This window comes from Ruegeria sp. HKCCD6647-2 (assembly GCF_057221075.1).
The window spans coordinates 1-55,373 of the sequence record NZ_JBWVBD010000010.1 but is presented as its reverse complement, the minus strand read 5'-3'; the positions used below and the strand labels follow the sequence as shown (position 1 = coordinate 55,373).

The window sequence follows — 55,373 nt, the reverse complement described above, 5'->3', positions numbered from 1 at the left end:
CAACGGCAACCGGAGACTGCGAAGAAAGGAATGCATCAACAACCTCCGGCGCTCTGAGAGCAGCAGCCAGCCCATCGCTCTGAAGAGAATAGTCGAATTGATCGATTGAAACAGAAACATCGATTGCTAAGGCCAGAGCAAGCCTGCAAGGCAGTGCCGGAGTGGGAACTGACCAAACCAGAACAAGCCATGCAACTAGGCAGTTGTATCTGCCAATTCGGTGTTTCGGCTTCATTCGCGGAATTTAACTTGGCCGGGTCTCACGCGTCAAACCCCGACAAGAACGGAGGATCTAACCGTAAGAGTAGAGAAGTGTCATCGGTGAATGGTTGAGCGAGGCCCTAAGGCGGCTCCGGTCCGCAAAGCGGACCTAAGTTGTAAGTGGTGCCGAGTGTCCGGATTTCCGGGGCATTCCCTCAACGCATACCGGCCAGACCGAAATCTGCATTGTTAGCGTTATCTTTCGCGCCTATCTGAGCCTTGTCCCTAAAGGATCACAAAAGGAAACACCGGGGAATACGCCTCGGTACAAGAAAGGAATAGAGATATGGCACATACAACTGCACTGACACATGGCGGCTTCAACCTGAGCGCCCGCATTGCGAAGTTTATCGAAGGCGTGAAGGAAACCCGCGAAAAGGCGATCGAGTACCACCGCACCTACAATGAACTTCAGCGCCTGTCCAACCGCGAGTTGGACGACATCGGTGTCCGTCGCTGCGACATCGCAGACATCGCGCAAAAGCACGTCTATTGCGTGTAAAGCGTCACTGCATCCGACCCCCGAGGCGCCCTGTGGCGCCTCTCTTGATTCTGGGGGACTGATCACGAATTGGCGGTCTGCTGGGCGGAAGACACAACAATCCTTGCAACCGAAGGCGCAACGCTGTATCGGGCTCCGGTGGCATTGCGTCCACGAGAATCAAAACCAAGAAATGCCGTGGTTGGCCCATCACGCTTCGGGGTCACATCCGGCTTAGGAGAAGCGAAATGAAACTGAACGAATTGCGCGACAATCCTGGCGCGAGCCCGAAACGGACCCGCGTAGGCCGTGGCCCCGGTTCCGGCAAAGGTAAAATGGGTGGCCGTGGTATCAAAGGCCAGAAATCCCGTTCGGGTGTGGCCATCAATGGCTACGAAGGCGGCCAGATGCCGCTGTACCAGCGTTTGCCCAAGCGTGGCTTCAACAAGCCGAACCGCAAGGAATTCGCAGTTATCAACCTGGGTCTGATCCAGAAATTCGTTGACGCAGGCAAGCTGGACGCCAAGGCAGCGATCACCGAGGACGCACTGGTTGCCTCCGGTTTGGTCCGTCGCAAGCTGGACGGTATCCGCGTTCTGGCGAAAGGCGAAATCAGCGCCAAAGTGAACCTGGAAGTCACCGGTGCATCGAAAGCTGCCGTCGAGGCAGTTGAAAAAGCGGGCGGTTCACTGAAAGTCACAAAAGCTGCTGCGGCAGAGTAAGCGCTTGTGAGCGGGCAAAGACCCGCTTACATAGACTTCAGAGTTTTCCAAGACGCCGTCCGAGCCGGAAAACGGTTCCGGGCGGCGTTTGCATAAGAGAGACCGATTTATGGTATCAGCAGCAGAACAAATGGCGGCCAACACGAGCTGGGCTGCCCTTGGCAAGGCCACCGATCTGCGCAACCGCATCCTGTTCACGCTGGGTTTGCTGATCGTCTATCGTCTGGGCACATTCATTCCGGTGCCGGGGATAGACGGGCAAGCACTGCGCGAGTTCATGGAGCAGGCGGGGCAGGGCATCGGCGGCATGGTTTCGATGTTCACCGGCGGGGCGCTGGGGCGGATGGGTATCTTTGCCCTCGGCATCATGCCCTATATTTCGGCCTCGATCATCGTGCAGCTGCTGACCTCGATGGTTCCCGCGCTTGAGCAACTCAAGAAAGAGGGCGAGCAGGGCCGCAAGAAGATCAACCAATATACTCGTTTCGGCACCGTGGCGCTGGCCACCGTTCAGGCCTATGGTCTGGCCGTATCGCTGGAATCGGGCGATCTGGCGACCGATCCGGGGCTCTATTTCCGCTTTTCGACCATGATCACGCTGGTCGGCGGCACCATGTTCCTGATGTGGTTGGGTGAACAGATCACCGCGCGTGGCATCGGTAACGGTATCTCGCTGATCATCTTCGTCGGCATCATCGCCGAGGTTCCGGCCGCGTTGGCGCAGTTCTTCGCGAGCGGGCGCAGCGGTGCAATCAGCCCGGCCGTCATCGTTGGTGTGATCGTGATGGTCATTGCCGTGATTACCTTTGTGGTGTTCATGGAACGCGCCCTGCGCAAGATCCACATCCAGTATCCGCGCCGTCAGGCCGGTATGAAGGTGTACGAAGGCGGCTCGAGCCACCTGCCGGTCAAAGTGAACCCGGCGGGCGTTATCCCGGCGATCTTCGCAAGCTCGCTGCTGCTGTTGCCGGTGACGATCTCGACCTTCTCGTCAGGTGCCACCAACGGGCCGATCATGTCGTGGCTGTTGGCCAACTTTGGCCCCGGACAGCCGCTGTACCTGCTGTTCTTCGCCTCGATGATCGTGTTCTTTGCATATTTCTACACGTTCAACGTGTCGTTCAAACCCGACGATGTGGCGGACAACCTCAAAAAGCAGAACGGTTTTGTGCCGGGCATCCGTCCGGGCAAAAAGACCTCGGAATATCTGGAATATGTCGTCAACCGCGTGCTGGTTCTGGGTTCGGCCTATTTGGCGGCGGTCTGTCTGCTGCCTGAAATCCTGCGGGGCCAGTTTGCTATTCCGTTCTATTTCGGCGGCACCTCGGTTCTGATCATCGTCTCTGTGACCATGGACACGATCCAACAGGTTCAGAGCCACCTGCTGGCGCATCAATATGAAGGGCTGATCGAAAAGTCCCAGCTGCGCGGCAAAGGCAAGAAACGCGGCAGAAAGGGAGCTGCTCGTCGATGAACATCATACTTCTTGGCCCCCCGGGGGCCGGCAAGGGGACGCAAGCGCGTCACCTGGTCGAGACACGCGGCATGGTTCAGCTCAGCACCGGTGACATGTTGCGCGAAGCCAAGACCTCGGGCACCGAAATGGGCAAGAAGGTCGCCGCGATCATGGATGCGGGCAAGCTGGTCACGGATGAGATCGTGATCGGACTGATCGAAGAGAAACTGACCACCGAAACCGGCGCCGGATTTATCTTCGATGGCTTCCCCCGCACACTGGCGCAGGCCGATGCACTGGCGGCGCTGCTGGCCAAGCTGGGCCAGTCGCTGCACACCGTGATCGAGATGCGCGTGGATGATGAGGCTTTGGTGCAGCGGATCACGGCGCGTTCGACCTGCGGCGGCTGCGGTGAGGTCTTTAATGACATCACCAAGCCCATCCCAGCGGATGGCAAATGCACCAATTGCGGCAAGGAAAATGACTTCGTCCGTCGCGCCGACGACAACGAGGACAGCCTGCGCACCCGCCTGATGGAGTATTACAAGAAGACGTCGCCGCTGATTGGCTACTACTATGCCAAGGGCGATCTGCGCCCGGTCAATGGTCTGGCAGACATCAAGGAAGTTACCGCCTCGATCGAGGCGATTCTGGGCTGACTTCAGGTTGGGGCTTGACGGCCCCTCCAAAAGCCCATATCGACCCACATCCCTATGGGAATCACTACTGCGTGCGGGATTCGTTTCGTTCGCCCCGACCACCTCGAATAATGCTGAACCCTCTGGCCTCACTGCCACGGTTAGGCGTTGTGAAAAAAGGTTCTGGAACTACGGAACCGCAACGAAAAGGAAAGTGACACGTGGCACGTATTGCCGGCGTAAACATCCCGACTGCCAAGCGGGTACCTATCGCCCTCACATATATCACCGGAATCGGCAACACCTCGGCCAAAGCGATTTGCGAAGCCGTTGGCATTGAAGCGTCTCGTCGCGTCAATGAGCTGTCGGATGCCGAAGTTCTGGCCATCCGTGAACATATCGACGCCAACTACACCGTCGAAGGTGACCTGCGTCGTGAAGTTCAGATGAACGTCAAGCGCCTGATGGACCTGGGCTGCTACCGCGGTCTGCGTCACCGCCGCAACCTGCCGGTTCGCGGTCAGCGTACCCACACCAATGCTCGTACCCGCAAAGGCCCCGCAAAGGCCATCGCTGGTAAGAAGAAATAAGGGAGGGTCTGACTGATGGCACGTGATAAGACTCGCGTTAAGCGCAAAGAGCGTAAGAACATCGCATCGGGCGTCGCCCATGTGAACTCGACCTTCAACAACACCAAGATCCTGATCTCGGACGTGCAGGGCAACGCCATCTCGTGGTCGTCTGCCGGTACTATGGGCTTCAAGGGATCGCGGAAATCTACTCCGTATGCCGCGCAGATGGCTGCGGAAGACGCAGGCAAGAAGGCGCAGGAACATGGCGTCAAGACGCTGGAAGTCGAAGTTCAGGGCCCCGGTTCGGGTCGTGAATCGGCTCTGCGTGCGCTGGCTGCAGTGGGCTTCAACATCACGTCGATCCGCGACGTGACTCCGATTGCTCACAACGGCTGCCGCCCGCCGAAGCGCCGCCGCGTCTAAGCGATTTTGAATTGAGCTGGGGCTGTGTTTTTGCACGGCCCCAGCACGTCATTTTGAACCTCGGGCGTCTGCACCTTGTTGGTCATGGGGCGCGGACAGGAATGGAGGGATTACATGATCCACAAGAATTGGGCAGAATTGATCAAACCGACCCAGCTTGACGGCAAGCCGGGCAACGATCCCGCTCGTCAGGCGACCCTGGTTGCCGAGCCGCTGGAACGTGGCTTTGGTCTGACTCTGGGCAACGCGCTGCGTCGCGTTCTGATGAGCTCGCTGCAAGGTGCGGCCATCACCAGCGTTCAAATCGACAACGTCCTGCACGAGTTCTCCTCGGTTGCGGGCGTGCGTGAAGATGTCACCGACATCATCCTGAACCTCAAAGGCGTGTCGCTGCGCATGGAAGTCGAAGGCCCCAAGCGCCTGTCGATCAATGCCAAAGGCCCCGCCGTTGTCACCGCCGGTGACATCAGCGAAAGCGCTGGTATCGAGGTTCTGAACCGCGATCACGTCATCTGCCACCTGGATGATGGCGCCGATCTGTTCATGGAACTGACCGTCAATACCGGTAAAGGTTACGTCTCGGCTGAGAAGAACAAGCCGGAAGATGCACCGATCGGCCTGATCCCGATCGACGCGATCTATTCGCCGGTCAAAAAGGTTGCCTATGACGTTCAGCCGACCCGTGAAGGTCAGGTTCTGGACTATGACAAGCTGACGCTGAAGATCGAAACAGACGGTTCGATCACGCCGGAAGACGCGCTGGCCTTTGCCGCACGCATCCTGCAGGATCAACTGTCGATCTTCGTCAACTTCGACGAGCCTGAGGCGGCTGGCCGTCAGGACGAGGATGACGGTCTGGAGTTCAACCCGCTACTGCTGAAGAAAGTGGACGAGCTGGAACTGTCGGTCCGTTCGGCAAACTGCCTGAAGAACGACAACATCGTTTATATCGGCGACCTGATCCAGAAGACCGAAGCCGAGATGCTGCGCACCCCGAACTTCGGCCGCAAGTCGCTGAACGAGATCAAGGAAGTGCTGTCCGGCATGGGTCTGCACCTCGGCATGGATGTCGAGGATTGGCCGCCCGACAACATCGAAGATCTGGCGAAGAAATTCGAAGACGCGTTCTAAACGCGTCTTCACCAATGCCCGGGCTGCCGGGGACAACAAGGGCACTTCCGCCCCAAGGAGAGCCGGTGACACGCATCGCCGGCCAGACAAAGCAAAACGCGAAAGAAGGAACTAGAAAATGCGTCACGCACGTGGTTACCGCCGCCTGAACCGCACTCATGAGCACCGCAAGGCGCTGTTTGCGAACATGGCTGGCTCGCTCATCGAGCATGAGCAAATCAAGACAACTCTGCCCAAAGCAAAAGAACTGCGCCCGATCATCGAAAAGCTGGTCACTCTGGGCAAGCGCGGCGACCTGCACGCCCGCCGTCAGGCCGCATCGCAGCTGAAAGAAGACAAAGACGTCGCAAAGCTGTTCGAAGTTCTGGGCCCCCGCTACGCCGAGCGTCAGGGTGGATACGTCCGTATCCTGAAAGCCGGCTTCCGCTATGGCGACATGGCACCGATGGCGATCATCGAATTCGTTGATCGTGACGTCGACGCCAAAGGCGCGGCTGATAAAGCCCGTGTTGCCGCAGAAGAGGCCGCAGACGACGAATAAGAAAGCGCCGTTTTCGGAATTCAACCCCCGCGTCCCGGACGCGGGGGTTTTCTTTTGCGGTCCTGTTGAAGTGTCGCATTTGACCCATTTCCGGTGACATCGAGCGATGCAAACCTTACCGTCCCGCGTCACGTTCAGAGGCAAGCGCGGAGGAAAGAGGATGGTGACACTTTCTGAACTACCCGGCGAACTGACGGGCCCATCCGTTTGGATCGGCCGCGAGATGGAGCTGCGGCAGGACGAATGGATTCTGGATCTAACACCGGAAGATGTCGCCGACCTGGAGCAAGCCGCCCGGCACTACCTGAACCTGGGGCAGGACATTGGTGAAATCACAGCTGCGAATTTCCCGCTGCAACGGTTGGACCAGCATCTTGCGGACCTGCGCGACAAGCTGATCGACGGGATAGGTTTCGAAGTGATCCGTGGCCTTCCCGTGCAGACATACACTCAGGAAATGGCCGCCGCGATCTTTTGCGGTGTGGGTGCCCATCTTGGCTCGGCCCGCTCTCAGAACGCGCAGGGACATATTCTGGGACATGTCCGCGACGTTGGCGCCGACGCCAGTGATCCGAACACGCGAATCTATCAGACCCATGAGCGCCAGACTTTTCACGCGGACAGCGCCGACATCGTTGGTTTGATGTGCCTGAAGGACGCCAGGGAGGGCGGGGACTCGCTGTTGGTCAGTGCCGAGGCGATCTACAATCGGATGCGGGCAGAGTGTCCAGAATTGCTGGAGCGATTGTTTGACCCGATTGCGACCGACCGCAGAGGGGAAGTTCCGGAAGGCATGCAACCCTTCATGACCATACCTCCGTTCAATTGGCACGATGGGAAGCTGACGGTGTTCTATCAGCGGCAATACATCGACAGCGCGCAAAGATTCCCCGAGGCCATGCGGCTTACCCCTGAACATGTTGCTGCATTGGACAAGTTCGATGCTCTGGCAAATGATCCGGACTTGCATCTGAGTATGCGTCTGCAGCCCGGCGACATGCAGTTCGTCTACAACCACTCGCAGTTACACGACCGGACCGGCTTCGTTGACTGGCCGGACCCGGCCGAGCGGCGTCATCTCTTCCGTCTGTGGCTATCGCCTGAGGGGGACAGGGAATTGCCCGACGTATTCAGGCAGCGTTACGGCAATATCGACGTGGGTAATCGCGGCGGCATCATTACCAAAGGCACGCGCCTGCACGCGCCGCTGGACTGAACACCCATCGGATGCTTGCATTACGTTCCGTGTGGACGCATATCCAACGCAGCTTTGCACGTTGAGGTGTTCATGTTCCGCACGACACTTGTCGCTCTTTCACTCGCTTTCGCTTCGATTGCCACGGCTGAAACCCGTGTGCCGCAATCTCAGGTCGAGATTTCTTTGGGCTTTGCCCCCGTGGTCAAAGAGGCTTCGCCGGCAGTCGTCAACATCTATGCCAAGATCGTACGACAGGGGCGGGTCAACCCGTTGTTTGCGGACCCGTTCTTTCAGGATTTTTTCGGCGGAGGGTTTGGTGCGCCACGGCCGCGGGTGCAGAACTCGTTGGGCTCGGGCGTGATCCTTTCGGAAGACGGGTATGTGGTGTCCAATTACCACGTCGTTGGCGCCGCGACCGAAATAAGGATCGTCACTACGGATCGCCGTGAATTCTCGGCCAAAGTGGTTCTGGGCGACAGGGAAAGCGATATTGCGATCCTGCGACTGGATGAGGCCGAAGGCCTGCCGTTCTTGGAGTTGCGCGACTCGGACCAGGTTGAGGTTGGCGAACTGGCCCTGGCAATTGGTAACCCGTTCGGAGTGGGGCAGACGGTATCTTCGGGCATTATCTCGGGGCTTGCGCGGACCGGTACGGCAACCGGCAATGCGCGGGGCTATTTTATCCAGACCGATGCGGCCATCAATCCCGGGAACTCTGGTGGCGCACTGATCGACGTGAACGGGCAACTGATCGGAATCAACACCTCGATCCTGACCCGCTCCGGCGGATCGAACGGTATCGGCTTTGCCATTCCGGCCAATCTGGTCGCCGAGTATCTGCAACAGGCGCGGGCAGGCAACGAACATTTCGTCAGCCCTTGGGCGGGGATGGCCGGCCAGCACATGAGCGCGGACATCGCGGAATCTCTCGGTCTGTCGCTGCCACAAGGCGTTGTGATTTCGGACCTGCACCCGCTCAGCCCGTTGGCTGAAGCCGGTTTGAAGGTCGGCGACGTCGTAACGCATGTCGACGGGAAAGAGGTGAACTCTCCGGCCGAGATGAAATTCCGCATGTCTATCGCGGGCGTCGGGGGAACGTCTCTCCTGACGCGCCTGCGCGGCGACACACAGAGCGACATCGAAGTGGCTCTGATTCCGGCGCTCGAAACACCACCCGCGGAAGAGACCGAACTGGATGATGGTACGGTTCTGCCCGGGCTGGTGATAGCGCGGATCAACCCGGCTTTGATCACCCGGCTGGGTTTGGTGTTGTCGCAGACAGGCGTTGTCGTGGTCGATTCCGGACCGTTCGGCGCGCGTGCCGGATTAAGAGCAGGCGACGTGGTGAACGCGATCAACGGTCAAGTGGTCGAGCGACCCGTGGATGTCGTAAAGGCTCTGACCCGCCCCGGGCGCCGGGTTCAGATCGATCTGGATCGGGGCGGTAAGGCGGTGTCCCTGCGGTTCCGGCTGTAACACGATGAGCGACCTGTTCGATACTGACGAAAGCCCGCAGATGGCCGCGCCACACCGGCCTTTGGCCGACCGGTTGCGCCCGCAATCGCTGACCGACGTCATCGGGCAGGAACAGGTGCTGGGTCCTGACGCGCCATTGGGCGTGATGCTCGCGTCGGGCAGCTTGTCCAGCCTGGTTTTCTGGGGTCCGCCGGGTGTCGGGAAAACCACGATCGCGCGGTTGCTGGCACAGGAAACCGATCTGCATTTCGTACAGATCAGTGCTATTTTTACCGGCGTACCTGATTTGAAGAAGGTCTTTGAGGCAGCCAAAATTCGTCGGCAGAACGGGCAGGGGACGTTGCTGTTCGTCGACGAAATCCATCGTTTCAACAAGGCCCAGCAGGATGGGTTTCTGCCGCATATGGAGGATGGCACCATCCTTTTGGTGGGGGCCACAACCGAGAACCCTTCTTTTGAACTCAACGCCGCTGTTCTAAGCCGTGCGCAGGTCTTGGTGCTGGAACGCCTGACCCTGGCTGATCTGGAACGGCTGACCCAACGGGCCGAAAAAGAGCTGGGAAAAGCCTTGCCGCTGACCGGCGCGGCGCGCGAGGCCCTGCAGGAAATGGCGGATGGAGATGGCCGTGCGCTGCTGAACCTGATCGAGCAGGTATCGGCCTGGGCTGTCGACAAACCGCTGGAGTCTGATGCACTGGCAATACGCCTGATGCGGCGAGCTGCGAAATACGACAAATCGGGCGACGAGCACTACAATCTGATCTCGGCGCTGCACAAATCAGTGCGCGGATCAGACCCGGACGCGGCGCTGTACTGGTTCGCGCGGATGCTGACCGGTGGCGAAGATCCGCGTTTTCTGGCGCGCCGCATCACCAGAATGGCGGTCGAGGATATCGGGCTTGCCGATCCGCAGGCGCAGTCGATCTGCCTGCATGCGTGGGAAACATACGAGCGGCTTGGGTCGCCCGAGGGCGAACTGGCGCTGGCGCAGGCGGTCATCTATCTCGCGTTGGCGCCAAAGTCGAACGGGGCCTATGTGGGTTACAAGGCAGCAATGCGGCTGGCCAAGCAGTCCGGCAGCGCGCCGCCACCAAAACACATCCTGAACGCGCCAACATCGTTGATGAAAGACCAGGGCTATGGTGCAGGATATGCATATGATCATGATGCCGAAGATGGTTTTTCCGGCCAGAACTATTTCCCCGAGGACATGGAGCGACCTGAGCTCTATCAACCGGTTGAACGCGGTTTCGAACGCGAGTTGAAAAAGCGGTTGGACTATTTTGCCAAGCTGCGGGCGCAACGGACTTCAAACCAGGGCTGACTTGACTCTTTGACCGATGCGGGCGACAGACGCGCATGTTCTCAGAAGAGTTGAAACAGACGCAATCCGGGCGGTTCCGCCGCACGGCGCAAGGGGCGATGGCATGAGCGGTGTGCAGATGATTACAGTGGCCGAGGGCGACGGCGACCAACGGCTCGACCGCTGGCTGCGTCGCTTGTTTCCGCATGTCAGTCAGGGCCGCATCGAAAAGATGTGTCGAAAGGGCGAGCTGCGTGTGGATGGTGGGCGTGTCAAAGCTTCGACCCGGTTGGAAGTTGGGCAATCCGTGCGCGTACCGCCGCTGCCGGATGCAGAGCATAAACCGGCTGAAGTCAAACGTCGCGTCTCGGACGCGGACGCAAAGATGATACAGTCCTGCGTGATTTACCGCGATGATCATGTGCTGGCGCTGAACAAGCCGCACGGTTTGCCGGTGCAGGGTGGCAGCGGTCAGACACGCCACGTGGACAGCCTTTCGGAAGCGTTGCGGTTTGGTTTTGACGAAAACCCCCGATTGGTACACCGGTTGGACAAGGATACGTCAGGCGTGCTGCTGATGGCGCGGACGCGAGAGGCGGCCAAGGGGCTGACTGCGGCTTTCCGACATCGCAATACGCGCAAGATCTATTGGGCCTTGGTTGCCGGCGTGCCGACGCCCTATCTGGGCGAGATCAAGACCGGGCTGGTCAAGGCGCCGGGGCATGGCAAGCATGGTGAAGGCGAAAAGATGATTGCCATTCATATGAACGAAGTTGACGACACACCGGGCGCAAAGCGGGCGCACACGCTTTATGCGACGTTGTATCGTGTCGCTGGCCGCGCTGCTTGGGTTGCGATGGAGCCTGTGACCGGACGCACACACCAGTTGCGGGCACATATGGCTGCGATTGGCCATCCGATCATCGGGGATGGCAAATATGGCGGGTCCGGGCAGGAGAATCTGGGCGACGGTTGGGGCGCACAGCTCGGTGGGATAATCAGCAAGAAGCTTCACCTGCATGCGCGACGGCTGTCATTCGAACACCCCGTGACTCGCAAACCCGTGAGTATCACCGCACCTTTGCCCGAGCACATGAAGGACAGCTGGGACACTCTGGGCTGGACCGAAGACCTGGCCACCGACGATCCATTCGAGGAACTGCGATGAGCGCGCCTTTGAGGCTGATCCTGTTCGACATGGATGGTACCCTTGTCGACAGTCAGGGAAGCATCGTTTCGGCCATGAATGCCTGCTTTGAGGCGTTGTCACTGCCGGTTCCGGATCGAAAGGCGACCCTGTCGATCGTCGGATTGTCTCTGCCGCAGGCGATGGCGCAGTTGGCCCCGGAACAATCAGCCAAGGTTCAGACCCGGTTGGTCGAGGGGTACAAACAGGCGTATCACGCGCAGCGGCTGGAACAGGGTGTCACCAGTTCACCGCTGTATCCCGGTGCGCGGGCAGTGATCGAAGCCCTGCATGCAACACCCGAATTTCTGCTTGGCGTCGCGACGGGCAAATCGCAACGCGGCTTGGATGCACTGTTAGAAGGGCACGGGTTGGAAAAGTTTTTCGTGACCCGGCAGGTTGCCGATCACCACCCGTCGAAACCACACCCGTCGATGATCCACACCGCGCTGTCCGAAACCGGTGTTTCCACGGCGGATGCGGTCATGATTGGTGACACCAGTTATGACATGGAAATGGCCGCGGCGGCCGGGATTGCCGGGATTGGCGTCAGCTGGGGCTATCATCACCGGTCCGCCCTGCAAAAGGCAGGTCAGGTGATCGACGCATTCGAACAATTGCCAGGTGCTCTGGCCGAACTTTGGGACCACTAAAATGAGCGACTGGAAACCGAAACGCTTCTGGACATCCAGCGCAGTGGTCGAAGCCGATGGGGGCTTTACGGTCGAACTGGACGGACGCAGGGTCAGGACACCGGCCAAGGCGGCCCTGATCCTGCCGACCCGGGCCATGGCCGAAGCTGTGGCAACCGAATGGGACGCGCAGGAAAAAGAGGTGGATCCGACTACAATGCCGTTCACACGCTCTGCCAACGCTGCCATCGACAAGGTGCGCCAACAGCACGCAGAAGTCGCGGATATGCTGGCGGAGTATGGCGATTCAGACCTGCTGTGTTATCGCGCGACGCATCCGCAGGCGCTTCAGCAGAGGCAGGCCGATCAGTGGGACCCGGCATTGGACTGGGCCGCGGAAACGCTCGGCGCGCGTTTGTTCGCTGTTGCCGGAGTTCTGCACCAGCCTCAGCCAGAGGGCGCAGTCCAAACCCTGCGCTCTCGTGTCCACGCCCTGAATGCCTTTCAACTTGCCGCATTTCACGATCTCGTCAGTTTGTCGGGCTCGTTGATCCTGGGTTTCGCTGCGGCCCGTGACTGGCGTAGCGCGGAGGAGATATGGACCCTCTCTCGGCTGGACGAAATCTGGCAGACCGAACAATGGGGCCACGATGACGAGGCGCATTCGGTCGCTGAAATCAAGAAAACTGCCTTTCTGCACGCCAAAAGGTTCTTCGACCTCTCGGTTTGAGCCTTTGAAGCCTGAATTTTGGGTGTGAAAACCGCAGCCTATGCGGTTGACCCATCGATTTCCCTGATCCAGCCCTTGACGTTTGTTTATGAATACGCCCAAACTCAGGCCACTAAAGGGGAGACACCTTTTGGGTAACCTTTCCGGTGCGCGAGTGCCGGATCGAACCGTTCCATCAGGGATGGAAAATCAGGAAGAGGTAAAAATGAAAAAATCCGTAATCTTGGGCGTCGCGACGATCGCCGGCCTGGCTGCTGGCGCAGCTGCAGCGGGCACCGTGGACGATGTCAAGGCGCGCGGCAAGCTGAACTGTGGTGTGACCACCGGTCTGGTCGGTTTTGCAGCGCCCGACGCAAATGGCGAATGGCAGGGCTTTGACGTAGCTGTATGCCGCGCTGTTGCAGCAGCCGTTCTGGGTGATGCAAACGCAGTTGAATTCGTTCCGACCACCGGTAAGACACGCTTTACCGCGCTGGCCTCGGGCGAGATCGACATGCTGGCCCGGAACACCACCTGGACCTTCAGCCGTGACGTCGACCTGAAGTTCGAATTCGTTGGCGTGAACTACTATGACGGTCAGGGCTTCATGGTTCCCAAGGCGCTGGGCGTAAGCTCGGCCAAGGAACTGGACGGCGCAACTGTCTGCATTCAGACCGGCACGACAACCGAGCTGAACCTGGCGGACTTCTTCCGCTCGAACAACATCAGCTACGAGCCGGTTCCGATCGAAACCAACGCCGAAGCGCAGCAGCAGTACCTGGCTGGCGCATGTGACGTTTACACCACCGACGCCTCGGGCCTGGCCGCAACCCGCGCCACGTTCGAAAACCCCGGTGATCACGTCCTGCTGCCCGAAATTATCTCGAAAGAGCCGCTGGGCCCGCTGGTCCGCCATGGCGATCACGAGTGGGGCGACGTTGTCCGCTGGACTCTGAACGCGCTGATCTCGGCTGAAGAGCTGGGCGTGACCTCGGCCAACATCGACGAGATGGCGGCCGGCACCAACAACCCCGAAGTGAACCGCCTGCTGGGCAGCGAAGGCACTCTGGGTGAGATGCTGGGTCTGGACGCCGAATGGGCGGCCCGCGCGATCAAAGCCGGTGGCAACTATGGCGAAGTCTTCGCCAAGAACATCGGTGAGGAAACTCCGATCGGTCTGGCACGTGGCCTGAACGCTCAGTGGACCGACGGCGGTCTGCTGTACTCGCCACCGTTCCGCTAAAATCCACGGAAAAGGGCGCAGGGCAACCTGCGCCCTTTTTCCATCAATAAGAAACACTCCCGAATAGATTGAGCAGTGATCAACTCTGCCGACAAAAAATCGGGATGTCACGGGGATATACATAGGTCATGACGACTCTCACTGACCCGCCGAAGGAGCATTTCCGGCTGTCCATGCTCCTTTACGATACGCGGTACCGATCTGCGACCATTCAGGTCATCGCTCTGATCGGTTTCATGCTTCTGGCAGCCTGGATCATTTCGAACACCATTCAGAACCTTGAGGCGCTTGGTAAACCGGTCGAGTTCGGCTTTTTCGGTGAACCGGCGAGCTATGACATCAACCAGCGCCTGCTGGAATACACGTCGCGTGACAGCCATCTGCGTGCAGCCTTTATCGGCCTGCTGAACACGTTGGTTGTGGCCGTACTGGGCTGTATCACGGCGACGATCGTTGGTGTTCTTGTCGGTGTTCTGCGCCTGTCCAACAACTGGCTGGTCGCACGGATCATGACCGTCTACGTCGAGATGTTCCGCAACGTGCCGGTTCTGCTTTGGATCGTGCTGGCCATGGCCATCCTGATCGAAAGCCTGCCCGCACCCAGGGCCTTCCGGGGCGAAGACCCCGAGGCGACGATGAAGCTGTTCGATTCGGTCGCTATCACCAATCGCGGGGTGTATATTCCGGAATTCCTGTTCTCGCGCAGCCTTGGCGATATTCATTTCTTTGGCACATCCAGCCTGCGGTTCGATGTCTCGTTGGACTTGATCGCCGTACTAATCGTGCTGGGCGGCAGCATCTTTACCATGCGCAAGGTTGCAGCCTGGGCCACGGCCAAACAGGAGTCGACCGGTGATCGCCCGACCATCTGGTACATCCAGTTGGGCATCCTGTTCGTTCCGATGCTCATCCTGCTGACTATTCTGGGCTTCCACTTGGGATACCCTGAACTGAAGGGCTTCAACTTCAGCGGCGGTACGCATATGCGCAACTCGCTGATAGCCTTGTGGCTGGCCCTGTCGCTGTACACGGCGGCCTTCATCGCGGAAATCGTGCGCGCTGGTATCCTGGCCATTTCCAAAGGTCAGACCGAAGCCGCATCTGCGCTGGGTCTGCGCCCGGGCCGCACCATGCGACTGGTGATCCTGCCGCAGGCGCTGCGGGTGATCATTCCGCCGATGATCTCGAACTACCTGAACCTGACCAAGAACTCGTCGCTGGCGATTGCGGTCGGATATATGGACATCACGGGTACCCTGGGCGGCATCACCATGAACCAGACCGGCCGCGAGCTGGAATGCGTTCTTCTGCTGATGCTGGTCTACCTGTCCATCTCGCTGAGCATTTCGGCGGTGATGAACTGGTACAACAACCGTGTCAAACTGGTGGAGCGGTAATATGGCTGATGTTTCATTTGTCCGTACGGAAATGCTGCCCGAACAAGCGCCACCTGCTTCTGAGGTTGGCGCGCTGGGATGGGTCAAACACAACCTGTTCTCAAGCTGGTTCAACTCGATCCTGACCGTGGTTTCGCTTTGGGCGATCTGGTATGTTTTAGCTGGTGTTTTACCTTGGGTTTTCCAGTCCGTCTGGAATGCCGACTCGCTGAACCAATGCCGCGAGATCATGCAGGAGACCTGGGGATCGACCCATGGGCACGCCTGCTGGGCGGTGATCAACGACCGCTGGTTGCAGTTGCTGTTCGGTTTCTACCCCAGCCATCTTTACTGGCGTCCGATCCTGTCCCTGGTGCTGCTGCTGGTTGCGCTGGCCCCGGTGCTGTATTCGGATCGCGTTCCAACCAAGATGCTGATCTTTACCGCCATCTATCCCTTCCTGATGCCATGGCTGATGTGGGGCGGAACCATCTGGGGCCCGATTTCAGCCGCGCTGGGTTTTGTTGTCGGTTGGGGCGTCTACACCCTGCTTAGCAAGCAATTGAGCGAGCTGATCGGGATGATCGGTGCAGCCGTGGCTGCAGTGATCTGGTGGCTGGTTCTGTCCGGCTATTTCACCGGTGCGATGGACTCGATCCTTCCGATAGGTATCGAAGCGGTGGAAAGCCGTCAGTTCGGTGGTTTCATGCTGGCGATCCTGCTGGGCGTCGTGGCCATTGGTGTCTCGCTGCCGATCGGCATCGTGCTGGCGCTGGGGCGTCAGTCGGACTTGCTGATCGTCAAATACCTGTGCGTGGGCTTTATCGAGTTCATCCGCGGCGTGCCGCTGATCACCTTGTTGTTCGTGGCGTCGCTGCTGTTAAACCTGTTCCTGCCGCCGGGCACCAATTTTGACATCATCCTGCGGGTGATGATCATGATGACCCTGTTCTCGGCCGCCTATATGGCCGAGGTAATCAGGGGTGGTCTGGCTGCCCTGCCGCGCGGTCAATACGAAGGCGCAGACAGCCTCGGCCTGAACTACTGGCAGGCCCAACGGCTGATCATCATGCCGCAAGCCCTGAAAATCTCAATTCCGGGCATCGTGAGCACATTCATCGGGATCTTCAAGGATACGACCCTGGTGTCGATTATCGGGCTGTTCGACGTTATCGGACTGGCATCCGCCATCCGCGCCGACACCGCCTGGAATGGCATCTACTGGGAACTGTTCGCGTTCATCGCGGCGCTGTTCTTCGTCGTCTGCTTCTCCATGTCCCGTTATTCCATGTATCTGGAGCGCAAGCTTCAGACCGGCCACCATTAAGGAGTTCAACGCATGTCTCAACTTGCCGTAGAACGCGAAATCGACCGCTCCAAGATGCAGGTGAGCGACGAGGTCGCCATCGAAATCTCCAACATGAACAAGTGGTACGGGGCTTTCCACGTGCTGCGCGATATCAATCTGACCGTCAATCAGGGCGAGCGGATCGTGATCGCGGGGCCGTCGGGGTCGGGTAAGTCCACCCTGATCCGCTGCCTGAACGCGCTGGAGGAACACCAGCAAGGCACGATCATAGTGGACGGAACCGAACTGTCGAACGACCTAAAGAATATCGACAAGATCAGGTCCGAAGTTGGCATGGTGTTCCAGCACTTCAACCTGTTCCCGCATCTGACCATTCTGGAAAACTGTACGCTGGCCCCGATCTGGGTGCGCAAGACGCCCAAGAAAGAGGCCGAAGAAACGGCGATGCACTTCCTTGAAAAGGTGAAGATTCCCGAACAGGCCAACAAGTATCCCGGTCAGCTATCCGGTGGTCAGCAGCAGCGTGTGGCGATTGCCCGTTCGCTGTGCATGCGACCGCGGATCATGTTGTTCGATGAACCGACATCGGCGCTTGACCCCGAGATGATCAAAGAGGTGCTCGACACCATGATCGAGCTGGCCGAGGAAGGCATGACCATGCTCTGCGTGACGCACGAGATGGGCTTTGCCCGTCAGGTGGCGAACCGCGTGATCTTCATGGATGCCGGACAGATCGTGGAACAGAACGAACCGGAAGAGTTCTTCAACAACCCGCAAAGCGAGCGGACCAAGCTGTTCCTCAGCCAGATCCTGGGTCACTGATCCGGATCGAAGTCACAAGAAGGGCGGGGTTGTGCCCCGCCTTTTTCTATTCCAGCAGTTCGCGCGGAATAACAAACTCCAGCGTTTTGCCGCTGTGCCAGTATACTTCGTCCCAGTTTTCTACGCCGAATTGGATCACGGTCGTCGCGCAGGTCGGATAATCGAAAAACCTTGGATGATCGGGTGTATTCTTCACGATGCGCTCGGCAAAATCGGCGATTCCGGGGTTGTGCCCAAGCATCAGCACTGTTGCGCCCTGTGCCGTTTGTAATTGGTTCAACATTTGCACTGGATCGGCGTGGTACAGGGCCTGAGTAAAGGCAACTTCAGGCGCGCTTAGCCCCATCTGTTCCCATGTTTCGCGCGTTCGGGTTGAGCTTGAGCTGAGCACTTCATCCGGCAACCAGTTGTGGTCCTTCAGCCAACCGCCAATCGCCGCAGCAGACTTTCGCCCACGTTTGTTCAGGGGGCGATCATGATCCATCAGACCGGGGTGATTCCAGCTTGATTTGGCGTGGCGGGTCAGGATCAATGTGCGTGTCATGAGGGATGAAAGGACTTCATGTGAAGGGCGGATTGTTCGGGTTGCCGTCCTGCACCATGGCTGATGGGGCAGGCCAGCCTTGCCGCGCAGCCACCGGTCATGCAGCTTTGCCCTGCATCGGTATCCAGATAATTGTGGCAGGCAGCCACGTCATAAAAGCTTACAGCATTCAGAGCGCCGACTGGGCAGGCCGTCGTGCAGGGGGCGGGACAGTCTGTGCAGGGCGAAGTGCCAGATACGGCCGGAATGTCAAACTCATCCGGGAAGTGCAGCGCGCCACGGAAAGAAATCAGCATCCCAACCGTGTCGTGCACCAACGCGCCTACAGGGCTTTGGAACGTGCGCCCTGATTTCAACGCCCAGTCAATGAACGGGGTGTAGGGTGGGCCGCCGAATGGGAAATAGGCCACAGCGCCCATTGCGGCAGCCAATTCACCCACGACACGGGAGGACCAGCGATCTACCGGGTCCGGCAAGTTATCATTCCACTCGGGAGAGGCCTGCAACACCGGCCAGAATGCTTCGGCTGTACCCAGTAGGATCAACGTGCCGTGATCCAGCTGATTTGCACCACTGGTGCGTGGATGCTGCGCCCCCATCACGATGAGGCCGGCCTCGAAAGTCGCCCTCTCAACGTTCTGATAGGTCACTTCCGTTGAAACGGAAGGAACAGGCTCCATCCTAGCCGGGTCGGTCGATCGTCCTGCCATTCCAGTCCCACGCTCATCTTTTCGTGCCCGCCACCGGGCTGCGCCACATAGGTTCCCATCAATCGGTCCCAGATGGACAAGGCAAAGCCATAGTTGCTGTCATGCTCATTTCTGAGAGCCGAATGGTGCACCCGATGCATATCGGGCGTCACAAGAACCCTACGCAACACAGCGTCCACGGCAAGAGGAAGTCTGAGGTTCGAGTGATTGAAAAGCGCGGTTCCGTTCAGAAGGACCTCGAACAGGATCACCGCCAGTGCGCTGGGTCCGAGAAGGTAGATCAAGCCTATCTTCAGGGCCATGGACAGCGCGATTTCAATCGGATGGAACCGAATGGCCGTGGTAACATCCATATCTCTGTCCGCATGGTGTACGCGGTGCAGGCGCCAAAGTATTGGCACCTTGTGGGTCACAAGATGCTGAAGCCAGATCGCAAAATCGAGGATCAAGACGCTGAGAGCGACTTCCAGCCAAGCTGGCCAATCAAGGCGGTTGAACAAACCCATGCCGTTTTGGGACGCGTCGAGCGCCGCCCCCACCGCCAGAAGGGGAAACCCGATTGCCAATACACGGAGTGTCACAGCGTTCAGGACAGTAATCGACAGGTTGGTCACCCAGCGCCGCGCCCGGTCGCAATTGCGTGGCCTGCGGGGCGCAAGTGCTTCGGCGCTTGCGAAGACAATGAACAGCCCCAAAAACACGCCCAGACGAATGATGGCTTCGTTCTCCATACATTCACATTCGGGCATGTTTATCTCGGACGCAAGGCCGCCCGGATCACTAACGCGTCAATCGGGTCGGATCAGAGACCCGGCGCCGTGTTCGGTGAACAGCTCCAGCAGTACAGCATTGGGCGCACGCCCATCGAGGATAACAACAGCACGAACGCCGTTGTGCAGGGCGTCCAACGCCGTTTCGGTTTTGGGGATCATGCCGCCTGCGATTGTGCCCTCCCGCGTCATCTCGCGGATCTGGCCGGCTTTCAGTTCAGTCACCACATCTCCGGCCGCGTTTTTGACGCCCGAGACATCGGTGAGCAGCAAAAGGCGGTCCGCTTTCAAGGCTGAAGCAATCGCGCCGGCAGCGGTATCGCCATTGACGTTGAAGGTCTCACCATTCCCTCCGGCGCCAAGCGGGGCAATTACCGGGATTACATCATGCGCAAACAGGTCATGAAGGATCTTGGGGTTCATCTCGGATGGCGTTCCGACGAAGCCCAGCGAAGCATCCGTCTGTTCGCAGGTCATGAGATGAGCGTCTTTCCCGGATAGCCCAACGGCCATTCCACCCTGCGCGTTGATCGCCTGAACGATGCGCTTGTTCACGAGGCCGGACAGCACCATTTCAACCACTTCCACTGTGGCCTTGTCGGTGACGCGTTTGCCGTGGACGAACTCGGACTGGATATCCAGCCGATCCAGCATCGAATTGATCATCGGACCACCGCCATGCACGATGACCGGGTTCACGCCTACCTGCCGCATCAGAACGACGTCACGGGCAAAGCTCTCCATCGCCTCGTCGCTGCCCATGGCGTGCCCGCCCAACTTGATGACGACAATGGCGCCATCATAGCGCTGCAGATAGGGCAGGGCGCTATTGAGTGTAGCTGCTGTGGCGATCCAGTCCCGGTTCATGTCTCTTGTCTTCATGGCTAAGGTCCCTTTGGCGTACCCTGTTAGGACCTTTGCGCGGTGGTGCCAAGGGCCAAGCTATTCCAGGTGTGCGATGATGGAACGCAAGGTTGGAATGCCGTCACCTTTCTCGGATGAGGTCAGCACGATCTCGGGAAACGCTGCCGGATGCTTGGACAACGCGGCGCGTGTCTGATCCAGCACTTTCTGGCGTTCATTGGCCTTGACCTTGTCTGCCTTGGTCATGACGCACTGGAAAGTGACAGCGCTGGTGTCCAGCAGCTTCATGATCTCGTCATCGACCGGCTTAACGCCATGGCGCGAGTCGATCAGGACAAAAGCCCGGCGCAGGGTCTGGCGTCCACTCAGATATTGCTTGAGGAGCCTCTGCCATTTCTCCACGACCTTCACCGGGGCGTTGGCATAACCGTAGCCCGGCAAATCAACCAGATAGAGCTCCGGGCCTTGCGTGAAAAAGTTGATCTCTTGCGTGCGCCCTGGGGTGTTTGATGCGCGTGCCAGCCCCTTGGTGCCAGTCAGCGCGTTAATCAGGCTTGATTTGCCTACGTTCGAGCGACCGGCGAAACAGACTTCCAGCCGATCCGGTGCGGGCAAGCCATTCATGGCGACAACGCCTTTGACGAATTCTGACGGGCCGGCAAACAATTTGCGCCCACGCTCCTGTGCGATCTCGTCCGGGTTGTCTGCAAGAGGGAACGGCAGGGTTGTCATAGCACTTTCACCGTATCGCCAACGCCGATCGAGCCGCCTTGGAGGACCTCGGCGTATACGCCAAAATCCTGATGGCCCCAGCTGCTCAAGGCGCCCAGCGTGTCAGCGTCACGCTCCCCTGTTTCGGGGTTGGCGGTGGTTGCCAGGCAGCGAGTGATGCGTTCACGTACCCGGAACACGGCCTCACCGATCTGAATGTCGCGGCCGATCCAATCGAACTCTTCCCATAGCGGCAAACCATCGAACCAGACGTTGCCGCGCCAGCGGGCGGTTGACAGGTCCTGCCCCAGTTTTTGTCCGACCGCGCGATGCGACGCCATGTTGCACAGGCTGATCGACGGGAAATCACTGTCCGTCATACCGCGCCCCGGCACCCGGACGATGCGGGCCGAAGCAGCGCGTTCTTCGGGCATCAACGGCTTGACCCATTCCAGAAACATCTCTTGATCCGTATCCGGGGCAAAGCTGAGATCGGGGCGCTTTGGATGACAAAGTGTCACCGTGTCACCCTGCGTCCGGGCCGAGATCGCCATCAGTTGCGGAGCTTTCGCCGCCCTGCTGAAATTGGCGCAAGGTACCCATTGCGAACCATCAACCTTGGAGGCCTCATGCGCCACTGCCCAAACGCGATCCCCGGGCATCGTCTGCCCGGGGGTCACGGTTACGTTGTTCACGGATTCTCGCCCATGGCTTTTGATCGGGTGCCGCCACAGGCTGGTGACCTTTCCGCTCATTTGTCGTCCGTTTTGGGCGTTCGCTTGAAGCCGGACTTGATGTTGCCAAACACATCAGGTGTATAGCCTTGGCTGCGCATGATCAGATACTGCTGCGTGAACGTAATCGTGTTGTTCGCGATCCAGTAGACCACCAGCCCGCTGGCAAACCCGCCCAGCATGAACATGAAGACCCACGGCATCCAGGCAAAGATCATCGCCTGCGTCGGATCGGTTGGTGCCGGGTTCAGTTTCTGCTGCAACCACATCGAAATACCCAGCAGCATCGGCAGGATGCCAATGAAGATCAACGCCATCAGTGTGTCCGGCTGCGGCGCGGCCCAAGGCAACCAACCAAAGAAGTTGAAGATCGAGGTTGGGTCCGGCGCGCTCAGGTCCTGGAACGGGCCGAACCAGGGGGCCTGACGCAGTTCGATGGTGACGAAGATCACTTTGTACAACGAGAAAAAGATCGGAATCTGCAGCAGGATCGGCAAACAGCCCGCGGCGGGGTTCACCTTTTCCTTCTTGTACAACTCCATCATGCCCTGTTGCATCTTTTGGCGGTCGTCGCCTGCCGCCTCTTTCAGGGCCTCCATCTGCGGTTGGAGTTCCTTCATCTTGGCCATCGAGACGTAGGACTTGAAGGCGAGCGGGAACAGGATCGCCTTGATGATCAGGGTCAGCCCGATGATGGACCAGCCCATGTTGCCGATCAGAACGTTTATGTTGTGCAGCAGCCAGAAAATCGGCTTGGTCAGGAAAAAGAACCAGCCCCAATCGATGCTGTCGATGAATTTCTGGACGCCTTCGGCCTGATATTCGCGAATGGTTTCCCACTCCTTGGCACCCGCGAACAGGCGCGTGGTGACCTCGGCGCTGGCGCCCGGGGCGACCGTCAGCGTCGGCAGAACCGTTTCAGTCTGATAGATCTTGCGGCGTGCGTCGTACTTCGCGGCGGCCTTGAAGGCCGAACCAGGGTCAGGGATCAGCGTTGTCATCCAATAGTGATCGGTGAACCCTATCCAGCCGTTTTCCTTGACCTGATAAACCTCGGCCTGGGCGCGTTCATTTGGATCGATATCGAAATCGCGGACATCGCCATAGTCGACCTCGGACAACGTTCCGTCGGCCATGCCGATGACGCCCTCATGCAGGATGAAGAAATTCTTCAGTTCCGGCAGGTCGCCGTCTTCGCCGATGCCGTGGCGTGCAAGAATGCCATACGGCGCCATGCCGACTTCGGCTTGCGTTGCGTTTTCAACCGACTGGGTGACCGAGAACATGTAGTCCTTGTCTACAGAGATCGTCCGACGGAAGGTCAGGCCATTGCCATTGTCCCAGGCCAGGGTGACCGGGCTGTCCACGCCCAGTGTATCCCCCTGTTCCAGGCTCCAAAGCGTGTTGGGGCCCGGCACATCTGTCCCCGAAAGCCCTGCACCCGGCGCCCAGCCATAGAGCGCGTAATAGGCTGACTCGGATCCGACGGGTGAAAGCAACTCGACGATCGGCGCGCCTGCTTCGATCGAGGTTTTGTAGTCTTTCAGGAACAACTCATCGATGCGGCCACCTGACAGCGACAGGCTGCCCGAAAGGCGTGGGGTGTCAATCTGAACGCGCGGCGCCTGGCTATCCGGCAACGTGTCCTCGGCCGCTGTGGTCGCTTCGCCCACGGTCCCTGTTCCCGTCGCGCTGGGCGCCTGCACCTCATTGGTGTCGGTTGTGGTGATTTCGGTTTGCTCGGGTGTCACCGTCGGCTCGGGTGGGGGAAACAGCACGAACCAAACCAGGATCACTAGAAAGCTGAGTGCAGTTGCGAGGATGAGATTCTTGTTCTGATCGTCCATCTGGGACAGCCACCTTGAGCATTGAAAGACACCCGGTGGGTTCAACAGAGTGCAGCCCCAAAGGTCAAGTGGAATCGCCCCCCAATTCACCACTACGCGGCGATCTGCACGGCAAATTCAGGATTTCCGTCCGATTTTGTGCTGGATTTCCGGAACACCGCTTGCATTGGTTCGATAGGCGGCAATCCAGTCCAGAGTTTTTTCAAAGGGCATCGGCCTGCCAATGCCGAAGCCCTGTACGTGATTGCTGCCGAGTTGAGCCATCAGCGCGTGCTCGCCGGGCGTCTCCACCCCTTCGGCAAGTGTCTCAAGGTTCAGCCGTTCGGCCATGGTCAGAATGGCGCTGACAAGCTGCTGCTGACTGGGGTCCTGATCGGCTTTGGCGACAAAGGTCCGGTCAATTTTGATGCGGGATACGTCAAAGCGTTTGATCGAGGCAATGGAGGCGTGCCCGGTTCCAAAGTCATCGAGGTCAATACAGCACCCCATTGCCGCCATTCCGGTCACGTTTCGGGTAATGACATCATCCGGGCGCCGAGAGAACACCGTCTCGAGAATTTCGACTGCCAGCCGGTCCGGCGTCAGGTCGAATTGATCCAACTCCCATTTGAGGCGGTCCAGAAGGCCAGGGTCGCGCAGTTCGTCGGAAGAGAAGTTCACGCCGACCCGTGGCACATGGAATCCGGCATTGTCCCAGGCGTTGAGAGCTTTGAAGGCATGATGACGTATGACCTGTCCCAAACGTTCCAGCAGTTCGGCCTGCTCGGCAAAGGGCAGGAAAACCTGGGGGCCCATAATCCCTTTTGTCGGGTGTTCCCACCGGGCCAGGGCCTCGAACCCGGTGATTTCGCCAGTGTCGGTGGAAACTTGCGGCTGAAACCACGGATGTATTTCACCATTGTCCAGTGCGGCTTCGAATTCCTTGCGCAGATTGGCTCGGATCAGCGATCTTCGGTGCGTTTCTGTCGAAAAGGCACGAATGGTAGAGGGCCCGGTTCTTTGCGCTTCGGCCAGGGCGGCGACTGTGGCTTCAATCCATTGCTCCGCGTCGGCACCCGGTACATAGGATTGCAGGCAGAACCCGATTGAACAGGATACGTAGACCCCGGTGCCGTTCAGCAGGACGGGCTCCTCAATGGCGTTCTGAATGCGGCCGGACATCTGAATGCAGGCCTCAAGATCAAGCTGCGTTGAAGGGCGTAGCCCGATCAGAAACCGGTTCGAAGTCAATTGGGTGAAGATGTCGTGACCACGAATCACAGCAAGAACGCGGTCACTGAACTGTTGCGCGACATGGTCGGCGGCTGTCTGTCCGTGAAGGTCGAGAATTCCTGAATGGTTATCCAGCGCAATGGCGATACAGGCCGCGTTTTCACCGGTGCTTTGTGCAGTCTGATGGATGGACTGCAATTCTGACCGGAAGATGTCCCTTGCCACTGCACCGCTTGGGCGTCCTCCTGCATCGGCCAGGATATGCGTCTTACCGCTTATCGTGCCGACAATTGCAAAGACCAGCGGCACACCGAGTGCAACGGTGACCAGGGCCAATTCACCGCCAAGCCAGAAAGCGGCGAGGCAAATCGCGGGTACAAAGGTCAAGGCTTGTGGACCCGTCACGACGGCAAGCAGAATTTCGCGGATTCGTTCAAGGGACGGGTGTCTGGACATTGGTTTCAACGGCCTTCGGCATGGGCTGGGATCGCACAGTCCGACCGTAGGAAACCAATCTGAGTCAGTCGTTAACGCAACAGCGGAATTTGCTCCGAATTTTCGTCATTTTGAATCGGTTCAAGGGAAAGACCCGCAAAATCAAACAACTTGGGGTCCAGCAGATGGGACGGCCGCGCATTTGTCAGCGCGCGGAACATGACTTGCCGGCGACCGGGTGAGTTTTTTTCCCACTGGTCGATGATCTGTTTGACCTGTTGGCGCTGAAGACCGTCCTGACTTCCGCACAAGTCACATGGAATGATGGGGTAGCCCATCGCCTTGGCAAATTTCTCGCAATCGACCTCGGCCACGTGGGCGAGAGGCCGATAAACGAACAGATCACCCTCTTCATTGACCAGTTTCGGCGGCATGGTGGCCAAACGTCCGCCGTGGAAGAGGTTCATGAAAAAGGTTTCGAGAATGTCGTCGCGGTGATGGCCCAACACCACTGCCGAACAACCTTCTTCGCGCGCGATGCGGTACAAGTTGCCTCGGCGCAGGCGCGAACAGAGAGCACAATAGGTGCGGCCCTGCGGGACCTTGTCCATCACCACCGAATAGGTGTCCTGGTATTCGATCCGGTGCGGCACATCCATGCGATCCAGAAATTCCGGCAGAACCGTCGCTGGAAATCCGGGCTGCCCCTGATCCAGATTGCAGGCCAGCAGGTCGACGGGCAGCAGACCGCGCCATTTCAGCTCATAAAGAACAGCCAGCAGAGTATAGCTGTCCTTGCCGCCCGACAGGCAGACCAGCCAGCGCGGGGGCTTGGCGTCCTTGTCATGCGCGGCGGCGTCCACCATCCCATACTGTTCGATCGCCTCGCGCGTCTGGCGCACGATGCGTTTTCGCAGCTTCTTGAATTCGGTGGTCGAGGGCGCACCAGCGAACAGGGGGTGGATATCGTCAGCTTCGTCAAACATGCGCAGGCCCTACAGCGTTTGGATCAATCGGGCAAGATCAGGTCATTCATCCGGAACCGGGTCATAGCCGTCGCCACCCCAGGGGTGGCAGCGCCCGATGCGGCGTGCGGCAAGCCACGCGCCTTTCAACGCCCCGTGCTTTTCCAACGCTTCCAGCGCATAGGCCGAGCAGGTGGGTTGGTAGCGGCAATTGAAGCCCACCCACGGGCTAAAGACCAGGCGATAGGCGTGCACGGGTAGGGCAAGGAGTTTGGCCAGGAAGGTCAATTCCGTCCCCCATGCAGCTTTCGCAGGGCGTAGCGCAAATCGTCCTTCAGTGCGTCGAATGGCCGTGCTGCCGTCGTATCTGCACGCCCGATCAGGACATAATCCCAACCGGCCCGGCCTTCGGTTGGCAAAATTGCCCGCGCGGCCTCGCGCAGGCGACGCTTGGCGCGGTTGCGCGCGACGGCGTTGCCGACCTTCTTGGAACAAGTGAAACCAACACGAATCCCGCCGGTTTCCTCTGGTGTCCGCTTGCGCGCCTGCACCATCATCGACGCCGTCCCCTGTCTGCGCGCGCGTGCGGCTTTCAGGAAATCGGACCGGGTCTTGAGGATCGTCAAAGTTTCAGGTGGACAAACGGACGCCGCCGGGGGCGTATCCCCGGGCTGGTTCTTACCATCCTCAGGGGCCCCCGGCGGCGTCATGTTCATAACCTGATCGGTGAGCGGTTTACGCGCTCAGCGATTTGCGGCCGCGGGCGCGGCGTGCATTCAGGATCTTGCGGCCGGCTTTGGTAGCCATGCGCGCGCGGAAACCGTGGCGGCGTTTGCGAACCAGGTTCGAAGGCTGATAGGTGCGTTTCATCGCTCCGTCTCCAATCTTTGGCGGTCGGGGTGCGGCGCGGATTCGCCTGCCCGTGTGTTCGAAGCCCGTCCTCTACTGGTAAGCGCAGGCTAAGTCAAACCCTCTGGACCCGGTTTTCGCCCCTTTTGCAACAATTCTGTAACCTGCGGAGCGAAAAGATTTCAAAAACGGGGTTAGACCCCGAAATCACTCACATATCAGGCCATAATATTCAAGGCCGCGTGAAGCCCCTGTTGCCGGGCCGCTGCCGGGCGCATGTTGGGAACAGAATGATGGAACAGGAACCGGAACGTCAGATGAGCGAAACATCGCAGATGCCGCGCGGTGGATTGGCGCGGCATATTCCATTGATAGTGATTCTGGTCGTAGCTGCTGTCGGATTCTTCGCGCTGGGCGATTACCTGACCTTTGAAACCCTGCGCGACAACCGAGAAGCACTGCTGGCGTGGCGCGACAGCAATTACTGGGTGATGGCTATTGCATTTGTCGCGATTTACATCGTGATTGTGGCGTTCTCGTTGCCAGGTGCTGCCGTCGCCTCGATGACCGGAGGGTTTCTGTTCGGGCTGTTTGCCGGGACCGTGTTCAACGTCTTTTCCGCCACAATTGGGGCCTCCGCCATCTTTCTGGCGGCGCGCTGGGGGCTGGGCGAATCTCTGACCGCCAAGCTTGAAGCGTCTGAAGGCGCGGTGAAAAGGCTCAAGGATGGTCTGCGCGAGAACGAGATTTCGGTTTTGTTCCTGCTCCGTCTGGTCCCGATAGTGCCATTTTTTGTGGCCAATCTTGTGCCGGCGCTGGTTGGGGTGAAATTCCGCAATTTCCTGATCACGACCGCGCTGGGCATTATTCCCGGCGGTATCGTCTACACATGGATTGGCGTCGGCCTTGGTGGTGTGTTCGACCGGGGCGGAACGCCGGATGTTTCGCTGCTGTGGGAACCATTCGTAATCGGACCGATCCTCGGCTTGTGTGTTCTGGCTGCGCTGCCAATAATTATCAAAACTCTGCGGGGCCAAAGGGGCGGATAATCGATGCAGGAGCTGAAAACCGATATCCTGGTGATCGGAGCCGGGTCAGGCGGTTTGTCTGTCGCCGCGGGGGCCAGCCAGATGGGAGCGGATGTCACCCTGCTGGAAGGGCACAGAATGGGCGGCGACTGCCTGAACTTCGGCTGCGTTCCCTCCAAAGCCCTGATCGCCAGCGGCAAGGCGGCGCACGCGCAGTCCCACGCATCCCTCTATGGCGTGGCGGATGTCGATCCGAACGTGGACTATGCCGCCGCCAAGGATCACGTGCATGATGTAATCGCCCAGATCGAACCGATGGACAGTCAGGAGCGGTTCGAGAGCTTTGGTGTTCGGGTAATTCGGGAATACGGGTCGTTTGTGTCGCAGACGCAGGTGAAGGCAGGGGATAACCTGATCACCGCGCGCCGGATCGTTGTGGCCACCGGATCCTCGCCATTGGTTCCGCCACTGCCGGGGCTGGATCAGGTTCCTTATTTCACCAATGAGACGATCTTCGATCTGCGCGACAAGCCCGGGCATCTGCTGATCATTGGTGGCGGTCCCATCGGCATGGAAATGGCGCAGACCCACGCGCGGCTGGGCTGCAGGGTTACCGTAATCGAAGGCCTGAAAGCGTTGGGCAAAGACGACTCCGAGGCTGCGGAAATTGTACTGGAAGCCCTGCGGAGCGAGGGCGTCGAGATCCATGAAGACGCGATGGTGGCCCAGATTCGCGGCAAAAAAGGCGCGATTGAAGTGGTAACGGACAACGGCCAGATATTCTCCGGTACGCACTTGCTTCTGGCCGTCGGCCGCGCGGCCAATGTCGGCAATCTGAACCTTGAGGCCGCTGGCATCGAGCAGACCCGCACCGGTATCAAAACCGATGATAGCCTGCGCACCTCAAACCAACGTGTTTATGCGATCGGAGATGTCGCAGGCGGTATGCAATTCACCCACGTGGCCGGGTATCAGGCTGGAGTTCTCATCCGGTCGGCGCTGTTTGGTCTGCCATCCAAAGCCAAAACCGCACATATCCCCTGGGCGACCTATACCGACCCGGAACTGGCACAGGTTGGTCTGACCGAGGCGCAAGCCCGCGATCAGCATGGCGACAGGATGGAGGTCGCTCGGTTCGACTATCACCATAATGACCGTGCTGTGACCGAGCGAAAGACGAAAGGGTTCATTAAGGTCATGGTTGTAAAGGGTCGGCCTGTGGGTGCCACAATCGTAGGTCATCAGGCCGGGGAACTGATCAACTTGTGGTCGCTGGCCTTGGCCAATAACCTGAAAATGTCTCAGATCGCCGCGATGGTATCCCCTTATCCGACGATCGGAGAGCTTAACAAACGGGTGGCGGGTGCTTATTTCTCGCCAAGGCTGTTTGAGAATCAAATGGTTAAACGAGTGGTCAGGTTCGTCCAGCGCTGGATCCCCTGATCAAGAAAAGGAGCGCCAATTGAACTCGCTGTCCGGCCGGTTCCTGATCCTGACGACGGTCTTCGTGATGTTGGCCGAAGTCTTGATTTTTGTCCCGTCGATTGCGCGTTTTCGCGAAGATTTCCTGCTGAACCGGCTGGAGCGCGCCCAGATCGCCTCACTGGCGTTGCTGGCAGATGACATGCTGGCCGATGATCTCGAGGCCGAGTTGCTGGCCAATGCGGGCGTCTATAACGTGGTGCTGCGGCGAGACGAAGTGCGGCAGCTCATGCTGTCCTCGCCAATCCCGGATCAGATCACGCAAACCTATGATCTGCGCGATGCAAGTGCCTGGGTTCTGATCCGCGACGCGACTTCGCGCCTGTTCTCCCCTGGCAATGAAGTCATTCGCGTCATTGGCGCACCGGTCAAGGACGCCGGGCTGTTGATCGAAGTCACGATGGACAGCGATCCTTTGCGCATGGCGATGACGGACTACGGGTTGCGGATTCTGGGCCTGTCGCTGGTGATTTCGGTCATTACCGCGTCCTTCTTGTTTTTGGCAGTGCGCGTCGTGCTGGTGCGTCCGATCAAAAGCGTTGTCGGTTACATGCAGCGTTATGCCAGCGCGCCTGAAGACGCGCGGGGCATCATCTCGCCGAATTCCAGGATTACGGAACTGCGTGAAGCCGAAGAGGCGTTGCAGATGCTGCAAACGGATTTGACGCAGGCATTGAAGCAGCGTGAAAGGCTCGCCCAATTGGGCGGCGCAGTTGCCAAGGTCAGTCACGATCTTCGGAACATACTGACGTCGGCCCAATTGTTTACCGACAGGATCGAGGCAAGTGACGATCCTTTGGTGCGGCGGATGGCGCCGAAACTGGTTAACTCCATCACGCGGGCGGTGTCCTTGTGTGAAAGCACTTTGGCCTTCGGCCGGGCCGAAGAACCGCCACCGACGCTGACAATGGTGAAACTGCATGACGTGGCCGAGGATGTGGTCGCCAGCGAGCAGCTCGCGATTGCCGACGCCTGTGTTGAAATTGTGAACGACGTTCCGCAGGACCTTGTGGCACGGGCTGATCCTGAACAACTGTTTCGGGTTATTCTGAACCTCGTCCGCAACGCCCGGCAGGCATTGGTCGCGTCCGGTCAGCCGGGCAGGGTGGTGGTGAGCGCGTCTGAAACGGAAAACGAATGGTGCATGGAAGTCAGCGATACGGGGCCGGGCCTTCCTCCTAAAGCGAAGGAAAACCTGTTTACCCCGTTTCAGGGTGGCGTGCGCAAAGGAGGATCTGGTCTAGGTCTCGCCATTTCGCAGGAACTGGTCCGCGGACATGGTGGCGATCTGGTTCTGAAAGACACGGGGCCGCAGGGAACGACCTTTGAAATAAGGCTTCCGCGCGGAGACAGGACTTTTTGAAGATTTTTTTCAGAATCAGCTTGCACGCACCCTGCGCCGGGTCTACATAGCGCCTCACCAACGCGGACCGATAGCTCAGCTGGATAGAGTACTTGACTACGAATCAAGGGGTCGGGGGTTCGAATCCTCCTCGGTCCGCCACTTGGTAAAAACTTCCCTAAAACAAAATACTTACAGGTCAATTTTGTTCAGATATTTGCGACCTGAACTTTTTGTTCCTGAACCATCCACAGACAATATCCGTTTCTTGTCCGCTTATTTGGTGTAGCGTTCAGCTTCATCCAGAGATTCATGGCCCTACCATGTCATCAGTTGATGCGATGTAGCGCCGTACTTAGCGAGTCTCGCACAACAGGTATGGGACAAGATACTAGCGGGGCTGACCGAGAGCTGGATTGTCCCCGACGCCCCGCAAATGGTCGACAGCACGGTGGTTCGTGCCCATCATCAGGCAGCGGTCGCTAATGACGGCCTCCTCGACACGGCCTTGGCCGTTCAAAAGGTAGCTTCACGATCAAGATCCACCTTCGGGCACGTGCCGCCGGTCTGCCGATGAGAACTGACATCATGCCCGGCCAGACGTCCGGTTATCTCGGCTTCGATTTCATCATGAACGACAATCCGCCGGAACCCTTATTGCTGCTGGCTGACAAAGGTTACGATGCTGACAGTAGCCGCGACGATATGCGTTGCCGAAGCATCCAAACGGTATTTCCCAAGCGGAAGTCGCGAAAGAAGCGTGTTGGCATTGATCGCCCACTGTATCGACTGTGGAACCTGATTGAGATGCTTGAACAAGCTGAAGAATGCACGCCGCGTCGCGACACGTTACGAAAAAAAACAGCAGAAAATTTCTTGGCTACGTCGACATTGCGTCAATCCGCCTGTGGCTTTGCCATTTGTCAACGTAACCTAACCATACTTAAACACCTGTGGATTGATGTAGCCTTGACTTTGGAATTCCCATTCGAGTGTTTGGGCTTTCAGGTGTTAGAGACGACCGTACTAGAACGCGACCCGATCTCCTCCTTTCAATTCCAGGATTTCCCTTGCCTCATCTGGTGTTGCGATCTGGTTACCCAAATCCTCAACTATACGCCGGATTTTGGACACCTGTTGCGCATTGCTCTCGGCCAGTTGGCCGCGAGAAATGAACAGGCTGTCTTCAAGACCGACGCGAAGGTTGCCGCCCATCTGACTGGCCGTCGTGGCAAGCGACATCTGAGCTCCACCTGCCCCTAAGACCGACCAACGGTAATCATCGCCAAACAGACGGTCTGCCGTGCGTTTCATAAAGACCAGATTGTCGACCTCAGATCCGATACCACCGAGGATTCCAAAGATGAACTGAATGAAGATTGGTGCCTTGAACAACCCGATATCCATGCAGAATTTCAGGTTATACAAGTGGCCAACATCGTAGCATTCGTGTTCGAATTTTATGTCATGCGGTGCCAACGTTTCCGCCGCCTCGCGAATGTCTCGGAACGTATTGCGAAAGATGTTCTGATCAGAGTTCGCGACATAGTCTTTCTCCCAATCAAATTTCCAATCGTCATCGCCGTATCGGTTGGCCAATGGGTGAAACGAGAAGTTCATCGAACCCATATTCATCGAGCACATTTCTGGGCTGAAAGTCTTGGCCGGGTTGATCCGGTCTTGAATGGATAGTGTCAGCGATCCACCGGTCGATAGATTCACAACTGCGTCGGTGGCCTGTTTGATGCGCGGCAAGAAAGGTGCGAAGTCGTTCGGGTCAACCGACGGTGAACCATCCTCGGGATTGCGTGCATGAAGATGCAGGATCGACGCTCCGGCCTCTGCGGCCTTAACCGCCTGCCGCGCGATGTCATCATAGGTGTACGGAAGTGCATCCGACATGGTTGGTGTGTGGATCGCTCCTGTTACAGCACATGTTATGATGGTCTTTTTCTGACGGGCCATGAGTTCAGTTTTCCTTGGATTGTCTGATGTGCTTCACGCGATATCCCAGCGGGAATAGTTGCAGGTCATAACGGCTGCGGATCACGCCCCAGATACCTTTCGGTGCCTTGAGCATGACGACAATCGCAACCACTCCGAGAACGATGAGGTACGTAGTTCCGAGGTCGGCCAGCGTTTCGCGCAGCGCAAAGAAGACGAGTGTGCCGATGATCGGTCCTTCGATGGTGCCGATGCCGCCGATTACGACGATGAAGATGACGAAGGCGGTCCAGTCGTTGACGCTGAACGCCGCATCCGGTGAAATGCGCAGCTTTTGAAGGAAAATGTGAGCACCGATCATTGCCGTAAACGCCGACGTGACGACGTAGACGATGAACTTCGTTCGCCAGATATCGATGCCGAGGCTACCGGCTGCCAGCTCGTTGTCGCGAATTGCAGTCAACGCCAAACCTTGGCGCGAACGCAGGAAGAGATAGACGGCGGTCACCACCAGTACGGCGGACCCGAGCGCCAGCCAATAACTCAGCGCCTCTCGCATCGCGCGACCGGACGCCAGTGATTTCACGATGGCGACCGGGAGCGAGGATCCTGAACCTCCGCCAAGCGCTGAGATTTGTGCGAAGCTCAGCCGAAAGACTTCAGCGATGACCCAGGTGCCAATGGCAAAATATGCGCCCCGAAGCCTGAAGATCAGAACAGCCACCGGGATCGAGATCAAAGCCCCCAGCACGCCTGCGGCTGCTATGGCAACCAATGGGTTCAGCCCACCCAGCATCGTAAGTGCAAAGAGCATATACCCGCCGAAGCCCACATAGGCTTGCTGCCCAACAGAGACGAGACCGGCGTAGCCCGCCATGAGGTTCCAAAGGGTGGCGAGGGATAGGTAGAGAAACAACTCTCCCATCAAGCGCATGTCAGCGCGGCCTGCCCACCAGGGCGCTGCAATCAAAACAAGCAGAGCAATTGCGGTTAGGAGCGCAGCAACTCGGGCAGCTTTTGAGGATCGAGATACGGAATAGTCTTGCAGGTTCATCCGGAAACCCTCGGGAAGAGACCGTTCGGACGAACGGCAAGAATGACAAGGAAAGCGATATGGCCGGCTAGCACCTGCCAGCCCGGATCAATCTTGGCTCCGATGGTCTGCGCGACGCCAAGGATAACGCCGCCAATGAGAGTGCCCCAAAGGTTGCCCAGCCCGCCGATAATGACAGCCTCAAAGCCAAAGATCAGGCGACCTCCACCGATTGAAGGATCAAAACTTGTCCGAATGCCGAGCAGGATACCAGCGATCGCCGTCACGCCGAGGGCCAGCGCCATGGCCAAGCCAAAGATATGCCGACGATTGAGCCCCATGAGCTGTGCGATGTCTTGATTGTCGGACACTGCTCGAAATGCGCGACCGAGTGCGGTTTGATAAAAGGTCCATTGCAACCCCCAGATTACGGCGATCGCAATCCCGAAGGTTAGTAGCGGTAGTATCCCGAGGGTCACACCACCTACTGCAACGCTGGCTGTTTCCAGAGCACCAGCATTCAGTGTTTGGGGGTCGGCCGTATAGACCTCCAGCAACCCGTTCTGGATAATTACGCTCAGCCCAAAGGTCACAAGCAGCGGTGGAAGAATATCGTCGCCCAGTGTCTGGTTCAGCAGGCCGCGTTGAAGGGCATACCCGATCAACGCCATGGCGGGAACGACGATCACCAAAGCGGCCATCGGATTCATCCCCGTCGCGGTCGTCACGGTCAGCCCGAGATACGCGGCCAGCACAATCAAATCGCCATGGGCAATATTGACAAGCCGCATGACTCCAAAGATCAACGACAGACCTGCGGCAAACAGCGCGTATAGCCCACCCAGCAAAGTTCCCTGCACAATAGCGTTCAGCCATTCCATGTTATTCGATCCCGAAATACGCACGCGAAATGTCTTCGCGCGAAACGGTGTCAGACGTGCTTTCCAGCGAAACGCGTCCCTCCTGCAGGCAGTAGACCCGGCTTGAAACCGACAGTGCCTTGGTGATGTCCTGTTCGACGATGATCGCGCTCATGCCCTCGCCGATGATGCCGGGCAGAGCCTCGTAGATGTCTTTAATGATGATCGGCGCGAGCCCGAGGCTGATTTCATCGAACAGGATCAGATCGGGATTGGCCATCAATGCGCGCCCGATGGCGACCATCTGCTGTTGACCGCCCGACAGCGATGTAGAGGCCTGATCTTTTCGCTCTTCAAGGATCGGGAATAGATCATAGACGGCTTTCAAATCCCAAGGGCCCGCTCGACCAACTTGAGCCCCGATCATAAGGTTTTCTTTGACTGACAAAGAGGGGAACAATTGACGACCCTCTGGGACCATCGCCAAGCCAAGCTCTGCAACCTGGTCTGCGCGAAGGCGGCTGATATCCTGACCCCGGTAGTGAATCTGATCCGGTCCGTTCGTCAGCAGCCCGGTGATAGATCGCATCAGGGTCGTCTTGCCTGCGCCGTTCGCACCGATGATGGCAAGAACTTCGCCTTCGCCAACGTCCAGTTCGACATCGTACAGCGCTTGGAAGTCGTCATAGTGCGCGTTCAACCCGCGTGTCTGCAGAATTGGATCAGGCATCGGCTTCGATCCCCAGATAGATTTCTTTGACTTCAGCGCTTTCCATGATTGCCTGCGGCTCGCCCTCGGCGATCTTTTTTCCGAAGTCGATAACGATCAGGCGGTCAACAACGGCCAGAAGCGCATGCACAACATGTTCGATCCAGATAATGGTGACGCCAGACGCGTGGATGTCCTTGATGGTCTGAACCAGTGACTTGCATTCAGCTTCGGTCAAGCCACCTGCAATCTCATCCAACAGCAGCAGTTTGGGCTTAGCGCAAAGCGCGCGTGTCAGTTCCAGGCGTTTGCGTTCCAACAAAGTCAGGTTGCCCGCTAAAACGTTTGCCTTGGGCAGCAGCTCCGTTTGGTACAGAACTTCCAGACAAAAACGCTCAGCCTGGTGTCCATGCATGCCAGCTGATTGCGTGGCGGCGATCATTGCGTTTTCAAAAACCGTCATGCCAGAAAACGGCTGCGGGACCTGATAAGAACGCGCGATACCTGCATGGCTGCGCTTTGCCGCGCTCCATTTGGTGACGTTCTGCCCATTGAATTCTATGACACCGAAGTTCGATTTGAGCGTCCCAGTGATCAAGTTGAACATCGAGGTTTTGCCAGCGCCGTTGGGGCCTATTACCCCGAGTGCTTCGCCTTGCTCGACCTCATAGCTCATAGCATCTGCGACAGTGACCGCGCCAAATGCCTTGCTCAGGTCTTGGAGTCTCAAGATTGTCGTCATGTTTCTCTCGGATGGAGGGTTCGGCGCCAAGATCGGCGCCGAATGTCTGGTCAGCCCAGCAGTTTCATGTCTGCCGTCACCGGAACCTCTGGCGCGGTGCTGTTGGCAACGATCTGCAGCTCGTACGCGTCTCCGGACTTCTGCCACTGACCACCGACCAGCGGAGTTTTGGTAACGTTGTTCATCGGCCCATCACTCCAGTTCACCGGCCCGACAATTGTGTTCAGGTTGGTGGACGTGATTGCCGAAATGATCGAAGACGGGTCTTCCAAATCATCCGCCCGCTTGATGACATCCGCGACGACCTCGAACAGCGCGTGTTTAAAGCCGAGCGGTTGTGTCCACGGACGGCCCGACTCTGCCGTGTAACCTTCTGCCAGATCTTTTGAAGAAATACCTGTGAGTGAGGACGAGAACGGATGATGTGGAGACCACCAGACCTCGGTCGATAGCCCGTCACCACGGTCGCCCAGCGATTCAATGACGGATGGGAACAGAAGTGCCTTGCCAATGGTCACGACCTTCGGGTTGAACCCTTGCTGGGCGGCTTGGCTCCAGAAAGTCGCGAAATCCGGCGGGATCATGTTGCCAGTGACGATTTCGCAACCAGCCGCCTTGAATGCTGCGATCTGGTTTGAGAAATCGTCGGACAGAGGCTGATAGCGACCGGGATCGGTGAGCGTGTACCCGGCGGCAGCAAGCGGTTTAGGCATGCCCAGTTCCGCATCACCCCAAGCATTACCATCAGCATCGTTGGGGAAAAGACCGCCCACAGTCTTGGTCACGCCCGTTTTGTCCCACATGTCGAGGAACGCTGCGATCACATCCTCCAAACCCCAGAAGAAGTGATAGGTCGTTTCAAAACCCTCTCCCGGAACACCATTGCGGCCAAAGAAATAAGGCTGCCATGGGCAGTCGGTTGTGATACAGGGAACTTCATTGATCTCTGCCTGATCAGCGACGGGATTCACCGTGTCCGGAGTTGACGCCGCCACGATGATATCAACTTCATCACCCAAGATCAGATCTGCCGCGACCTCGGCTGCTCGGTTCGGGTTGGACTGGCTGTCTTTTGAAATGATCTCGACATTCCAGGTCTTTCCATTGTTGTCCAACCCGGCCGAAAAGACCTGCTGTATGGCTTGAAGCACGTACTCGTCGGCCTCAGCGAAACCAGCCAATGGACCGGTACGCGGGCTGACATTGCCAATCCTTAGCGTCGGGTTTGCGGCATAGGCACGCGTTGCCCGGAGGATGGCCGGAGCAGCGATTGCCGCCGTAGCCCCGGCAATAAAACTGCGCCTCGTGGCCGTTTTGAAAGTCCTTGTCATTGCGTCCTCCCTTCACCGGCCTCCCGCCAGTGTTTGATTGATCTTACAAAGTCTTCTCGAGATTTTTCAGATGTTTCGCGACACGTTGGCGAACCCGGTCTGCCTCGCCCTCGGCCCATTTCCTGAAGCCTTCGCCGGATTTCATTCCAAGCTTACCTGCATCGACAAGCGACTTGAGATAAGATGAAGGTCCCTTACCCGCCTCAAGATCGTGCAATACGTTTTTGTGGATATCGAGCGTCAGGTCGGTGCCCACCATATCAGCGTTTTCAAGCGGACCGAGGACCGCCAATCGCCGCCCAAAGCTGGACTTGATCACAGTATCAACAGCTTCCGCGTCACAGATCCCATTTTCCACTAGACTAACCGCTTCTCGCCACAGCGCATGCTGAAGGCGATTGCCAATAAAGCCAGGCACATCCTTCTCGACCATCACCGGAGTCTTCCCGGCATCTTCCAACAGATCGAACATCGTCTGCGCGACCTCAGGGTCCGTCCACTCGGTCTTAATGACTTCGACCAGCGGGATCATGTGCGGCGGGTTCCACCAATGTGTTCCGAGTGCTCGGTTTTTCAACCGCAGCCCAGACATAATCTGAGTGATCGGCATGACCGAAGTATTCGACGCGAGAATGCAGGTCTCTGGTGCGTGCGCTTCAATCTCAGCAAAAATCGCTTGCTTTAGCTCCAGCTTTTCCGGTGCCGCTTCGAACACAGCGTCGGCACTTTTAACTACACCTTCCGTCGTCGCAAAGATTTCAATCATCTTGAGGGTTTTTGTGATTGCGATCTCGTCGTCCCCCATCGCGGCCATGCTAGCGCGGATGCGGTCAGACACGGTGGCTCGTGCCTCTTCAACGGGATCTGTGATGGCGACATATTGACCTGCTTTTGCCAAGGTCAGGGCGATACCGTGCCCCATAAGACCCGCGCCAACTACCGCTATCTGCTGCTTCTTGCGCACCATTCTTTAACCCGCCGTATATCCGCCGTCGGCATGAAGGATATGCCCGGTGTAAAAATCAGATGCCCGCGACGCGAGAAACAGGAGCGGACCGGCCAGGTCTTCAGGCTCGCCCAGTCGTCCTTTGGGAACGCGGGTCAGGAAGCCATCGCGCACAGCCTTGGCTTCGTCGGTGTCTTCGAACATCCAGGCCGTCAAAGGCGAACGGAATACCGTCGGCGCGATCGCGTTGACGGTGATCCCAGTTGGACCCAGCTCACATCCCAAGGCTTTGGTTATCCCGTTTACTGCAGCCTTTGACGCGCAATATGCCGTGTAACCGGCTGGGTGGCCCAGGATACTACGAGCAGAACTGACGAAAATGATCTTGCCGTATTTGCTTTGCTTCATGTGCGCCGCCGCCGCGCGTGCCAACAGCCAGCTTTGGTTCACGTTGGCGTCCATCACTGCATCGAAGGTCTCTGGCGTCATTTCGTTGATCGGCGCGACTTTGTTCATGCCGGACGCAACAACGAGAATATCGAGCTTACCAAAGCTGTTGACGGCTTCGTCGACCAATGCATCACAAGACGCCTCATCTGTGGGGCGCGTGTTTATTGCAACGACGGTCGCGCCAAGCTCTTCGCACTCTGTGGCAATCTTATCGAGCGCGTCTTGGTTGCCCGCTGCCAGAACGAGGTTGCAACCTGCCCCGGCCAGGACGCGTGCAGCTACCATTCCGAACGCTCCCGAAGCTCCGGTGATCAGTGCGACATCACCTTTTACGTCAAACATCTTGAGTGGATCAGACATTCATTTCGTCCTTAGCTTTCTGGTGGATACGGAATGACCACCAGCATTTTGCAGGTGTTGTTCGCGCGGTTTTCAATTTTGCGCACTTCGCCCGGTGCGATTGTGCAGCTGTCCATGGGGCCAAGGGTGGTTTCGGTGTCATTAACGATGACAGTCATTTCACCCTCCAGAACAACGTAGACTTTCTCGAACGGAGTAGAATCTGGTCCAGCACCGCCGTCCGGCAGGAACTGACTGAAACCAATCCACTGGTTTTTCGGCCCATGTTCTTCAAACCCCTGCAAACGAAGCCCATGACACCCAAAGTGGTTCGGTGCTTCATAGGGTTGGGCGTCTTGAAACCGCTTCAGATGCATGTCCGTCTCCGATCGGGTTGTTGAAATGGCGGCCGCCGGAATACCGACGACCGGTCCGTGAGTGTTCAGAACTCTTTGCCAGCTTCGATTCGGTAGGATTGGTTTTTGTCGATCATCGCAACCAAGCGGATGATGCAACCGTCGCCACGATCCCAATTCCACGGGAAAAACGCGAATGTGCAACGCTTGCCGGTCACCTTATCCAGATCCCCGCCGACATTTTCGATACCCAGAATACCTTTGGAGAACAGCATGTTGTGTACCGGCTCCCACTCAGGGAAATCAACTTCCCACGGGGTTCCACCCGACCATTCAAGATATTCTTTCTCCAGATGGGGCATTATCGGACCGTTTCGCTGTGGGCCAATGGCCGTGGCCAGCGGATGATCGTTTGCCTGGGTGTCATGCCCGACGACTTTCACACCCTTTTCGATCATCCACTCGGCGGCCGAGGGAACAAGACCTGGGCAGTAGGCAAAGTAGTCACCATCTTCGTACTGCTTGTGCCAACCGGTATTGATGATCAGAACATCACCTTTGCGGATCGCGTGCCCGCAAGCCTTCTCGAGATCATCTCCAGTAATCTGTTCCCACTTCTTTTTGGGCACCGAAACGACCAGGCCAGAACCGAAGAAGTGCGGCAGCGGCACCTCGTCGATGAACGGCGTTCCCTGAACAACATGCGCCGGTGCATCTATATGCGTGGTCACGTGCATGGTAGTGGTAATCGTCTGCGACAGAACGCCGGACTTGGCCATATAGTGTTTTCGGTCGATCTGAACGTCTTTGAAGTAGGGCCAATTCGGACACTGAAACCCGTATCTGTGGCTCAGGTTGTAGAACTCCAGCCCCATGTCGTTTTCGGTGTTGCCCTGGAATTCGATGCCGCGGATTTCAACCATCGGGCATATCTCCTCTGTTCGCCGGTGATGCAGCGTTGTTCGATTTTCGTTTGTCTGGGTGGCCTTCCCACCTGTCCCGTATCATGATGCATGCGCACCGCAATGCGGTCAACTTAAAACTCATAATACGGTTGACTTGCACCGCATCGCGATACAATGTGACTGAATACTTGATGCCGGTGTGCGGTGGTAACAAGAAGCGTGAGGATAACTCAAGTGTCTGAAAAAAATGAAAAAGGTGGAATTCAGGTTATTTCGCGAGCGGCTTCGATTCTGCGCGTTTTGAAGGAAAGCCAATCCGGAATGAGCTTGGGGAAAATCGCCGAACGCGTCGACTTGCCCCGCTCTACGGTACAGAGAATCACAAGCGCCCTGGCGGAAGAAAAGCTTGTTATTGCTGACGCGAATGGTGGCGGTTTGCGGTTGGGTCCTGAACTGAGCGTTCTCGCAGACGCAGCGCACTACAATATTGTCGAACACTGTCGGCTTCTATTGACTGAACTGACCCAGAAAACCGGAGAAACGACGGACCTCGCCGTTATGCGCGGTATTGGTATGGTTTTCTTGGATCAAGTCCCCGGCATTTACCGGCTGACTACTGTTTCTCAAGTCGGGGAGGTTTTCCCGCTCACGACGACTGCAAACGGCAAGGCCTGCTTAGCGCAACTCAAACCGGAGGAATCCATCAAGCTTATAAAAAACGAGTGGGATAGAAACGGTGTTCAGAGAAACCTGGATGAATTTTTGACTGAATTGGACATTATCCGCAAACAGGGTCTTGCATACGACCTGGAAGAGCACTCAGTCGGCGTGTCAGCAATTGGTTTTTCATTCACCGACTGGGTAGGAGATCTGCACGCAATCTCTATCCCTGTACCTACGACCAGATTTGCAAAGCAAAGAGCCACAATCGAAAAATCGCTGATTGAAACTTCCGCCAATATCCACAAAACCTTTAGGTAACGGGATGTACACAGAAACGGAAAGCTGGTTCTTGAAGTCCAACGCATGCGCTCGGCCGAGGCAGAATTGTTCCGCTCAGAGCATCCGGTAGATTGGAATATTTCCCAAAAGGTGTTTCACACGAGAACATCGTCGCAATTTGGTTTCTCTGAAACGAAGGAAAACCTTCGAGCCGCAAATGGCAAAACCAGTGCGAAACAAAACGCCAATTGACACAAAGAATTGCCTAATTGTCATCAAATGGCAGAACTTAACCATTTGTGCCTCTCTTCCTTCATCCGGTGCCCAGACTTGTTTCATCGATCCAGACTTCCTTTCCGAAAAATTGGATCTGATATGCTTATCAGATGCCGCGGGCGACAGAGCCCGCTGATCTGCCACGTGGCGAACACGGTTGGGAGTGAGTCAATGTCAGAAATAGTCTTGCCGTCGGTAGGGGCGCAGGCGGTCTCAACGTTTTTTTGTGGTCTTGTTTGTGATTGCCAAACGGACGCGCCTCCCCGACGGATTGGTATATGCCTCTCTTGTCATGTTATTCCATATCATATATGCCGCTCGTAACGTTATAAAATCACACAGAGGATCCGATGGCCAGAAATCTCCTTCCAATATCGATCTCGGCTGCACTGATCGGTGGGACGGCAATCGCGGATGTTCCCAACGTCGCTGTCGACATAGCGCCGGTTCATTCTTTGGTAGCACGGGTAATGGACGGTGTCGGCACACCTGATCTGATTGTTCCTCCGGGTGCGTCGCCACATGAGTACAACCTGCGCCCTTCGGAGGCCGCAGCCCTGCAGGAGGCTGATCTGGTTTTCTGGCTGGGCGAAGATCTGACGCCGTGGATGGAAGGCGCAGTCCAGACTCTCGCCGAAGGGGCGACTGTCACGACCCTGCTGGAATCGGACGGCACTGTTCTTCTTGATTTCCGTGAAAATGCGTTGTTCGAGGCGCATGACCATGGAGATGAAGGCGACCACGGTCACGACGACTATGCTGAAGACGAGGGTCACGACGATCATGACCATGGTGATGAGCATGCCGAGGAAGGCGAGCACGCGCATGAAGACGAACATGATCATTCCGAACACGATGACCACGATCATGACGACCATGCCGAACACGATGGACACGCTCACGGTGCACATGACCCGCATGCTTGGCTGTCACCAGCAAACGCTGAAACCTGGCTGAACCTGATCGCGGCGCAGTTGTCGGCCGCTGACCCGGATAATGCGGGTGCTTATTTTGCCAACGCTGCCGCCGCGCGTGAAGAAATGGCTGCGCTGTCCGCCGAGGTTGCCGAAACACTTGAACCGGTTCGTGGCCGCAGCTTCATCGTGTTTCATGACGCCTATCAGTATTTCGAAGACGCATTCGACTTTCCTGCTTCGGGCGCGATTTCAATCGGTGATGCAACCGACCCCAGCCCGGCGCGCATCGCAGAGATACAGGGGCGCATTCGCGAAGAAGGCATTGATTGCGTTTTGGCTGAACCTCAGTTCAATCCGGGAATTATTGACACCGTTCTGGGGGGGACCGACGCCAATACCGCTGTGATTGACCCTCTCGGGTCTGATCTTGAGCCCGGTGTGACCCTCTACCCGCAAGTCATCCGCAACATGGCCAAAACACTGGCCGGGTGCCTTTGATCTGCTTAGTTAGCCCAGCCGAAGTTAAAACGCAGGCAGGGCTTAACACCGTCAGGGGCAATGCAGTTTACCAGTGCTCGTGTTCCCAGTGACAGCGTTGTCCCTGACGCACACAGGTTGAGTGCTCCTGCGTCGCTTGATCGACACGGGCACCGCGCCGCACATCCAGATCTTCGACAAGGTCGAAATATCCGATGGCACTTGATCTCGGGCAAACTTCGAAAGGGATTTCGAGACCGATTGAAGCAACTGCCCTGAGGGGCACGAGCGCATGAAACGAAGACACAAAATACTTCGAGATTCAGTGTTGCTGTCGGATCCCGATCTCTGAAGCGCTCAACAAATTGCCAAGAACAAGTTACGTCACGATTGGGAGTTCAAGTGTGAGGCTTGCTCCGCTTTCGGCGTTGTTGATGGAAACCTGTCCACCGTGGCGCTGTGCGACGGCGGAGACGATCGAAAGCCCCAGCCCGCTTCCCTCGGAATGTTCCAGTTGCGAAAACCGCCCGAATGCCACATCGCTCTGGTCAGGTGTAAGTCCCTTGCCGTCATCAGACACAGTTAACTGCACCGCGTCATCACTGCAGCGCAGGGTAACGGAAATTCTGCTCAACTTTTCCCCGCCATGTTTGAGGGAATTGTCCAACAGGTTTTTGATTGCCTCGCCCAGAAACACCCGATCGCCGGACACCATGACGCTTGTGTCAGGCATCGTGACGTCGAACTCGATCCCTTTTGCAAGGATGTGAACGCCCATCTCGGCGCAGGCCTCTTCGACAACCGAGCGGAAATCGCAATCGCCCATTTGTTCCTGATGCGTCGGGTGCCTAAGACGTTCAAGCGACAACAATTGTTCCGCCACGGTTGCCGAATTTTTGGCAGCCGTCACCAGTTCCAGTAATCGTTGCTCCTTGTCATCGTCGGTTTTCGCATCCCGAAGCGCTTCGGCCATTGACTGCACGGCTGCGGCGGGGTTTCGCAACTGATGCGCCGCTTCAGAAATAAAGGTCTGATGGGCGCTGATACTACGTTCGACCTGTCCAAAAAGCCGGTTCAGCGTTCTGACAATGCCCTGCACTTCAATCGGTACGGGGCGCTTGATCTCGCTAAGGTCGTCCGCTGATCGCAGGGCGATCGCGTCCTGTAAGTCAAGCAACGGTCGCAGACCTCGCGCAACTCCGAACCAGACGGCCAGAGCCAGCGTGACAAGCAGGATGCCCATAAGGATCGCTGCGCGCACAGACAATTGATTGGCAAACGAATTGCGGTCAGCCATCAGTTGCCAGGCCGTCACGGTTGCGTCACCTACCAGGTTTTCCAGTGTCACCCGCTCGGTCATTCTGAGAACACGAACGGGTTCGTTGCGATAGATGGCCTCAAAAAAGTGCGGTTTGTAAGGGTCTTCGTGGGTAATTGCGCCCGGGGACGGAGGATATGCATACCCCGTCACATAGATGCCGCCGGGTCCTGTAACATGGTAGAATATCTCGCCTCCGGACGCATCACGGATAAAGCTTCGCGTTGAAGGTGACAGCGCGTCACCGCCGGAAATGGCAACGTCTCTGGAAATCGCCAGACCTGCGGACAGGAGACTGTCATCAAACAGTTCCTGCGCAGTGCGTTGAGCGACGGCAAATCGCCAGACCCCTAGCAATACAGCTAGCACGACTAGCGGTGTCAGGATCAAAAGAAACAGCCGGAGCCGGAGCGAGCTGTGCTGGATCACTTTTGCACCTCAAGCAAATATCCCAGCCCTCGTGCGGTCTTGATGGCGATGCCAAGATCCTGAAGCCGCTTGCGCAAACGCGACACGTGGGGTTCAACGGCCGAGTCGTCCACGTCTGCCCCAACGCCATAGACGTAATCGGTCAGCTGACCCTTGGGCACGATCCTTCCCCGCCGCTCCAACAGGCATTCCAGCACCGCCATTTCCCTGCGCGGCACATCGAGAATTTTTCCTTGTACGCTGACCTGACGCGCGCCTCGGTCGAACTCCAGACGACCAATCGTTTCTTTCTCGCCATAGTCCAGCTGTTTGCGCCTTGAAAGTGCGCGTATGCGCGCCTCCAGCTCGTCCATCTCAAACGGCTTGACCAGATAGTCATCGGCACCCATGTCCAAACCTGTGACCCTGTCGCGAGTTTCCGAGCGGGCCGTCAGAAGGATTACAGGCGCACCGTCACCTCGGCCGCGCAGGGCTCGCAAGATTTCAAGCCCCGACCGACCGGGCAGATTGATATCCAGAACGATCAGATCCGCGCCTTCCTGTTCAAGATACAATTCTGCCGCATCGCCATCGGTCAACACGTCCGCTGCATGGCCACGATCACGCAGGCGGTAGGCAATGGCGTTGGCGAGAGTTTCATTATCTTCGACGATAACGATCCGCATCAGATCTCCTGCAAGTTTCGCGCAAGGTTGGCCCTTCATGATTGCCAGATGGGAGGGGGAATCAACCCCACAGTTCTATTTGCGATCATGGTGGTGCGAGAGGCGCCTTCGTGGTTGTCTGGTCAACAGGGAGGATCCAATGACCGTATCCAACTTTACCCGTCGCGCTGTCGTGGGGCTGATCGCCGCCGCCGGCATCGCCGCGCCCGCCACAGCCGAGGTCGATTTCTCGGGCAAGACCATCGAATGGGTGATCCCGTTTTCGGAAACGGGTGGCTCTGCCAAGTGGGCCAACTTCTTTGCACCGCTACTGTCCGAAGCGCTGCCGGGTCAGCCGACCGTCGTGGTGAAGTTCATGCCCGGCGCGGGGTCTACCAAAGGCGCGAACTGGTTCCAGGAGCAGAGCCACGATGATGGCACGCTTCTGTTCGGTACATCGGGTTCGACCCAGTTTCCGTACCTGCTGAGCGATCCACGTGTGCGTTACGAGTACAATGATTGGATTCCGGTCATGGCTTCGGGAACCGGCGGAGTCGCTTACTTGAACGCAGAAGATGGCGCCAAGTTTGACGGGTCTGCCAACGCGCTGAAGGACACCAATTTCATCTACGGCTCGCAGGGCGCAACCCGTCTGGACCTGGTGCCACTGCTGGCCTGGCAGATGCTCGGCATGAATGTCGAGCCGGTGTTCGGCATCAAGGGTCGCGGCGATGGCCGCCTGATGTTCGAGCGCGGCGAGGCCAATATCGACTATCAGACGTCTTCCGGTTACCTGGGGGGCTCGGCGCCATTGGTTGAGGCGGGTCAGGCTGTTCCGATGATGACCTGGGGTGCGTTGGATGCTGATGGCAATATCGTACGCGACCCCACCTTCCCGGATATCCCGACCTTCAAAGAGGTCTGCGAAGCGACCGATGGATGTGAAACCAGTGGCGAGGCCTGGGATGCGTGGAAAGCGTTCTTTGTCGCGGGCTTCCCGGTTCAGAAGCTCGCCTTCCTTCCCGGCGATACCCCGCAGGAGGTCGTGGACACCTATACCGCAGCCTTCCAGGCTGTGACCGAGCGGCCGGATTTTGCCGAAATTTCATCCAAGCGAGTTGGCAAGTATCCGGTCTTTGTCGGCGATGGCTCGAAGGCTGCACTACAGACCGCAACGAATGTGGACGACAATGCCAAGCAATACGTCTTGAACTGGCTGAAAGAAGCCTACGGCGTCGAGCTGAACTAGGCCGACGACTCGCAGCGCGCGCCCTCAACGCGAGGGCCGCGCTTTTTGACTTCTACCAAGATGAAATGAAAGGCGGCCGCTATGGAGGTTTTCGCCACAGCTCTTCCTGCGTTTGGTGATGCGTGGGGCTTGATCCTGCAACCCATCGTTTTGGGCTATCTTGTGCTCGGCGTAGTCATGGGGTTGGCCGTTGGTGTCTTTCCGGGGCTGGGCGGCATTGCCGGCCTGTCCCTGTTGCTGCCTTTCATGTTCGGAATGGACCCGATCCTGGGTCTGGCGCTGATGATCGGAATGGTCGCTGTTGTCCCGACCTCTGACACCTTTGCCTCGGTTCTGATGGGCATCCCTGGCAGTTCCGCCTCGCAGGCGACTGTGCTGGACGGCTTTCCGATGGCCAAAAAAGGTGAGGCCGCGCGGGCATTGTCCGCGGCCTTTGCGTCGTCGCTGTTCGGTGGGCTGGTCGGCGCGACTTTCCTGACGATGTTCATCCTGGTGGCGCGACCGATCGTTCTGGCCTTTGGCCTGCCGGAAATGTTGATGATCACCATTCTCGGCCTGTCGATGGTCGCCATTCTGGCCGGGCGTATCCCGCTAAAGGGCGTAGCCGCCGCAGGTCTTGGCCTAATGGTCGGTACAATAGGCGAGGCGGATGCGGGCGGGTCGCTGCGTATGGCGACCTATGACATTCCCTATCTGACGGATGGCCTGAAACTGGTGATCGTCGGCTTGGGCATCTTTGCTGTCCCGGAAATCGTCTCTCTGCTGCGGCAAGACCGATCGATTGCCAAGGGGGCCTCGCTGGGGGCCGGATGGCTGGACGGTGTCAAGGACTGGGCGGCGAATATCTGGCTGTCGGTCCGCTGTTCGATCATCGGGGTGGTCGTTGGCGTCATTCCCGGTCTCGGGGGGTCAGTCGTCGACTGGATCGCCTACGGCCACTCGGTTCAATCCACCAAGGACAAGAGCAACTTCGGCAAGGGCGAAGTGCGTGGCGTCATCGGGCCGGAAAGCTCGAACAACGCCAAGGAGGGCGGCGGGCTGGTGCCAACCCTGCTGTTCGGCATCCCCGGATCTGGTTCGATGGCGATCTTCATCGGCGCGGTGGCGCTGCTGGGGTCAGGGGATATCGAGGTCGGCCCGAGTATGCTCAAGGACAATCTCGACATCACCTATTCGATCGTTTGGCTGCTGGCGCTGGCCAACGTGGTCGGCACCATCCTGTGTATTGCGGCCTCGGGCGGTATCGCCAGGCTGACGACAATCCGCTTTACTTATCTGGCCCCGTTCCTGTTCATGCTGATCAGCTTTGCGGCCTTCCAGTCGGGTCAGAACTTCGAAGACCTGTTGGCCCTGTTCGTGATTGGCCTGATCGGCATCTTCCTGCGCCGTTTCGACTGGTCGCGCCCGGCCTTCCTGATCGGCTTCGTGCTGTCCAACCCGGTCGAGAAGTTCACCAACCAAGCCTTCCAGATTGCCTCGTTCCGGTTCCGCAAGAGCTTTGGCGAAGGCATGGAATACGTCTTCAGCCCGATCGTAATAATTTTGATCGTGGTCACGGTTGTTTCAGTTATTCTCGGCATTCGACAGGCCAAGATGATCATGGCCGAAGGCGACGTGCAGGCGGGAAACAAACGCGCGCCGCTGGTCTTCCTGCTGGTGATCATGGCTTATCTGATCGTTGCCCTGGTCAACGCCAACATGATCCCCGACTACAACATGACAGACAAGATCATCCCGCTTGTGATCGGCAGCGTCTCGCTGTTTTGCTGTGTCGTTTTGCTGATCCAGATGATGCGGCGGCCCGAGGGTGATGCGATCTTTGCCGACAAGGAAATCGCTGGTGAAGATGCCAACGCACCTCATGGCCTCTGGTCCACACTGGCGTGGTTCGCCAGCTTGATTGCGGCCACGTGGGTCGTTGGATTCATCCTTGCCCTGATCGGGTTCTTGATCGCTTTCTTCCGCATTCGTGCCGGGTCAAGCTGGCAAATGACCCTGATCCTGACCGCCTGTGGAATCGGCTTCATGTGCATCATGGCGGGCGCGCTGAACCGGGATTTCCCGCCGGGTCTGCTGCAGGACATGGTGGACCTGCCATGGCCGCTGAAATGAGCCGCGCCATGACAGGTCCGACGACCTCCTTGGTTTCACCCGATGAGAGGGGCGCGCTATGACCCAGAAGGCAATCCCTTATGTCTTCATGCGCGGCGGCACCTCGCGCGGTCCCTATTTCCGCAGGTCGGACTTGCCAGAGAATCTGGATACCTTGGCGGAAGTTTTGATTGCTGCAATCGGTGCCGGGCATCCGTTGAATATCGACGGCATCGGCGGCGGCGCGGCTGTGACAACCAAGGTGGCAATGCTATCGGCGAGCGAGGATGACTGGGCGGATATCGACTATTTCTTCGCTCAGGTCTCGGTCGAGGAAAAGCTGGTCGATTTCAAACCCACTTGCGGGAACATCCTGTCCGGGGTCGGCCCTGCGGCGATTGAGATGGGTCTGATCGAACCGCAAGGCGATGAGACGGAAATCTGCGTGCGCGCCGTCAACACGGGCGCACAGGTGCTGTCCAAGGTACAGACACCGGGCGGTCAGCTGACTTATCAAGGCGACGTCGAGATCGCGGGCGTTCCGGGTCGCGCTGCACCTGTGCAGCTTAGTTTCATGGGCATTGTAGGCTCGTCCACCGGTGCGTTTCTACCGACGGGGAACCTGCGCGATACCGTTCAGGGAATCGAGCTGACCTGCATGGATGTTGCCATGCCCATGGTCATCGCACGCGCCGAGGATTTCGGTCTGACGGGCTATGAAAGCGCCGAAGAACTGGACGGTAATCGCGAGTTTTTTGACCGGATGGAGGCGGTTCGGATCGAGGCCGGTGAAAGGATGGGGATGGGGGATGTGTCCCAATCGGTAACCCCGAAATTCGGCCTTCTGTCGCCCGCCCGAGACGGCGGAACAATCGCTGTCAGGTATTTCATGCCATGGAAGACCCACCCGACGATGGCGGTCACCGGCGCGCAGTGCATGGCCTCTTGTGCGCTGACGCCGGGGACTGTTGCGGATGGGCTGTTGCAACGGGCTGAGACGGGGCCTGCCGAGGTCGTGCTGGAACATGCATCGGGAACGATCGACGTTCTGGTGGATTTTTCCGCCGAAAACGGCTTTGCCCTGAACGCGGCGGGCCTGGTGCGCACTGCGCGCAAATTAGCGGATGGGCATATCTATGTACCCGAAAGTGTCTGGACCGGGAGTTGATCGAGCTTTTAGAATAATGTATACAAAGGTATACAAAAAGGAGTATCACGATGAACGATTACTCTGAATGCCTCGAAATCGCGCGACAGGAACTCAGGCTGGCACTGGCAGCTTTGCGACGGGACATGGCGGATTATCCGACACCGATTGCGGGCTGTGATGAGCAATTCAATCACCTACTGGATCAAAGCGAACGTGTCCGCAATGCACTGTCGGCGCTTGAAGCTCCGCATTTTGTTCCCACACCTCGAAAACTGGAAACCGGGCGGGGTATCGAAAGCCGATGAAAGTTCACATTCTGGATGACTGGTTTGACACGCTGCGCGGCCTGCCTTGTTTTGCCAAACTCACCGACCATGATGTGACAGTCTGGACAGACCACGTTGAAGACACCACCGTATTGGCGTCTCGCTTGCAGGGCGCTGAGGCAGTGGTCCTGTTTCGCGAACGCACCAAGATGACCCGCGAGTTGCTGGAACAATTGCCCAACCTGCGCCTGATCAGCCAGCGCAGCGTGTATCCTCATGTGGACGTTCAGGCCTGCTCTGATCACAATGTGCTGCTTTGTTCGAATATGCACGGCGGCACACCATCTTTCGCAGCAGCCGAACTCACGTGGGCACTGATCATGGCCGGGATGCGGGACTTGCCTGCACAAATGGCGTCGGTCAAGGCAGGTCGCTGGCAAGCCGGAGTTGGCAAGACACTGCGTGGGCGTCAGCTGGGTCTTTACGGCTATGGCCGAATTGCCCGCGCGGTTGCGGGTTACGCCGAAGCCTTTGGCATGAACGTCACCTGGTGGTCCTCCGACGACGGCCGCGCACGCGCCAGAACCGATGGCGCACCCGTCGCGCCCAGCCGCGCCGAATTCTTTTCCGGCAGCGATGTCGTCTCGGTTCATGTTCGCCTGAAGCCAGAGACCAAAGGGATCATAACAGCGGGTGATTTTGCCGTGATGCAATCCGGATCACTTTTCGTGAATACATCCCGGGCAGGGCTGATCGAGCCCGGCGCATTGCTGGATGGGCTCAGGAAGGGCCGCCCCGGCAAAGCCGCCATCGACGTCTTCGATTCCGAGCCGCTGACCGACCCGAACGATCCGCTGCTCTCGCACCCCAACCTGATTGCGACGCCGCATATCGGTTTCGTCACCGAGGACGAGTTCGACCTGCAATTCGCCGACATCTTTGATCAGGTCAACGCGTTTGCCGAAGGTGCACCGATCCACATGATCAATTCGGAGGTCTGGCCCCGCGCAAAGTAGTGTTGGCTTCGTGTCTCACATGGGTACAGCCACGCTATGGGCTCTTTCTTGCGTCGATTAATTTCAAAAGAACGGTTTCGAGCCCAAAGGATACTCCTGCTGCATATTTGGAAGATTCTTGGGTAGCGGATCAATATGTGAGATGGTGGAGCCTAGGGGAAACGCCGCCGAACGCCTAATGCACTGATAGTAAACACTATTGTAGTGTGTTGGTTTGCAGTGTGTCTCACCATAGTGCCACACTTAGAAGTGCACAACCTGCTACGTTGAACTGTGCATTTCCAAACCTGTGCTAGACCTACTGTCTTCTATTCGTGCGGTAGGTTGCGACTGGCCTGCATTTGTTGAACGTCGTCAGGCCAAGTGGAGCGTATGTAGCCCAGTATGTCCCATATATCTTCGTTAGTCAGGGTGCCCTCAAAGCCCGGCATGCCACTGTTGAAGTCTTTGATACCGCGTGCTGCCAAAGCATCTGCCCCACCTAGTTTGGTGTACTCGAACAGTAGCTGATTATCATGATGCCATGTGTGTCCTGTCACGTTATGTGGTGGTGCGGGTAACACTCCGTCATCATCGGGTGTTTGCCAGTTAGGTTGGCCTTCCAGATTAACTCCATGGCATGAGGCACAGTGCACTGCATAAAGTTCCTGCCCATTTGCTAAGTCTCTGTCTATCAACTCATGATCTGCAACGGCGCTTGTACCACTGCAGCATAAAACCAGTGCATACAGGTGTTTGTTCATCTCTTCATACCTTAACTCGGATGCGTTAGCACGCTCGTGAGTGTCGCCGTTGTCGCCAGCACAACTAGTACGATTATTGCCTCAAGCTCGATGGATCGGGCTAGGTGTTGCGCTGCCTCAGCCTCTCCACCTCGCATGGCCGGAACAAATCGGAGCTTATTGGCAGCGGCGAGGATCAACAGCAGTGCCACAAGAAACACTTTGAACAACAGCGCCTGCCCGTAGCCAGTGAACAAGAGCCCTTGGAGATTGCCGACGAGCAACCAAGCCATCCAGAGGCCTACCACGATTAAAGCCGGTACAACCAATGCAGCAGTTTGCCCAAACCTTTGCCCAAGTTCAGCAGCATCTCTAAGGTGTTCGGGCATGATAGCCATACTCCGTAGCGGGCTAAAGATACCCACCCAGAAGGCTACACACAGCAGGTGCAATAGGAGCAAGAGTTGGACACCAAAACTCTCCAGTTCTGGCACGTGCCCGATCTGTGAAAAGGACCACAAAGCCACTGTGCCACCCAACAGTGCGACCCAGTGGCCAAAGCGAGGAACAGACAGTCCCAAAAGGATCAACACTACGCTTACAAGGCGGTAAACAAGGACGTCGCCCACGGATGTCTGCCAAAGTAGACCAAGCATCTCTGGATCGACCATGCCGTCAAATCCGCCTGTTAAGGCGGCCCCACGAAGCATGAAGCCAACTACCGTTGCGGCGAGAGCAAGGCACGCCAAGGCCCTAGCTTGGCGCATGACCCCTCGTTGTATCGGTGCGACAAAGCCGGAATAGAGGCAGCTAACAATCATAAGCCCGGTGGAGCCGGCAAAGCCGATGTAGAGCCCCAGCTTTGCGAAGACTGCGGCAATACCCCAAATGTCTGGCATGCTCATTCCACGGTAAAGGAAAACTCGCCCTGCATCGCATGGCCGTCTTCACCTAAGCCTCGCCATTCAATGACATAGGTGCCAGTTCCATTGCTCGGCAGTGGGATCGTGAACTCCTGACCAAAACTTGTCTGCTCGTCCAAATCTAGGCGTACTGCCGAATGCTCTTCATGGGCCATCTCTATCCGTGTCAGCCGGATGTCCTTAGAGAAGTTGAGGCCAATTTCAGCGGGCACAGTGGTTATTGTGGCTCCGTCTGCAGGGGTTGTTTCTTCGACCTTGGAATGCGCCAGTATGCCGCTGGGAAGAACGGCCATGAATGCGAGCGTTACGATCTTTTTCATGGTGCTGTCCTCAATTTATCCCATTGGCACGTTGGATTTCACGAATGTACGCGATCACCATAGCAACGTCACTTCGCGTCAAACCTTCCACGGGCGGCATGTCGCCAAACTGCCAATGATGGCTTCTTACACCTTGTGAAACCGCCCTCTGAAAGGCTTCATCAGCGTGGTGGCTGGGTTCGTATATTTTGTGGATCAGAGGCGGCCCTGCGCCTTCTATACCGACCGCATTCACGCCGTGGCAGGAGGCGCAGGAGACCTCAAAGACACGCTGGCCGATTGCGGCGTTACCCTCGATGGGCGGCATCTGAATTGCGACCATAGCATCACCTTCAAGTGGTTCCTGTGGTGCGGCCTCTTCGATTGAACCGGGCCGAAGAATTATGAAAGCGGCGACGGCAGCGACGGTGCATACGCCAACTAGTAAGTAACTTTTTTTCATGGATTAGTCCTGACATTTTGGGAGCTGGTAGTGTTGCGACACATCGCGAACAGCCGGACGGGCAGGTCGCTTAGGTCCGCAAGGGTTTACACTGCTTTAAAGGTCAGGGGGCCTGTAAGGGCTATCTGGTTCATTCAGCTTGGCTTGAGCCCTAATCTGGAACTCTGGGTCAATATCACGTTGACCCTGCTCGGCTTCACTGTTCTGGGCGAGCAATACAATTGCTTGGCAGACAAAGGGATTGCATTCTCCGGTTCCTGAACTCTCCGGGCCATGATGATGACTAGAAACCGAGACATCACCGCTGTTCGTTGCTAACGCAGAGTGTTCAGCAGGTTCCCTGTGTTCCTCACAATGAATGCCAACGCAACCAATTGATACCGCGTGAGCAACGCCAGCTATACCGGTCAGGATGACCAGAAAGCTAACCAATAGCACAAATGGGTATCGCCGAATTACCATGGTGCTGGACGCTACTGCACAGGTGCGCCCGTGACAACGTAGGCATCCTAGGTATTTTGACGCGATCAGATATACCTTGGGTCCACGGCGGACGTTGAGAACGTGATGTAAATCACTTTCCACTAGATAAAACCGATCGGTCACACCAATATCAACCATAACGTGCAGTGCGGCTGTGGGCTTCTCTGCATGTGTTTTGAACCAAACTATCTACAAGGTCCGATCCTGTGGAAGTTCTGATACTGCTTGTTGTTGCTGTAGTTGTGCTGTTCGTTGTGCGTAGCAGATACCATTCCGATAGAGGTAAAAAGCCGACCTTTCAACCAACTTCGGACTTGAGGCGGAGATTGGATGCATCCAGCCTCCTAGTGGTTCAACAGCCCTCACGTTTCGATGCTGGCAGTGCAGTGCCAAAACCCGCCCCAATAACCGCATTACACTTGCGAAGTAACTTTTTCGGAAACCGATTCGTCGTTTAGCAGCTCTGAAGCTGGATCACCTGTCTCCCGGGTCAGTTCGGTAACGTTAAAAAGCTCAGACATTTTGTTTTCATGGATACAAATGTGGCGTCAAACAGGCCAAGCGCTTCTGCATTCGACGCGAGTTGCCACATTGCGGCCACAGACCAAAGGCGCATAACTTTTTAGTGAAGTCCGATCTAATTTTCCCCCTTAACGTGTGTTGTGACCTTTGTTAACCGGAAGATAATAAAGCAAACAAAGGGTTACGGAATGCGTATTTTGAGGACCGCTTTTGGCGGGGTAATTTCTGCATCTATCGCGTGTGCTGCATTTGCTGACGTTCCTGCGGGCATTGCCGCCCTTGAAGCTGGTAATGTTTCGGGCGCAGTCGAGGAGTTCCAATCCGGTTTTGACGACGGTGACGCGGATGGTGCGTTCTTCATCGGGCGCCTGTTTGAGATGGGTCTGGGAACTGAGCGCGATATGCGCCGTGCTGTCGAGCTCTACAGCGCGGCCGCTGATCAGGGTAGTGCGCTGGCGCAGAACCGGCTTGGTTTGATGTACCTGAACGGTGAACTTGTCTTGCAGGATTATCAACGGGCTGCGGAGTTGATTTGTGCGGCAGCTTGTCTGACGTCAGCACCAATGGGGCAGTTTGAGTCGATTTGATAAGAGAGGGTT

The 55,373-nt window shown here is 57.4% G+C and carries 58 protein-coding genes, 1 tRNA gene and 1 pseudogene (1 of these 60 running past the window's edge); 31 read left to right on the top strand and 29 right to left on the bottom strand.

What is annotated here, in order from left to right; translation table 11 throughout:
* A protein-coding gene (locus tag AC2TDJ_RS19775; RefSeq protein ID WP_480844407.1) for a DUF1194 domain-containing protein crosses the window boundary here: on the bottom strand, nucleotides 1-235 show its beginning. Its footprint begins 497 nt before the window's first position; 235 of the gene's 732 nt are visible here — the first part of the coding sequence; it begins with the start codon at nucleotides 233-235; its stop codon lies beyond the left edge, outside the window.
* Between the two features lie 312 nt (nucleotides 236-547).
* Between AC2TDJ_RS19775 and AC2TDJ_RS19770 the strand changes: the two genes are divergently transcribed.
* The 18 genes from AC2TDJ_RS19770 (at nucleotide 548) to AC2TDJ_RS19685 (ending at nucleotide 17,479) form a co-directional block, all read left to right on the top strand.
* Nucleotides 548-763: a DUF1127 domain-containing protein gene (locus AC2TDJ_RS19770; protein ID WP_480844406.1), complete on the top strand. Its 216-nt coding sequence runs from the start codon at nucleotides 548-550 to the stop codon at nucleotides 761-763.
* 227 nt (nucleotides 764-990) lie between these two features.
* Nucleotides 991-1,464: a 50S ribosomal protein L15 gene (gene rplO, locus AC2TDJ_RS19765; protein WP_480627262.1), complete on the top strand. Its 474-nt coding sequence runs from the start codon at nucleotides 991-993 to the stop codon at nucleotides 1,462-1,464.
* A gap of 109 nt (nucleotides 1,465-1,573) precedes the next feature.
* The gene (gene secY, locus AC2TDJ_RS19760; RefSeq protein ID WP_480844405.1) at nucleotides 1,574-2,938 is read left to right on the top strand and encodes a preprotein translocase subunit SecY; all 1,365 of its coding nucleotides are present in this window, start codon (nucleotides 1,574-1,576) and stop codon (nucleotides 2,936-2,938) included.
* Nucleotides 2,935-3,579 (top strand): adenylate kinase, encoded by a 645-nt coding sequence (locus tag AC2TDJ_RS19755; protein ID WP_480844404.1) that lies wholly within the window; start codon nucleotides 2,935-2,937, stop codon nucleotides 3,577-3,579. The genes secY and AC2TDJ_RS19755 overlap by 4 nt, the downstream gene beginning before the upstream one ends.
* 200 nt (nucleotides 3,580-3,779) lie before the next feature.
* Nucleotides 3,780-4,148 carry a 30S ribosomal protein S13 gene (gene rpsM, locus AC2TDJ_RS19750; RefSeq protein ID WP_068340723.1) on the top strand — a complete coding sequence of 123 codons (369 nt, stop codon included), beginning with the start codon at nucleotides 3,780-3,782 and terminating at the stop codon, nucleotides 4,146-4,148.
* 15 nt (nucleotides 4,149-4,163) lie between these two features.
* Complete coding sequence (gene rpsK, locus AC2TDJ_RS19745) at nucleotides 4,164-4,553, top strand: 30S ribosomal protein S11 (protein WP_008757289.1); 390 nt, start codon at nucleotides 4,164-4,166, stop codon at nucleotides 4,551-4,553.
* 114 nt (nucleotides 4,554-4,667) lie between these two features.
* Nucleotides 4,668-5,684: a DNA-directed RNA polymerase subunit alpha gene (locus AC2TDJ_RS19740; protein WP_480844403.1), complete on the top strand. Its 1,017-nt coding sequence runs from the start codon at nucleotides 4,668-4,670 to the stop codon at nucleotides 5,682-5,684.
* Nucleotides 5,685-5,802: 118 nt separating this feature from the next.
* Entirely contained in the window at nucleotides 5,803-6,225 is a 423-nt protein-coding gene (rplQ, locus tag AC2TDJ_RS19735) for a 50S ribosomal protein L17 (protein WP_170654553.1), read from the top strand.
* A gap of 160 nt (nucleotides 6,226-6,385) precedes the next feature.
* Nucleotides 6,386-7,441, top strand: coding sequence for a TauD/TfdA family dioxygenase (locus tag AC2TDJ_RS19730; protein ID WP_480844402.1), 1,056 nt, complete (start codon nucleotides 6,386-6,388; stop codon nucleotides 7,439-7,441).
* Between the two features lie 72 nt (nucleotides 7,442-7,513).
* Complete coding sequence (locus AC2TDJ_RS19725) at nucleotides 7,514-8,899, top strand: trypsin-like peptidase domain-containing protein (protein WP_480844401.1); 1,386 nt, start codon at nucleotides 7,514-7,516, stop codon at nucleotides 8,897-8,899.
* A 4-nt stretch (nucleotides 8,900-8,903) separates the two neighbouring features.
* Nucleotides 8,904-10,223 carry a replication-associated recombination protein A gene (locus AC2TDJ_RS19720; protein WP_480844400.1) on the top strand — a complete coding sequence of 440 codons (1,320 nt, stop codon included), beginning with the start codon at nucleotides 8,904-8,906 and terminating at the stop codon, nucleotides 10,221-10,223.
* Nucleotides 10,224-10,326: 103 nt separating this feature from the next.
* Nucleotides 10,327-11,370, top strand: a complete 1,044-nt coding sequence (locus AC2TDJ_RS19715; RefSeq protein WP_480844399.1) for an RluA family pseudouridine synthase — start codon at nucleotides 10,327-10,329, stop codon at nucleotides 11,368-11,370.
* Nucleotides 11,367-12,041, top strand: a complete 675-nt coding sequence (locus tag AC2TDJ_RS19710) for an HAD-IA family hydrolase (protein ID WP_480844398.1) — start codon at nucleotides 11,367-11,369, stop codon at nucleotides 12,039-12,041. Before AC2TDJ_RS19715 ends, AC2TDJ_RS19710 begins: the two co-directional genes overlap by 4 nt.
* A gap of 1 nt (nucleotide 12,042) precedes the next feature.
* Nucleotides 12,043-12,750: an ATP12 family chaperone protein gene (locus tag AC2TDJ_RS19705; protein ID WP_480844397.1), complete on the top strand. Its 708-nt coding sequence runs from the start codon at nucleotides 12,043-12,045 to the stop codon at nucleotides 12,748-12,750.
* Between the two features lie 205 nt (nucleotides 12,751-12,955).
* A complete protein-coding gene (locus AC2TDJ_RS19700) occupies nucleotides 12,956-13,972 on the top strand; it encodes an amino acid ABC transporter substrate-binding protein (RefSeq protein WP_480844396.1) in 1,017 nt (338 codons plus the stop codon).
* A 128-nt stretch (nucleotides 13,973-14,100) separates the two neighbouring features.
* The gene (locus AC2TDJ_RS19695) at nucleotides 14,101-15,369 is read left to right on the top strand and encodes an amino acid ABC transporter permease (RefSeq protein ID WP_480844395.1); all 1,269 of its coding nucleotides are present in this window, start codon (nucleotides 14,101-14,103) and stop codon (nucleotides 15,367-15,369) included.
* Nucleotide 15,370: 1 nt separating this feature from the next.
* Entirely contained in the window at nucleotides 15,371-16,675 is a 1,305-nt protein-coding gene (locus tag AC2TDJ_RS19690) for an amino acid ABC transporter permease (protein WP_480844394.1), read from the top strand.
* A 12-nt stretch (nucleotides 16,676-16,687) separates the two neighbouring features.
* On the top strand, nucleotides 16,688-17,479 hold the full coding sequence (locus AC2TDJ_RS19685; RefSeq protein ID WP_480844393.1) for an amino acid ABC transporter ATP-binding protein: 792 nt from the start codon (nucleotides 16,688-16,690) through the stop codon (nucleotides 17,477-17,479).
* Between the two features lie 46 nt (nucleotides 17,480-17,525).
* On the opposite strand, the gene AC2TDJ_RS19680 is transcribed toward AC2TDJ_RS19685, so the two are convergent.
* The 12 genes from AC2TDJ_RS19680 to rpmH all read right to left on the bottom strand — a co-directional run bounded on the left by AC2TDJ_RS19680 (nucleotide 17,526) and on the right by rpmH (nucleotide 27,141).
* Nucleotides 17,526-18,023, bottom strand: coding sequence for a SixA phosphatase family protein (locus AC2TDJ_RS19680; protein WP_480844392.1), 498 nt, complete (start codon nucleotides 18,021-18,023; stop codon nucleotides 17,526-17,528).
* Nucleotides 18,020-18,703 (bottom strand): ferredoxin, encoded by a 684-nt coding sequence (locus AC2TDJ_RS19675; RefSeq protein WP_480844391.1) that lies wholly within the window; start codon nucleotides 18,701-18,703, stop codon nucleotides 18,020-18,022. Before AC2TDJ_RS19675 ends, AC2TDJ_RS19680 begins: the two co-directional genes overlap by 4 nt.
* The gene (locus AC2TDJ_RS19670) at nucleotides 18,670-19,464 is read right to left on the bottom strand and encodes a sterol desaturase family protein (RefSeq protein WP_480844390.1); all 795 of its coding nucleotides are present in this window, start codon (nucleotides 19,462-19,464) and stop codon (nucleotides 18,670-18,672) included. The genes AC2TDJ_RS19675 and AC2TDJ_RS19670 overlap by 34 nt, the downstream gene beginning before the upstream one ends.
* A 57-nt stretch (nucleotides 19,465-19,521) precedes the next feature.
* Nucleotides 19,522-20,385, bottom strand: coding sequence for an acetylglutamate kinase (gene argB / locus AC2TDJ_RS19665; RefSeq protein WP_480844389.1), 864 nt, complete (start codon nucleotides 20,383-20,385; stop codon nucleotides 19,522-19,524).
* A 60-nt stretch (nucleotides 20,386-20,445) separates the two neighbouring features.
* A complete protein-coding gene (yihA, locus tag AC2TDJ_RS19660) occupies nucleotides 20,446-21,099 on the bottom strand; it encodes a ribosome biogenesis GTP-binding protein YihA/YsxC (RefSeq protein WP_480844388.1) in 654 nt (217 codons plus the stop codon).
* On the bottom strand, nucleotides 21,096-21,833 hold the full coding sequence (locus tag AC2TDJ_RS19655; RefSeq protein ID WP_480844387.1) for an MOSC domain-containing protein: 738 nt from the start codon (nucleotides 21,831-21,833) through the stop codon (nucleotides 21,096-21,098). The genes yihA and AC2TDJ_RS19655 overlap by 4 nt, the downstream gene beginning before the upstream one ends.
* The gene (gene yidC / locus AC2TDJ_RS19650; RefSeq protein ID WP_480844386.1) at nucleotides 21,830-23,659 is read right to left on the bottom strand and encodes a membrane protein insertase YidC; all 1,830 of its coding nucleotides are present in this window, start codon (nucleotides 23,657-23,659) and stop codon (nucleotides 21,830-21,832) included. The genes AC2TDJ_RS19655 and yidC overlap by 4 nt, the downstream gene beginning before the upstream one ends.
* A gap of 117 nt (nucleotides 23,660-23,776) precedes the next feature.
* The gene (locus AC2TDJ_RS19645) at nucleotides 23,777-25,327 is read right to left on the bottom strand and encodes a putative bifunctional diguanylate cyclase/phosphodiesterase (RefSeq protein ID WP_480844385.1); all 1,551 of its coding nucleotides are present in this window, start codon (nucleotides 25,325-25,327) and stop codon (nucleotides 23,777-23,779) included.
* Nucleotides 25,328-25,398: 71 nt separating this feature from the next.
* Nucleotides 25,399-26,292 carry a tRNA 2-thiocytidine(32) synthetase TtcA gene (gene ttcA, locus AC2TDJ_RS19640; RefSeq protein ID WP_480844384.1) on the bottom strand — a complete coding sequence of 298 codons (894 nt, stop codon included), beginning with the start codon at nucleotides 26,290-26,292 and terminating at the stop codon, nucleotides 25,399-25,401.
* Between the two features lie 42 nt (nucleotides 26,293-26,334).
* Complete coding sequence (yidD, locus tag AC2TDJ_RS19635) at nucleotides 26,335-26,559, bottom strand: membrane protein insertion efficiency factor YidD (RefSeq protein ID WP_480844383.1); 225 nt, start codon at nucleotides 26,557-26,559, stop codon at nucleotides 26,335-26,337.
* The gene (gene rnpA / locus AC2TDJ_RS19630) at nucleotides 26,556-26,981 is read right to left on the bottom strand and encodes a ribonuclease P protein component (RefSeq protein WP_480844382.1); all 426 of its coding nucleotides are present in this window, start codon (nucleotides 26,979-26,981) and stop codon (nucleotides 26,556-26,558) included. The genes yidD and rnpA overlap by 4 nt, the downstream gene beginning before the upstream one ends.
* A 25-nt stretch (nucleotides 26,982-27,006) precedes the next feature.
* Nucleotides 27,007-27,141 carry a 50S ribosomal protein L34 gene (gene rpmH, locus AC2TDJ_RS19625; protein ID WP_005980833.1) on the bottom strand — a complete coding sequence of 45 codons (135 nt, stop codon included), beginning with the start codon at nucleotides 27,139-27,141 and terminating at the stop codon, nucleotides 27,007-27,009.
* Between the two features lie 269 nt (nucleotides 27,142-27,410).
* Between rpmH and AC2TDJ_RS19620 the strand changes: the two genes are divergently transcribed.
* The 5 genes and pseudogenes from AC2TDJ_RS19620 to AC2TDJ_RS19600 form a co-directional block, all read left to right on the top strand.
* Complete coding sequence (locus AC2TDJ_RS19620) at nucleotides 27,411-28,169, top strand: TVP38/TMEM64 family protein (RefSeq protein WP_480844381.1); 759 nt, start codon at nucleotides 27,411-27,413, stop codon at nucleotides 28,167-28,169.
* A 3-nt stretch (nucleotides 28,170-28,172) separates the two neighbouring features.
* Nucleotides 28,173-29,591, top strand: a complete 1,419-nt coding sequence (locus AC2TDJ_RS19615) for a dihydrolipoyl dehydrogenase family protein (protein ID WP_480844380.1) — start codon at nucleotides 28,173-28,175, stop codon at nucleotides 29,589-29,591.
* Between the two features lie 19 nt (nucleotides 29,592-29,610).
* Nucleotides 29,611-30,993, top strand: a complete 1,383-nt coding sequence (locus tag AC2TDJ_RS19610) for an ATP-binding protein (RefSeq protein WP_480844379.1) — start codon at nucleotides 29,611-29,613, stop codon at nucleotides 30,991-30,993.
* A gap of 64 nt (nucleotides 30,994-31,057) precedes the next feature.
* Nucleotides 31,058-31,134: transfer RNA gene (locus tag AC2TDJ_RS19605), tRNA-Arg, on the top strand.
* A 214-nt stretch (nucleotides 31,135-31,348) separates the two neighbouring features.
* Nucleotides 31,349-31,904: pseudogene (locus AC2TDJ_RS19600) on the top strand (IS5 family transposase); the annotation flags it as partial.
* Nucleotides 31,905-31,998: 94 nt separating this feature from the next.
* Here the strand turns inward: AC2TDJ_RS19600 and kce are convergent.
* From kce to AC2TDJ_RS19550, 10 genes are all read right to left on the bottom strand, one after another.
* Entirely contained in the window at nucleotides 31,999-32,937 is a 939-nt protein-coding gene (gene kce / locus AC2TDJ_RS19595) for a 3,5-dioxohexanoate:acetyl-CoA acetone transferase (protein WP_480844378.1), read from the bottom strand.
* Nucleotides 32,938-32,941: 4 nt separating this feature from the next.
* The gene (locus AC2TDJ_RS19590; protein ID WP_480844377.1) at nucleotides 32,942-33,970 is read right to left on the bottom strand and encodes a branched-chain amino acid ABC transporter permease; all 1,029 of its coding nucleotides are present in this window, start codon (nucleotides 33,968-33,970) and stop codon (nucleotides 32,942-32,944) included.
* The gene (locus tag AC2TDJ_RS19585; protein ID WP_480844376.1) at nucleotides 33,967-34,830 is read right to left on the bottom strand and encodes a branched-chain amino acid ABC transporter permease; all 864 of its coding nucleotides are present in this window, start codon (nucleotides 34,828-34,830) and stop codon (nucleotides 33,967-33,969) included. The genes AC2TDJ_RS19590 and AC2TDJ_RS19585 overlap by 4 nt, the downstream gene beginning before the upstream one ends.
* 1 nt (nucleotide 34,831) lies before the next feature.
* Nucleotides 34,832-35,539: an ABC transporter ATP-binding protein gene (locus AC2TDJ_RS19580; RefSeq protein WP_480844375.1), complete on the bottom strand. Its 708-nt coding sequence runs from the start codon at nucleotides 35,537-35,539 to the stop codon at nucleotides 34,832-34,834.
* A complete protein-coding gene (locus AC2TDJ_RS19575) occupies nucleotides 35,532-36,260 on the bottom strand; it encodes an ABC transporter ATP-binding protein (protein ID WP_480844374.1) in 729 nt (242 codons plus the stop codon). Before AC2TDJ_RS19575 ends, AC2TDJ_RS19580 begins: the two co-directional genes overlap by 8 nt.
* Nucleotides 36,261-36,310: 50 nt before the next feature.
* On the bottom strand, nucleotides 36,311-37,591 hold the full coding sequence (locus AC2TDJ_RS19570) for an ABC transporter substrate-binding protein (protein WP_480844373.1): 1,281 nt from the start codon (nucleotides 37,589-37,591) through the stop codon (nucleotides 36,311-36,313).
* Between the two features lie 43 nt (nucleotides 37,592-37,634).
* Nucleotides 37,635-38,558 (bottom strand): 3-hydroxyacyl-CoA dehydrogenase family protein, encoded by a 924-nt coding sequence (locus tag AC2TDJ_RS19565; RefSeq protein WP_480844372.1) that lies wholly within the window; start codon nucleotides 38,556-38,558, stop codon nucleotides 37,635-37,637.
* Between the two features lie 3 nt (nucleotides 38,559-38,561).
* Nucleotides 38,562-39,347, bottom strand: coding sequence for an SDR family NAD(P)-dependent oxidoreductase (locus tag AC2TDJ_RS19560; RefSeq protein ID WP_480844371.1), 786 nt, complete (start codon nucleotides 39,345-39,347; stop codon nucleotides 38,562-38,564).
* 11 nt (nucleotides 39,348-39,358) lie between these two features.
* A complete protein-coding gene (locus AC2TDJ_RS19555) occupies nucleotides 39,359-39,703 on the bottom strand; it encodes a cupin domain-containing protein (protein WP_480844370.1) in 345 nt (114 codons plus the stop codon).
* Between the two features lie 65 nt (nucleotides 39,704-39,768).
* Nucleotides 39,769-40,605, bottom strand: a complete 837-nt coding sequence (locus AC2TDJ_RS19550; RefSeq protein WP_480844369.1) for a cyclase family protein — start codon at nucleotides 40,603-40,605, stop codon at nucleotides 39,769-39,771.
* 216 nt (nucleotides 40,606-40,821) lie between these two features.
* Here AC2TDJ_RS19550 and AC2TDJ_RS19545 point away from each other — a divergent pair, with 216 nt between their 5' ends.
* A complete protein-coding gene (locus AC2TDJ_RS19545; protein ID WP_480844368.1) occupies nucleotides 40,822-41,568 on the top strand; it encodes an IclR family transcriptional regulator in 747 nt (248 codons plus the stop codon).
* A gap of 587 nt (nucleotides 41,569-42,155) precedes the next feature.
* A complete protein-coding gene (locus AC2TDJ_RS19540) occupies nucleotides 42,156-43,220 on the top strand; it encodes a zinc ABC transporter substrate-binding protein (RefSeq protein WP_480844367.1) in 1,065 nt (354 codons plus the stop codon).
* Nucleotides 43,221-43,578: 358 nt separating this feature from the next.
* Here the strand turns inward: AC2TDJ_RS19540 and AC2TDJ_RS19535 are convergent, their stop codons facing one another.
* Together AC2TDJ_RS19535 and AC2TDJ_RS19530 are read right to left on the bottom strand one after the other, a co-directional pair.
* Nucleotides 43,579-44,946 (bottom strand): sensor histidine kinase, encoded by a 1,368-nt coding sequence (locus tag AC2TDJ_RS19535; RefSeq protein ID WP_480844366.1) that lies wholly within the window; start codon nucleotides 44,944-44,946, stop codon nucleotides 43,579-43,581.
* Nucleotides 44,943-45,611 carry a response regulator transcription factor gene (locus AC2TDJ_RS19530; RefSeq protein WP_480844365.1) on the bottom strand — a complete coding sequence of 223 codons (669 nt, stop codon included), beginning with the start codon at nucleotides 45,609-45,611 and terminating at the stop codon, nucleotides 44,943-44,945. The genes AC2TDJ_RS19535 and AC2TDJ_RS19530 overlap by 4 nt, the downstream gene beginning before the upstream one ends.
* 139 nt (nucleotides 45,612-45,750) lie before the next feature.
* On the opposite strand from AC2TDJ_RS19530, the gene AC2TDJ_RS19525 reads away from it, so the two are divergent.
* From AC2TDJ_RS19525 to AC2TDJ_RS19505, 5 genes are all read left to right on the top strand, one after another.
* The gene (locus tag AC2TDJ_RS19525) at nucleotides 45,751-46,839 is read left to right on the top strand and encodes a tricarboxylate transporter (RefSeq protein WP_480844364.1); all 1,089 of its coding nucleotides are present in this window, start codon (nucleotides 45,751-45,753) and stop codon (nucleotides 46,837-46,839) included.
* 81 nt (nucleotides 46,840-46,920) lie between these two features.
* Nucleotides 46,921-48,951, top strand: a complete 2,031-nt coding sequence (locus AC2TDJ_RS19520; protein WP_480844363.1) for a tripartite tricarboxylate transporter permease — start codon at nucleotides 46,921-46,923, stop codon at nucleotides 48,949-48,951.
* A 58-nt stretch (nucleotides 48,952-49,009) separates the two neighbouring features.
* Nucleotides 49,010-50,098: a 4-oxalomesaconate tautomerase gene (locus AC2TDJ_RS19515; protein WP_480844362.1), complete on the top strand. Its 1,089-nt coding sequence runs from the start codon at nucleotides 49,010-49,012 to the stop codon at nucleotides 50,096-50,098.
* A 50-nt stretch (nucleotides 50,099-50,148) separates the two neighbouring features.
* Entirely contained in the window at nucleotides 50,149-50,385 is a 237-nt protein-coding gene (locus tag AC2TDJ_RS19510; protein ID WP_480844361.1) for a hypothetical protein, read from the top strand.
* Nucleotides 50,382-51,362, top strand: coding sequence for a D-2-hydroxyacid dehydrogenase family protein (locus AC2TDJ_RS19505; protein WP_480844360.1), 981 nt, complete (start codon nucleotides 50,382-50,384; stop codon nucleotides 51,360-51,362). The genes AC2TDJ_RS19510 and AC2TDJ_RS19505 overlap by 4 nt, the downstream gene beginning before the upstream one ends.
* 308 nt (nucleotides 51,363-51,670) lie before the next feature.
* On the opposite strand, the gene AC2TDJ_RS19500 is transcribed toward AC2TDJ_RS19505, so the two are convergent.
* The 4 genes from AC2TDJ_RS19500 to AC2TDJ_RS19485 are packed head-to-tail and all read right to left on the bottom strand — an operon-like array spanning nucleotide 51,671 to nucleotide 53,769.
* Entirely contained in the window at nucleotides 51,671-52,105 is a 435-nt protein-coding gene (locus tag AC2TDJ_RS19500; RefSeq protein ID WP_480844359.1) for a c-type cytochrome, read from the bottom strand.
* An 11-nt stretch (nucleotides 52,106-52,116) separates the two neighbouring features.
* A complete protein-coding gene (locus AC2TDJ_RS19495; RefSeq protein ID WP_480844358.1) occupies nucleotides 52,117-52,989 on the bottom strand; it encodes a copper resistance D family protein in 873 nt (290 codons plus the stop codon).
* A complete protein-coding gene (locus tag AC2TDJ_RS19490; protein WP_480844357.1) occupies nucleotides 52,986-53,327 on the bottom strand; it encodes a copper resistance CopC family protein in 342 nt (113 codons plus the stop codon). Before AC2TDJ_RS19490 ends, AC2TDJ_RS19495 begins: the two co-directional genes overlap by 4 nt.
* Before the next feature lie 10 nt (nucleotides 53,328-53,337).
* Entirely contained in the window at nucleotides 53,338-53,769 is a 432-nt protein-coding gene (locus tag AC2TDJ_RS19485) for a c-type cytochrome (protein WP_480844356.1), read from the bottom strand.
* Between the two features lie 1,193 nt (nucleotides 53,770-54,962).
* On the opposite strand from AC2TDJ_RS19485, the gene AC2TDJ_RS19480 reads away from it, so the two are divergent.
* Nucleotides 54,963-55,361 (top strand): tetratricopeptide repeat protein, encoded by a 399-nt coding sequence (locus tag AC2TDJ_RS19480; RefSeq protein WP_480844355.1) that lies wholly within the window; start codon nucleotides 54,963-54,965, stop codon nucleotides 55,359-55,361.
* Nucleotides 55,362-55,373: the final 12 nt, after the last annotated feature.

Coding starts and splice junctions, on each gene's coding strand:
- AC2TDJ_RS19770 (WP_480844406.1), top strand. CDS start 548: ATGGCACATACAACTGCACTGACACATGGCGGCTTCAACCTGAGCGCC.
- rplO (WP_480627262.1), top strand. CDS start 991: ATGAAACTGAACGAATTGCGCGACAATCCTGGCGCGAGCCCGAAACGG.
- secY (WP_480844405.1), top strand. CDS start 1,574: ATGGTATCAGCAGCAGAACAAATGGCGGCCAACACGAGCTGGGCTGCC.
- AC2TDJ_RS19755 (WP_480844404.1), top strand. CDS start 2,935: ATGAACATCATACTTCTTGGCCCCCCGGGGGCCGGCAAGGGGACGCAA.
- rpsK (WP_008757289.1), top strand. CDS start 4,164: ATGGCACGTGATAAGACTCGCGTTAAGCGCAAAGAGCGTAAGAACATC.
- AC2TDJ_RS19740 (WP_480844403.1), top strand. CDS start 4,668: ATGATCCACAAGAATTGGGCAGAATTGATCAAACCGACCCAGCTTGAC.
- rplQ (WP_170654553.1), top strand. CDS start 5,803: ATGCGTCACGCACGTGGTTACCGCCGCCTGAACCGCACTCATGAGCAC.
- AC2TDJ_RS19730 (WP_480844402.1), top strand. CDS start 6,386: ATGGTGACACTTTCTGAACTACCCGGCGAACTGACGGGCCCATCCGTT.
- AC2TDJ_RS19725 (WP_480844401.1), top strand. CDS start 7,514: ATGTTCCGCACGACACTTGTCGCTCTTTCACTCGCTTTCGCTTCGATT.
- AC2TDJ_RS19720 (WP_480844400.1), top strand. CDS start 8,904: ATGAGCGACCTGTTCGATACTGACGAAAGCCCGCAGATGGCCGCGCCA.
- AC2TDJ_RS19715 (WP_480844399.1), top strand. CDS start 10,327: ATGAGCGGTGTGCAGATGATTACAGTGGCCGAGGGCGACGGCGACCAA.
- AC2TDJ_RS19710 (WP_480844398.1), top strand. CDS start 11,367: ATGAGCGCGCCTTTGAGGCTGATCCTGTTCGACATGGATGGTACCCTT.
- AC2TDJ_RS19705 (WP_480844397.1), top strand. CDS start 12,043: ATGAGCGACTGGAAACCGAAACGCTTCTGGACATCCAGCGCAGTGGTC.
- AC2TDJ_RS19700 (WP_480844396.1), top strand. CDS start 12,956: ATGAAAAAATCCGTAATCTTGGGCGTCGCGACGATCGCCGGCCTGGCT.
- AC2TDJ_RS19695 (WP_480844395.1), top strand. CDS start 14,101: ATGACGACTCTCACTGACCCGCCGAAGGAGCATTTCCGGCTGTCCATG.
- AC2TDJ_RS19690 (WP_480844394.1), top strand. CDS start 15,371: ATGGCTGATGTTTCATTTGTCCGTACGGAAATGCTGCCCGAACAAGCG.
- AC2TDJ_RS19685 (WP_480844393.1), top strand. CDS start 16,688: ATGTCTCAACTTGCCGTAGAACGCGAAATCGACCGCTCCAAGATGCAG.
- AC2TDJ_RS19680 (WP_480844392.1), bottom strand. CDS start 18,023: ATGACACGCACATTGATCCTGACCCGCCACGCCAAATCAAGCTGGAAT.
- AC2TDJ_RS19675 (WP_480844391.1), bottom strand. CDS start 18,703: ATGGAGCCTGTTCCTTCCGTTTCAACGGAAGTGACCTATCAGAACGTT.
- AC2TDJ_RS19670 (WP_480844390.1), bottom strand. CDS start 19,464: ATGGAGAACGAAGCCATCATTCGTCTGGGCGTGTTTTTGGGGCTGTTC.
- argB (WP_480844389.1), bottom strand. CDS start 20,385: ATGAAGACAAGAGACATGAACCGGGACTGGATCGCCACAGCAGCTACA.
- yihA (WP_480844388.1), bottom strand. CDS start 21,099: ATGACAACCCTGCCGTTCCCTCTTGCAGACAACCCGGACGAGATCGCA.
- AC2TDJ_RS19655 (WP_480844387.1), bottom strand. CDS start 21,833: ATGAGCGGAAAGGTCACCAGCCTGTGGCGGCACCCGATCAAAAGCCAT.
- yidC (WP_480844386.1), bottom strand. CDS start 23,659: ATGGACGATCAGAACAAGAATCTCATCCTCGCAACTGCACTCAGCTTT.
- AC2TDJ_RS19645 (WP_480844385.1), bottom strand. CDS start 25,327: ATGTCCAGACACCCGTCCCTTGAACGAATCCGCGAAATTCTGCTTGCC.
- ttcA (WP_480844384.1), bottom strand. CDS start 26,292: ATGTTTGACGAAGCTGACGATATCCACCCCCTGTTCGCTGGTGCGCCC.
- rnpA (WP_480844382.1), bottom strand. CDS start 26,981: ATGACGCCGCCGGGGGCCCCTGAGGATGGTAAGAACCAGCCCGGGGAT.
- rpmH (WP_005980833.1), bottom strand. CDS start 27,141: ATGAAACGCACCTATCAGCCTTCGAACCTGGTTCGCAAACGCCGCCAC.
- AC2TDJ_RS19620 (WP_480844381.1), top strand. CDS start 27,411: ATGATGGAACAGGAACCGGAACGTCAGATGAGCGAAACATCGCAGATG.
- AC2TDJ_RS19615 (WP_480844380.1), top strand. CDS start 28,173: ATGCAGGAGCTGAAAACCGATATCCTGGTGATCGGAGCCGGGTCAGGC.
- kce (WP_480844378.1), bottom strand. CDS start 32,937: ATGGCCCGTCAGAAAAAGACCATCATAACATGTGCTGTAACAGGAGCG.
- AC2TDJ_RS19590 (WP_480844377.1), bottom strand. CDS start 33,970: ATGAACCTGCAAGACTATTCCGTATCTCGATCCTCAAAAGCTGCCCGA.
- AC2TDJ_RS19585 (WP_480844376.1), bottom strand. CDS start 34,830: ATGGAATGGCTGAACGCTATTGTGCAGGGAACTTTGCTGGGTGGGCTA.
- AC2TDJ_RS19580 (WP_480844375.1), bottom strand. CDS start 35,539: ATGCCTGATCCAATTCTGCAGACACGCGGGTTGAACGCGCACTATGAC.
- AC2TDJ_RS19575 (WP_480844374.1), bottom strand. CDS start 36,260: ATGACGACAATCTTGAGACTCCAAGACCTGAGCAAGGCATTTGGCGCG.
- AC2TDJ_RS19570 (WP_480844373.1), bottom strand. CDS start 37,591: ATGACAAGGACTTTCAAAACGGCCACGAGGCGCAGTTTTATTGCCGGG.
- AC2TDJ_RS19565 (WP_480844372.1), bottom strand. CDS start 38,558: ATGGTGCGCAAGAAGCAGCAGATAGCGGTAGTTGGCGCGGGTCTTATG.
- AC2TDJ_RS19560 (WP_480844371.1), bottom strand. CDS start 39,347: ATGTCTGATCCACTCAAGATGTTTGACGTAAAAGGTGATGTCGCACTG.
- AC2TDJ_RS19555 (WP_480844370.1), bottom strand. CDS start 39,703: ATGCATCTGAAGCGGTTTCAAGACGCCCAACCCTATGAAGCACCGAAC.
- AC2TDJ_RS19550 (WP_480844369.1), bottom strand. CDS start 40,605: ATGGTTGAAATCCGCGGCATCGAATTCCAGGGCAACACCGAAAACGAC.
- AC2TDJ_RS19540 (WP_480844367.1), top strand. CDS start 42,156: ATGGCCAGAAATCTCCTTCCAATATCGATCTCGGCTGCACTGATCGGT.
- AC2TDJ_RS19530 (WP_480844365.1), bottom strand. CDS start 45,611: ATGCGGATCGTTATCGTCGAAGATAATGAAACTCTCGCCAACGCCATT.
- AC2TDJ_RS19525 (WP_480844364.1), top strand. CDS start 45,751: ATGACCGTATCCAACTTTACCCGTCGCGCTGTCGTGGGGCTGATCGCC.
- AC2TDJ_RS19520 (WP_480844363.1), top strand. CDS start 46,921: ATGGAGGTTTTCGCCACAGCTCTTCCTGCGTTTGGTGATGCGTGGGGC.
- AC2TDJ_RS19515 (WP_480844362.1), top strand. CDS start 49,010: ATGACCCAGAAGGCAATCCCTTATGTCTTCATGCGCGGCGGCACCTCG.
- AC2TDJ_RS19510 (WP_480844361.1), top strand. CDS start 50,149: ATGAACGATTACTCTGAATGCCTCGAAATCGCGCGACAGGAACTCAGG.
- AC2TDJ_RS19505 (WP_480844360.1), top strand. CDS start 50,382: ATGAAAGTTCACATTCTGGATGACTGGTTTGACACGCTGCGCGGCCTG.
- AC2TDJ_RS19500 (WP_480844359.1), bottom strand. CDS start 52,105: ATGAACAAACACCTGTATGCACTGGTTTTATGCTGCAGTGGTACAAGC.
- AC2TDJ_RS19495 (WP_480844358.1), bottom strand. CDS start 52,989: ATGAGCATGCCAGACATTTGGGGTATTGCCGCAGTCTTCGCAAAGCTG.
- AC2TDJ_RS19490 (WP_480844357.1), bottom strand. CDS start 53,327: ATGAAAAAGATCGTAACGCTCGCATTCATGGCCGTTCTTCCCAGCGGC.
- AC2TDJ_RS19485 (WP_480844356.1), bottom strand. CDS start 53,769: ATGAAAAAAAGTTACTTACTAGTTGGCGTATGCACCGTCGCTGCCGTC.
- AC2TDJ_RS19480 (WP_480844355.1), top strand. CDS start 54,963: ATGCGTATTTTGAGGACCGCTTTTGGCGGGGTAATTTCTGCATCTATC.